Consider the following 57,263-nt stretch of genomic DNA (forward strand, 5'->3'; position numbering starts at 1 on the left):
ACCAGTTCCAACGGAATACTGCGGCCAAACACAGACGGCGTAGTGCGCCCACTCAAAAACGCTCTTGTCGACAATATCAGCACCATAAAGGTGGTGACCTTGATGCCGCCACCACTGGAATTGGTACCGGCACCGATAAACATCAGGACGATATAGAGCATGGTGACTGCGAGCGTCAGGCTGCCGACATCCACCATATTGAAACCGGCTGAGCGAGGAACAATGGCATGAAAGAGACCAATTGCCAGTTTTTCACTGGTGTCGTATGACCCTAAAGTGGCCGGATTACTCCATTCACACAGCAGAAACACGACAAAAGTGAACAACAACAAGATCGCGGTACCGCTGAGCATGAGACGACTGTGCAACGACATCGCAGACCAGCGTGTTCGCAATCTCAACTCCGCCAATACGGTAAAGCCAAGACCGCCAATAACGGCAAGCGAGCCCAAAACTAAGGCCAAAGGCCAGTGCCCAGCCTTAGGAATGAGGCTTTCACTGGTCAGCGCAAAGCCAGCATTGTTGAACGCTGAGATGCTGTAAAACAGGGCGTGATAACTTCCAGTGCGCCAGCCGTGATCGGGTATTAAAATAACGCTGAGCAGCAGAAAGCCGACCAGCTCAATAACAAAGACCAGCACAAAAATACGTTTTATCAGCCAACCCAGATCCATCACACGGGTATGGTTCATGGCCTCCCGAACCAGTCGTTGCTCGCCTATCCCCAACTGATGCCCTAATAGCAATAAGGTCAAGGCAGCAAACGTCATGATGCCAATGCCGCCCAGCTGCACCAGCACCAGTAAGACCATCTGACCTGCTGTGCTGAAATGAGTGTCGGTGTCCAGCACCGCCAATCCCGTCACAGTGACGGCTGAAGTCGCGGTAAAAAGCGCGTCTGACCAACTAATCGGCACGTTGGTAGCCCAGTCACTGCGTAGTAATAACGCACCGATGATGATTAAAATTAAAAAGCTGCTCGCCACCAGTGTGGCGGGGTTTGTGCCCTTTACCAGCGCTGAGTTGTCACCCCAAAAGGGTAAATGTGGCAGCCAACTTCTCACATAATTCTCTTAGCAAACTTCAGCAGATTCTCGAGCAAACCGGCCAACACAATTTGGTCGCCCACTTGCAATAACAGTCCCCGATAAGGAGGCGGCACCACGATAGAGCCACGTTTCACTAAGACCATTTTTAAGTCAGCAAAATCCAATTCCTGCTCATAGGACTTACGCGCAGCTATGTGTTCGTTGACATTAATTTCAACCACAAACCACCCTTGCCCTAGGGAAATATAGTCGAGCATTTGCGGATGCGTCAGGCTTTGCGCTACCCGTACACCAATCTCATGCTCGGGATGAATAATGCGATCCGCCTGCAATCGAGACAAAATGCGATGATGCGTGTCGTTGGTAGCCTTTACCCACACTCGCTCACAACCACTGCTTTTTAGCGCCAGCGTACTCAGGATGCTGGCCTCTAGGTTCTCACCAATGGCCACCACAACGGCATCGTATTTTTGCAGGCCTAATTCCTCAATAACCTTGTCATCCGTACCATCCGCGATCAGGGTTTGCGTGAGGTGGTCGGCGTGCTTATTCACGCGAGCCTCATCCACATCAATACCCAACACTTCATGACCCAAACGAACCAGTTCGCAAGCCACCGTACCGCCAAAACTGCCTAGCCCAATAATGGCAAACTTTTGCTTCATTTCTTACCCTCGATTGGCTCACACCATTGATCCGCAGCCGCCCTGCCCCGAGTTTCATCAACACTCGACACTACCCACATGGACACCGCAAACAACACCAGACAAAACAGAATGGCGTCGGCCAACCCGAAAAAGGTCTGCAACAAACCCAGACCGAGCATACCGAATACAGCAGCTAGTTTCGCTGCCGTCCCCCACATGCCGAAGAACTCCGCCGATTTACCCGCTGGCGTCAAGAAACCGACCAAGGCACGTCCGGCCGATTGCGCTGACCCCAGGCTCAGACCCGCCAAACAGCCAGCAAACAAGAAGACATATTGTGCCTGCCAGTTCACACCCAACTGCTCACGCGCCAAAGCGGCAATTTCCGGCGTGAGCCAGATCGCCAGAATCGCAACTACCCAAAGCCCTTGCGACAACATGTAGGTGAAGCGCGACCCCAAACGGCTTTGCAGAATGCCAAATGCGATAGCACCCACTGCCGCATTAAATTGCACGATCACGAACATCATGGTTCGCACCGAGTCATCCCATTTGATGACCTGCGCGCCATAAATAAAGGCAAAGCTGACGATGATGGCAATGCCGGCCATGGAGAAAAAGATGGAGATCAACAAGCGGCGCAAATCTTGAAACTGGCGCATTTCCAGCCAGGTTTCACGCAGGCGCACCAGACCGCGCTGCATCACTGACTCACCAGCTGGCAGTTGTCGCGCCGTTCCACGCTCGCGCAACCACAGAAACGTCGGGATGCAGCCGAGGCAGACAAAAACTGCCGCAAATGGGCCAACCCAGCGCACTGTGTCGTAATTGGCCAGACTGACCTCGCCCAGGAAGCTCAGCGAAAATGCCGTGGCCACGAGGCCGCCAATATAGCCGAGTCCCCAGCCGAGACCGGAGATCCAGCCCAAAGCATCGCGTGGGCCGAGATCAGTGAGAAAGCTGGCGATAATGCCTTCGCCGAGCGCAAAGGCGAAGTTGGTGATAATGATCAGTAACATCGCCAACGCTATCCAGCCCGGCTCCACGAAGTAGAGCAGCGCCGTACCGATGACTGTCAGCACATAAGTCATAAACAGATAGCGTTTGCGCGTAGCGGTGTAATCCATGACTGCGCCACAAATGGGATTCACCAGTGCTACCGCCAAGCAGCTTACGGCAATGGCAACGCTCCAGAGCAAGTTGCCGAGGCGGTAATCCGGGCCATCACCCACAATAACGCGCGTAAACAAATCACCAAAAACGACCGTGATAATGAGCAGTGTGTAGGCCTGATTGGCGAAGTCGTACATGGCCCAGCCAACGATTTCGCGCTTGGGGGCAAGAGGCACAGGAGAGGTCATGGGTGATCCTTACAATAATCACAAGCAGCGGGAATGGGACGAGTCTAACCTTTCTCGTGGGCGGCCAACATGGTAGGGTTTAAGCATCAATTATTGAGTTGCTTTTCGATGTCTCGCTTGCCGTTAAGCTTTGCCTCCACTGCTGTTTTTGCCACCCTTTTGCTGCTTTCAGGCTGTGCCCAAAAACCGCTAGTTAGTCTTTCGGCTTCCCCTGCGCCCATGGCAGCGACACAGGAACAACCCCCTTCCTTGCAAGAGACGACTGTTTTCAGCCATCAGGAAGAATTCCAGCAGTGTTTGGAGAGTCTTCGCCCAGCAGCGCTTAAAACCGGCATCACGGATGCCACTTGGCAGCTGTACACCGAAAAACTGACGCCAGACTTAAGCCTATTACCGCGACTTAACAAGCAGCCTGAATTTAGCCAACCCATCTGGGATTATATTGCCGGCCTTGTCGATGACGAACGTGTTGATCTGGCCAAGCGTAAAATGGCCAGTTACGACAGCGAGCTGACACAGATTTCCGCACAATATCGTGTGCCTCGCGAAGCCATCGTGGCGATTTGGGGCATTGAAAGCAATTTCGGTCAAAATGCTGGCCGCCTCCCTTTGCTACGATCCCTCAGTACACTGAGCTGCCTCGGTCGTCGCCAGGTGTTTTTTCGTGGTGAATTTTTTGCCACGCTGCGCATTCTGCAAGCCGGTGACTTTACCGAAGATCGTCTGAAAGGTTCTTGGGCTGGTGCCTTCGGCCAGACCCAATTCATGCCCAGCACCTTCGAGCGCGTCGCCGTCGATTTTGATGGCGATGGCCGCCGCGACCTCATCGACAACACAGCCGATGCCCTCGCCTCCACGGCCAACTATCTGAAATTGGCGAACTGGGTTTCGGGGCAGCCCTGGGGCATCGAAGTGAAATTGCCGGAAGGCTTTGATGCCGCCGGGGAAAGTCGTCGCAACAAGCGCAGCCTCTCCGTTTGGATGCAGCGGGGCTTACTGCGCGTTGATGGCATGCCGATAGTGGTAGCGTCCGGCGTGGAAGCGTCTGGCGTGGACACGCCACCCACTAACCCCGTCACAGCCGACACCTTAGCTGGCCTATTACTGCCCGCTGGTGCCAAAGGCCCGGCTTTTTTGGTCATGCGTAACTTTGACGCCTTCTACAGTTACAACGCTGCGGAAAGCTACGGACTGGCGATCGCTCATCTTGCGGATCGCATCGCCGGAGCAGGCGACTTTGTCACGCCTTGGCCTACAGATGATTTAGCGCTTTCGCGTAATCAGCGTCGTGAGTTGCAGGAATTGCTATTGAAGCGAGGCCACACGATTGGCGAAGTGGATGGCCGCCTGGGCGAGCGGAGCCGCGCGGCAATTCGCATTGAACAAGAGCGACTGGGTCAGCCAATGACTGGCCGTGGTGGCATGAAAGTGCTGCTGGCACTGCGTGAGCAGTAAACAGCAGCCTTACTCAGCTTTACTGTACTACCGCCGGAAACACCGGCAGCGTCGCCATCACCCGAGCATCGTGCGCTGGCAATAGTTTCATCTCTGGAAATGCCTTCTGTAGGGCGGCCATGTGCAGAATGTTCTCGCGCACTTGGGCGCTATCCTCGCCAATCAGATAACGGGCAATCCATGGCCGCTCGGCTGGCAGATCGATGCCTTCTTTCTGCCACACCAAATCACCCAGCAAGGCATAGCGCGCGCCTGACGGCAGCGTGATGAAGGCAATCACCGAGCCCGGCGTATGGCCAGGAGACGGCACCAGCACCACGGAACCATCATCCCAAACGTCGTAGCTGCTGGCGAAACCCAGGTAGGGGCCATCGTTAAAACTATAGAGGCGGTAGTTGAGCTTGCCAAAGCTGTGCGCCAGTGCGGCCGCCTCGTGATCGCTGGCAATGAAGCCCTGCTCCGGTGCGGAAATCCAGATCGGGATGTTCTTCAGGCTGTCGAGGCCGCTGACATGATCCCAGTGCGCATGGGTGAGCACGATGCCATCCACTTGTTGCTTGGCGGCCGCAAGCTGGATAGCGGCCGGCACGCCCTTGGTGTAGGTTGTGGTGGCCTGCATGAGCTGAGGCAGAGTCTTCACCTGTTCGTCGACCTGCTGGCCCAAGCCAGTATCGAAAAGCAGATTGCCTTTAGGGTGCTTCACCAAAATAGCCGTCATGGCAAAATCCCGTGGCTCAAGGAGACTGCCACCGCGATAGGCCAAGGCAGCTTTGGAATGCATGACGCCGGTAGGCAGTGCAGACAAACTCATACCAGCAGGTGAATTCGCCACCGGCAGTGTTTCGGAGAATTGAGGAATAGGTGATAGCGATGACGGCGTGAACGTCCACAGCAGCGCACACAGCGCCAGCAGCACGACAAGGGCAATCTTTTTCATGGCATGAAACTCGGGACAAAAGAGGTACTAGCGTTGTACCAGCTTTAGCGCATCGAGCAAGGAGAAAGGCCAGCGCAGCTCGTCGCCGGCGCTGTTGCAAAGCACGGGAATGAGCTCTCCGTAGCGGGTGACCAGCGCGTCATCGAGCGCGATGTCGATGTACTGCCAAGTCACACCTCGCGCGCCAGACAACGGTGCCAGCAGCGCCTCGGCGACATCACAGAGATGACAGCCAGGCGTACCGTAGAGCATTAAAGTGAGCCCGTGTGCAGTCACATCAAGCCTCACACACGATGGCGGAAGCGCCAGCAGCGATGGATCTTCGGGTCACGCTCATAGTCGAAACCGATGGTCTCAGCACTGATGTCGGTGACATCGAATTTGGCCTGCAGTGCTTCATCCAAGACAAACTTGCGGAAGTTGTTGGAGAAATACAGCGTGCCGCCCGGCGCCAGACGCGACATCGACAAGCGCAGCAAATGACCGTGGTCGCGCTGCACATCAAAGTCGCTGTCCATGCGCTTGGAGTTGGAGAACGTGGGCGGATCCACAAAGATCAGATCGTAGAGGTCGCGCTCGTCCTTCAGCCAAGCCATCACATCGGCCTGAATCAGGCGATGGTGCGAGTCCGGCAAACCGTTCAGCGCCAGATTGCGATCAGCCCAGCCCAGATACGTCGCCGACATGTCCACCGTGGTTGTGGTTTCGGCACCGCCGTGGATGCCATCGCCCAGTGCGGCATGCACACTGACCGTCCCGGTATAGGCAAAGAGATTGAGGAAATGCTTGCCCGCCGCCTCGGCGGCAATGCGCAGACGCATCGGGCGATGATCCAGGAACAGGCCGGTATCGAGATAGTCGGTCAGGTTCACCAGCAGCGTCGCCTGGCCCTCGCGGACCTCGAAGAACTTGCCGGCCTTGCCCTGCTTCTCGTACTGCTGCTTGCCGCTCTGGCGCTCGCGCACCTTGAGAAACACCTTGTCGCGATGCAGGCCCATGACCTTGCGGATGATCTGCAGCGCGAGCTTGAAGCGCGCCTCGGCCTTGGCCGGATCCACCGTCTTCGGCGGCGCATATTCCTGCACCTGCAAACGACCTTCGTACACATCAATCGCGATGTTGTATTCCTGCAAATCGGCATCGTAGAGCCGGAAGCAGCGCACATCCTGCTGCTGCGCCAGCTTCAGCGACACCTTCAGGTTCTTCTGCAGACGGTTGGCAAAGTCCATGCCCTCTTCCGGCAAGTCGTCGAGACTGCCCTCGAAGGCCAACGGCAACTCCGGCTCTGCCGGCAGGATGCGGCCATGACGGGCAAAGATTGGCAGCGCGCCGTTGTACAGGCGCAGCGTGTGCTTGTGCTCCAGACCCAGCGCATCGGCATGCGTGATATCGGCGGCCAGCACCACGGCATCCCAGCACGGCAGCGTCTCGCGCAACTGGCGGCCAATGGCGCGATAGAGATAGCGAACGCTGCCCTCGTCGCCGAGGCGCTCGCCATACGGCGGATTGGTCGCGACCAGACCCGGCACGGAGTAATTCTGACCGGCACCGGTCACATCCGCCGCCCACTCCGCCGGCAGGCAGGCCGCGACGCTGTTCAGGGCAGGTGCACGCCACTCGGCAATGCTGCGCTGCGACAAGGTAATCCACTGCGACACACCGGCGGATTCGGCATTGCGATGCGCACAGGCCAGCGCCTCGCCATCGGCATCAAAGCCGACCAGGCGCGGGGCCGGCCTCTGCAACCCGGCAAGACGACGCGCCACCGCGTCATCGCGAATGGTTTTCCACAGTTCGGCCTGATGCCCGGCCCAGCCATCGAAGCCGAAATGAATGCGTGGCAGGCCCGGTGCGGCATCGGCCCACATCAGCGCAGCCTCGATCAGCACCGTGCCCGAACCGCAGAGCGGATCGAACAGACGACCCTCGCCGCGCGCCGGCCAGCCGGCCTGCATGAGCATGGCCGAGGCCAGATTCTCCTTCAGCGGCGCATCGGTCTGGGCCAGGCGGTAGCCGCGCTTGTGCAGACTGTCGCCAGAGAAATCGAGACTGATGGTGAGCTGCTGCGCCTCGATAAACAGGTGCAGGCTGAGGTCGGGATTCTCGGTATCGATCGACGGGCGATCACCAGTGCGCTGGCGGAAGCGATCAACAATGGCATCCTTCAGACGCAGCGCCGCGAAATGCGTATGCGTGCTCACGCCTTTGGCGGCGGCAGAACGGATGACAAAGGTCGCACCCGGACGCAGCACCTGCTCCCAGGGATACTTCAGGGCATCATCGAACATGCGGTCGGGATTGCCCGACGGCACCGTCAGCAACGGCATCAGCACGCGCGAGGCCAAACGCGACCACAGGCAGAAACGATAGCCGGCGGCGAGGTCGCCCTGCACGGCAATCGCGCCCTTGAGGCGACGCGGCTCGCTGCCACCCAGCGCCAGCAGCTCATCCACCAGCAGATCATCGAGACCGTCAGCGCCGGTGATGACCCACTCGCGGGTCTTCTCCAGAGCGTTGCTCACGCTGAACCTCGGCTGCTGGCGGCACGCGCCTGGGCAATGCCAGCGGCAGCGCGAGCGATAACGCCCGGGCCTTGATAAATGAAACCGGTATAAATCTGCACCAAAGAGGCTCCCGCCTGAATTTTTTCCGCTGCCGACGCAGCATCATCAATACCACCGACACCAATCAACGGCAGGCTGCCATCCAGCGCTGCATGCAGCTCGCGCAATACTCGTGTCGACGACTCGCGCACCGGACGGCCGCTGAGACCACCCAGCTCATCACCATGTTGCAAACCCGCCACAGCAGTACGCGCGATGGTGGTGTTGGTGGCGATCACGCCATCGATTTCCTGGGCCTTGAACACCGAGGCCATGATCTCGACCTCCTCCAGCGTCAAGTCCGGGGCAATCTTCACCAGCAGCGGCACATACTTGCCGTGCTCGCCGGAGAGCTGCGCCTGACGCTCCTTCAGAGCCGCCAACAAACGCGTCAACGCCTCCTCACTTTGCAAGCTGCGTAAACCCTGCGTATTCGGTGACGAGATATTCACCGTGACATAATCGGCATGCGAATAAACCTTCTCCAGACAGATCAGGTAATCGTCTTCGGCGCGCTCGACCGGCGTGTCGAAATTCTTACCGATGTTGATGCCGAGCACGCCGTCGTAGCGCATGCGCTCAACATTACGAATCAGGTAATCCACGCCTTCGTTATTAAAACCAAGACGGTTGATGATGGCGTTGGCCTGCGGCAGGCGGAACATGCGCGGCTTCGGGTTGCCCGGCTGCGGGCGCGGCGTGACGGTGCCGACTTCGATGAAGCCGAAGCCGAGTGCAGCCAGCGCATCGATGTAATCGCCATTTTTGTCGAGGCCGGCTGAGAGACCCACCGGGTTGCGGAAGGTCAGCCCCAGTAATTCCACCGGCTGATCGGGCACTTTCGGCATACAGTTGAGCAAGCCTAAGCGTTCAGCACGCGCGAGATTGTTCAAGGTGAAGTGATGAGCCGTTTCCGGATCCAGCTGAAAGAGCGCAGCGCGCGCTAACGGGTACAACATGTAGGGAGTCTCGACGGGGGACAAGTTCGCGATTATACGCGACAAGGGGCTGCCACGAGTCAGGAATTACCCGTGGAAAACACGCCGCAAGTCCACCCTGCCCGCGCGCTGCATCGCGCGGTCGTTCCGCGGTTCGGCGCAGTGCGCCGACAAACCCCGCGTTCACCCCTGTAGGCTCTCACGTGCCATCTCTGGCGCGTGACGGTTTTCCACGGGTAATTCCTGACGCGTGAACAGCGTTCAGGTGACAGAGATCGGCGGTTACTGTCGGGCGTCGTGGCAGCGTGTGCCGTACTGGGGAATCAGGGCGTCGACAGTGAGTAGCTCAAGGCCTTCGCTTTGAGTCTGGGCAATCAGCATACGATCGAACGGGTCGCGATGAAGATCGGGCAAAGCACCCGCCTGCTCTGCATGGCGCAGTGAAATCGGCAAGGCGGAAAAACCTTCGCTTGCAACCACGGCTTCCATTTCATCTGGGGCCTCCAGCAAACCCTTCGCACGCTTGATGGATATTTCCCAAACGGTTGCGGCACTGACGAGCACTTCGTTGCGCGTATCCGCAATAAGCGCCCTCGTCTGCACGCCCAATGCATCATCATCGGCAAGCCACCAGAGCAGCACATGCGTATCCAGTAACAGACGCCTCATCTCGAAGACTCGAAGCTGTCGGCAATGTCGGCATCTGCTGCGTCAAAACCAGGTGCAATTCGGATACGACCTTTCAGGCTTCCTGGCTTGCGCACGGCAACCTGTGGTTGATGCGGCAGCAAATCCAAGTATGGCTTGCCCGCCCGGGCAATAACGACACGATCGCCAGCCCATACTCTCTCCGCAAGCTGTGATAGCTGGCTTTTGGCTTCATGCATGTTGACTTGAATGACTGTTGGCATCTCTGTACCTTTACTAGCTAACCTTAGCTAATAATGAGTGTAGACCATGATCACACGCTTCGCTAGGTATGCTCATCATTCTGAGTGACAGCCCCTGCGCGCACCGCGAGCCTTCGGACTGGATTCACGCCGAACTTGGCAACGATGATGGCACCATGCCCGCCTGTCTCTTGAGGAAACCGACCATGCAAAATACCAAGCAAGTCACCCACGAACTGATTGATCACCTGCCCGAGCAAGCTACCTGGGACGATGTGATGTACACGCTCTATGTGCGCCGGAAGCTCGAACGCTCGCTGCAGGCTGCTAACGAGGGGAAGTCACTTCTCACGAGGACGCCAAGAAGCGACTCCTGAGTCATGCGCGTTGATTGATCAGATCCAGCGCTTGATGGCAAGGGCAACAGCATCCGTGAGGTTATTGTCCAAGGCTATCGCATCCTGTACCGGGTAGAGCACGCTCGCATGCTGATGCTGGCGGTCATACACAGTAGTCGTGATGTGGATAATTAGGCTGCAACACCGTGGGCGACGCATTATCCTTATCTAAGTTGGCTTGATAAGCCTTCGTAGTAGTCGTTGTTGAGTCTGTGCGCTATTCGGCTAATGAATAAGTCGGTGTAACGCATGCTTGCTCACTATTTGGCTCGATGGCATGCTTAGTACCAGTGAGTTTGCGGCAATTGTCGGCAGGGAATGCTGTTTTAGGTTTTTCAAGCCCTGAAAGGATTGATGCCTCTCCTCTCCCTCCGGTGTTATGCAGCAGTCTGGAATTATTACGCAGCAGTGATTGCTTTATAAACCAAGTTATACATTCCAAAAGTCTAAGTACTACCCCCCCTTTCAAATTAGGCGCCCCCTATGCCATTCCTCACCCTAGCCTTCAATGCCACTAACTACACTGCCCTTTTGGGCTGGCTAGTTCTGTTCAGCTTCCCGTTGTGGCCTGAGCACGGCCGCACGGTACTGCTGAGCTGCATCGTGGTTTTTTTGTGCCTCGCCTACAGCTACACCATTTTTGTGGGCAAGCGTCACGATGCGCCCGGCGAGCATCCGCACGGCGGCTTTTTATCGCTAAAGGGCGTGCTCAGTTTGTTTAAAACACCGCGAGTAGTGCTGGGTGGCTGGATACATTTCCTAGTCTTTGACTTAATGATCGGCCTCTTTATTGCCACCGATGCTGCTTCGCGCGGCATGTCACATTGGCTACTGATACTAGCGTTGTTTCTCACCCTGATGTTTGGTCCGGCAGGTTTGCTGCTGTACCTTGCCATGCGCTTGCTCATCGGCAGTGATGTGAGTGGGATTGGCTTGATTTAAGGCCTTAAAGTGGCAATGCTCCCTGGTGTTAACAACTGCAGCAGGGCCCCTGTAATGTCTGAAAAAACCTACTTTGCGCTATTGGCAGCCATTGCCACCCTGTTCAGTGTGTTCTTTGCGCTCACCGTGATTCCCGCGTTGATGCTCGATTGGGACATCATTTCTGCGCTAGCCGCCGGCTTTGTGAACCCCTTCGCTGCGGGTTACTCGACCGATGTCATTCTGTGCTGGTGTGTGTTGGTGATCTGGGTTTTGTATGAGCGCAAAGCCAAAGGTATTCAACACGGCTGGGTGTGCCTGGTACTTGGCGCGGTTCCCGGTGTTGCGGTAGGTTTTGCCTTGTACTTAATTTTGCGCGCAAAACAACTGAGCCATCGCGAGTAATTAATTTCTGCTCATGAAAGCATAATCAACCGCTTACTTTGATAAGCGCTGATGGGCGGTTTGGACTGGTGGAAAAGACACGGCTATATCGCAGCGACTGGCGCGGGGATTAGCAGCAGCGACTCGGCATCCTGCGGTTGCGAATAGTCCGGCGTTTCGATGTAGTATCGTGACAACTTTAAGTCTAGGCGGTGCTAGAGAAATGAAGCGTATTGAGTCCGTTGAACAGCTACGGAATTTGATTGGGCAGCCGCATTCATTGACCCAACAAAAAATTTCACCGGAGTTAACCCCTGAGGCTCGCGAGTTCATTGGCAAGAGCGCCTTGCTCTTTATGGCCAGCGCGGGCAGCTTGGATGAACTCACGGTATCGCCCAAAGGTGACTTGCCCGGCTTCGTTCGTGTTTTGGACGACCATACCTTACTGATCCCCGAGCGTCCCGGTAATAAGCTCCTGCATGGTCTGTGCAATATTCTGAGTACCGGCAGTATTGGTTTGCTCTTTGTAATCCCCGGCACGGAGGAAACCCTTCGCGTGAACGGGAGTGCTTCGCTGTATGAGGATGAAGATATTTGCCAGGACATGGCGGCCAACGGCAAACCTGCGTTGCTACTGATAAAAGTGGACGTGAAAGAGTGCTTTTTCCACTGTGCGAAGGCCTTTAAGCGCAGTAATGCGTGGCAACCCGCGAGCTGGCAAGCGCCCATGAAGATCAACTTCGGTAAACAAATTGCTCGAAATGCCGCGAGCGACAAGCTCAGCCGCGCCGCCATTGCTCTAGCGGTAGACGCGGCTGTGCAGGTCGATTACAAAATGAACTTATAAAATAGGCGGCGCTTGCAGTTGAGCGACAACCGCTCAATTCTCCGCTATTCGCGTCAGCGTCTCCCGCGTATCTGAAGACAACTCCCCCGCCAGCAGCCCATCAAGCGCCGCCAGCACCAAGCGTTGTCTGCTGTCATCCAACTTCCGCCAAATCCCAAACGCCCCCGCCAATCGCGAAGCCAACTGCGGGTTCCGGGCATCAATAGCAGCCACCTCACGCGCGAGCAGCGCATAACCCGCCCCATCCGCCCGATGGAAAGCCACCGGATTGTTCCCCGCCAGCTGCGCGACCACGGCACGCACGCGGTTAGGCACCGTCCGGTCAAAATCAGGATGCGTCAACAGAGCATCTGCGATCTCAACCGCACCCGGCGCCGGCAGTGCCGCTTGCGTGGCAAACCACTGATCCAGCACCAGCGGTTCGTGACGCCAGCGTGCATGGAACTGCGCCAGCGCCGGCTCGGAACCCGGCAATTGATGATGCACCAGCAAGCTCAGCGCACTCTGTTCCGCCGTCATGTGCGGCGCTGCACTCAGCCACTGCTGAGCGATAGCGCCCGCCTCTGCCGGCTCAAGTCGCGCCAGCGCATCCAGCGCCGTGCGGGCCAGCGAGCGGCCGGCGATGGCTTCAGCGTTGTACACATAAGGCTGCAGCATGACCCCGCGCGCCAGAATGCCACGCAGCGCTGGGGCCAGCGGCGTGCAAATCGCCAGCAACACCTGCTCACGAGCGGCATGCAACGCGGCCGGGTCATACACCGCCACCTGTTCGGCGAGATAGCCTAGGCTTGGCAATTCCAGCAGCTTCACAGCCAATGCCGGATCGCTGACCGCCAGGTCCGGCCACATCGCCGCAAGGGCGTCAGCCAGAACACTGGAACGCTCGGCACGGGCACGCACATCGCCGCGACGAATCAGCTCCGCCAGCGCGACGATTTCGCGTATCGCCAGCTCCTGCGCAGCGGCCCAGCGATTGAAACCATTGCTGTCTGCGCGCACCAGGCAGGCCAGCGCGGCATCATCGCAGGCGTAATCCACGCGCACCGGCGCGCTGAAGTCACGGAACAGCGACAGCACGGGCGCTTCAGCGACACCCGAGAACACCCAAGTCTGACTCGGCTGATCGAGCATGAGCAGGAAGTCATCGCCAAGCTCGCCGTGCAAACCCACACTCAGCGCACCCTGCTCGCCGATCAGCCCCAGACGCACCGGAATCGGCAGCGGCTCCGGTTGCGGATGCCCTTCCAGCGCGGCCTGAGTCTGCGTCAAGGTCAGTGTCAGCGTTTGCGCGGCGGCATCCCAGACCGGCGATGCCGTGACTACCGGCGTGCCCGGCTGGCGATACCAGCGCAGCCAGGTCGGCAGCCACTGCGCGAGGTCACGACCATTGGCCGCACCCAACGCGATCAGGAAGTCTTCGACCGTGGCAGCACGGCCATCGTTGTCAGCAAAATATTTGTCCGTGCCACGGCGGAAACCGTCGGCACCAAGCACGGTGTGCAGCATGCGCGCGATCTCGGCGCCCTTCTCGTACACGGTCATCGTGTAGAAATTGTTGATCTCAACGAACGACTCCGGGCGCACCGGATGCGCCAGCGGGCCGGCATCTTCGGCGAACTGGTGGGTGCGCAGGAAAGCGACATCCTCCAGTCGTTGCACGGCGGCGGAGAGCTGGTCGGCGGAGAACTGCTGGTCGCGGAAGACCGTGAAGCCCTCTTTCAGACAGAGCTGGAACCAGTCGCGACAGGTCACGCGGTTACCGCTCCAGTTGTGGAAATACTCGTGCGCCACCACCGCCTCGACGCGCTGGAAGCCGGCGTCGGTGGTGGTCGCCGGGTGCGCGAGCACGCAGCTGGTGTTGAAGACGTTGAGGCCCTTGTTCTCCATCGCACCCATGTTGAAGTGCGATACCGCGACGATCATGTAGATGTCGAGGTCGTATTCGCAGCCGTACTTCTCCTCGTCCCAGCGCATGGAAGCCTTCAGCGACGCCATGGCGTGATGGCATTTGTCCTGATCCTGCGCGGCGGTAAAGATCTGCAGCGTCACTTCACGCCCCGAGCGCGTCACGAAGCGGTCTTCCAGCACAGCCAGATCGCCGGCAACCAGCGCAAACAGATAGCTCGGCTTCGGGTGCGGATCTTCCCAGGTGGCAAAATGACGGCCCGCATCCAGCTCGCCACGCACCACGCAGTTGCCGTTGGACAGCAGCACCGGGCACTGCGCCCGGTCGGCAATCACGGTCACGCGGAACGGTGCCAGCACATCCGGCCGATCAGGATACAGCGTGATTTTGCGGAAGCCCTCGGCCTCGCATTGCGTGCAATACAGGCCATGCGAGCGATACAGCCCCTCCAGCGCGAGATTGCTGTCTGGGTAGATGCGCACCGTGCTGGTGAACACACCGGCATCCGTGGCGCCCGGAAACACCCACTGCTCGCCGGCCCAATGCCAGTCGTCCGCTGTCAGAGGCTGACCATCCCAGGCCAGCGCCAGCAACTCCAGATCCGCACCGAGCAGAACCAATGGCGCATCGGCGGGAGCCGAGGGGTGTCGTTGCAGCTGAAGCGTGGCGTGCACTTCGGCACAGCCCGGCAGCAGTTCTACGGTAAATTCGGCTTGCAACACCTGATACGCCGGCACCTGATAATCCTTGAGAAAGATCTTCTCGCCGCCAGCGGGTAATTCGATTTTCATAGCACAGTCACTTCCCACTCATGGCCGGTGTACTTGCGCACATTCAGCACGCCGGTATCAAACAGCAAATATTGACCCTTGATGCCGGTCAGCACACCCACTGCCGGCTCCTTGTCCGGGCTGAACGACTTCGCCTTCACGGCAAACTGCTGCACGGGATAGTTCAGGCTCAGCACATCGGCCTGCACCCGCTCGATCTGACCGGGGAATTCGGCCTCCAGCGCCGCCAGCTCGGCAGCGCACAGCGTCATCAAGCGATCCCGCTCGGCCGCCAGATCCATTTCGGCATACTCGCCTTTCACCAGCGCCTGCCACTTGGTCTTGTCGGCCACATGCGCCGCCAGCGTGGTTTCGATCAGGCCGGACAAGCGCCGCGTGGCCACCCGGAAAATCGGCAGCGCCTGGCCCGCGCCCTGGTCTATCCAGCGCGTGGGAATCTGCGTTTCACGGGTGATGCCAACCTTCAGGCCGGACGAATTGGCCAAATACACCACATGCGGAATCATGCAGTGCTTCACGCCCCAGTCCGGTTCGCGGCAGGTGCCGAGGTGGTGATGGCAGGTCTCCGGCTTCATGATGCACATGTCGCAGGCCGCCAGCTTGATGAAGCAGCGGTAGCAATAACCCTGATTGAATGACTTGTTGCTGGATTTGCCGCAGGCCACGCAGGTGATGCGCTCGCTGGCGCGAATCTCCAGCCGCTTGCCAATCAGGCCGTTCATCGGCAGCAACACATTGTCCAGCGGCAGGAAGTAATTCAGCGCATCTGCGCTCGCTGCATTCCGTTCACACTGCATTTTCCTTACAGTACCGCGCATGACCCGTTCACCTGGTGAAAAACATTGAAGAAAACTCTGGATGCCGCCGCTTTACACCTCATCGCCACGGCACTCGAAGATAGCCAACACGCATCGGCTCAGAGCAAAAGTGGTCTATGGGTTAGTGACCAGCCCTGCCCCCCCATGCCTCCGCTGGACGCGCTGAGCTGGTCTGAATCCAGCCCCCAGAATCTATTGCAAAGCCCTTGGCAGAAACGCCATGACCTCGCCGTGACATGGTTATCGGCAGAGCTGCCTTGGCAGGATGTGTTGCACCTGCTTTCTGCCCTGCGCGACCTACATGCGCGACAACTGTTGGCATTTGTGCCCGCCGGTGCCTGGCCGGAGCAAAATGCACTGGCTCAAACCGACTCGTTACGGGCCTTAGGTTTGCAGCAGCAAGCACGATTTCAACAAGGTGATGACCTGATTGAAGCGTGGAGCTTTGATATTCGCACCTACAAAACTGTTCCTGATTGGCTTAACCCACGGTTCTGGGCCAACCCCGAAAACTGGAACAAGTACCGCTGGTAAAACAAAGACTTAATGCAAAAACTTAACACGCTGCTGTTCGGGATGCGGCGTGTCGCACACCTCGCCTTCTTTCTCTTTTTTCTCGATGTAGCCGCTGCGCTCAGTTTGAGGCAGATGCTTGGCCTCCCAGGCGATAACAGCCTGCATGCTGGTTTCCAGCTGCTCTCGTGTTAGTCGCTTGCCATCAGGCCATTTGCCCAGCTCAATGGCTTTACGCAAGTTAGCCACGATCTCGGGAGTCAGCACCTCCAGCATGCGGGAGAGCAATACTTCGTTCATTCATTATCTCCCTGGCTGAGGTGGCTACTCCAACCCAGCTTGGTGCGGCAGGCCGCGTAAAAATCATGTCCCGGCGGATGAATCAGGCGCAACTTAAAGGGATGTTTGCGCACATACACCCAGTCGCCCGCCTTCAGCATTTGCCCCGGTTGGCCGTCCGCACTCACACGAGGTGGAATATCGGACAGCACCTGAATCTTAATTTCGCTTTCGCCATCCACCACAATGGGGCGACTACTCAGCGTGTGCGGGTGCATTGGCACCAGCCCCATCGCATCCAGACGCGGATGCAAAATGGGGCCACCACCCGATAAGGCATAGGCGGTGGAGCCCGTGGGGGTGCACACAATTAAACCGTCTGAGCGCAGGCGATAGACAAACTCGCCTTCCACATAGAGCTCAAACTCAATCATGTGCACGGTCTTGCCGGTATGCAAGATGACATCGTTAAGCGCCAACATATCGCCCAGCACGAGGCCGTCGCGACACACCTCGGCACTCAGCATAAAGCGCTTATCTTCAGCAAAATCACCCCGTAATACCGCACCCAACTTATCTTCCAGCTCACTAGGCGCGACATCCGTGAGAAAGCCTAAGCGGCCACGGTTAATGCCTAACACCGGCGTATTCGAGCGCGCCAAGGCTCTTGCTGCATGCAGGAGCGAGCCATCGCCTCCGACTACAATCACGAGGTCACAGGCTTCACCCAGCGATTGCCGGGAGCACATTTGTATGTCGTTGCGGGAGGGCAACAGCGCCGCGGTATCTTCATCAAACAAGACACGCCGCCCCTGACCTTCAAGGTAGCGCTGAACGTCGAGCAGGGTATCGGCGACGGCGGTATTACCGGGTCGGCCCATTAGGCCAATATTGCGGAACCATTCCATGAGCGAACCATCTCTTGAGATGGCGCGAGTCTAGCGTTTGCTAGGCGTCACGGAAAGGGTATTACAGTTCAGTCGCATCATCGGAGCTTGCGCCAAGCTCATCGCTGGCATCTATATCCGCAGCAAACCACACGTCCAAAAACTCTTCTCGTTCCATATCCATAGTCATGCTCTCGTTATTTTCTCTTCGGTATGAACGAAGGAGAACAGAGAAAGATGACAATGCGATGACGCGAGCGACGACTCAGTGCGTCTATTTAACTTGTAGGGTCACAGCGGGGTTGCGCTGACGCTGGCCACTCAGCAGGCGCTGCCATAAGGACGCATCCGGCCATTCGGCTTGAACTTGCTCGGAGAACACGATGCGTTCCAGGGCAATGTCACCCATGCGCGGGTTTTCTATGTCGGCGCGGAAGCATTGGGCATAGCCCGTGGCGGTTTCATGCACGATGACCGAGTTCAGACGAACGTCTTGCTCGCCATTGGCCATATCGGTCAGCGCTAAAACACGGTCTACCAGCACAAACATGACGCGTGAGAATTGTTCTGCCGATGGCGATACGGGCAATGCAATCCAACGAGCGCTGAATTTACGGCAAGCATCGAGATATTCCGCGTCGTCTTGATCCCAGAACGCCACGGCATGGTCAAAGCTGTCGATTAGCGTACGAATATCGCCCTTCATTAAGCCAAAGTCATAGACCATTTGGCCATGATCCAGGGCGTTGGCTTCTAGCAAAATTTCAACCTGATAGCTGTGGCCGTGAATGGATCGACGACAGCGATCGCTGCTGCAATTGCGCACAATGTGGGCATTCTCGAAGCGAAACAGCTTACGAATCAGCATGAAGACGGGCCAGAGCGTGAGATCAGAGGGGGGCATTCTAGCAAATATCCGCTAGAAGCAGTCGCTGAACGGCGGCATTTTCGGTCGCATCTTCATAAACGCGTCGTGTAGAATCGCCACCGGACCTTTTGCCGCTGCGCCATCCCCGACCCGGGGGCCAACAGCGGTATAAACAAACGCCCTACCAGGAGTTTTATCATGAAGCAGCCCGTACGCGTGGCAGTCACCGGCGCCGCCGGCCAAATTGGTTACAGCCTGTTGTTCCGCATCGCCTCTGGCGAAATGCTGGGCAAAGACCAGCCGGTAATTTTGCAGATGCTGGAAGTGCCATTTGAGAAAGCTCAGGCTGCTCTCAAAGGCGTCATGATGGAACTCGAAGATTGCGCATTCCCGCTGTTGGCCGGCATGGTCGGTACCGATGATCCGCGCGTTGCCTTCAAGGATGTTGACTACGCCCTGCTCGTCGGTGCTCGTCCCCGTGGCCCAGGCATGGAACGCAAGGACCTGCTGTCGGCTAACGCTGAAATCTTCACCGTGCAAGGCAAAGCACTGAACGATGTCGCTTCGCGCAACGTGAAAGTGCTGGTGGTTGGCAACCCCGCTAACACCAACGCTTACATCGCCATGAAGTCGGCTCCTGATCTGCCCGCGAAGAACTTCACTGCCATGTTGCGTCTCGATCACAACCGCGCCCTCTCGCAGATCGCCGGCAAGACAGGCAAGGCCGTTGCAGACATCGAGAAGATGGTCGTGTGGGGCAACCACTCGCCAACCATGTACGCCGACTATCGTTTTGCCACTATTGGCGGCGAAGGCGTAAAAGCCATGATCAACGACGAAGAATGGAACAAGAACGTGTTCCTGCCGACTGTCGGCAAGCGCGGCGCAGCTATCATTGAAGCGCGTGGTTTGTCGTCGGCTGCTTCCGCTGCTAACGCTGCCATCGATCACATGCGCGACTGGGCCCTGGGCACCAACGGCAAGTGGGTCACCATGGGCGTGCCATCCGATGGCTCCTACGGCATTCCAGAAGAAGTCATGTACGGTGTTCCCGTTACCTGTGCCAACGGCGAATACACCCGCATTGAAGGCCTGGAAGTGGATGCATTCTCGCGTGAGCGCATGGACTTCACACTGAACGAATTGCTGGAAGAGCGTGAAGGCGTTAAGCACCTGCTGCCATAAGGCTTCTGCTTAAAACTCAACGCAAAAAATAGACCCGCTTCGGCGGGTTTATTTTTTAAAAAGCATCAATAAATTTATCGAGCTTCACATGCAATTCGTCGGATTCATTTGAATCCGAAAAATGTCGTGTTTTCTTTTTATTGTCATTTTGAAATGTTATGTTACAGCTCGCCAGGACGGCTCATAAACTCAATAACTCCGAGAGCCAAAATGCTTAAACCCGCACTGTGTTTATTCACACTCTTTGCTTCAATTCATGCCACCGCATCGACCCCAACACCATCAACCGGCACCATTCCAAACCAATACATCGTTCGTTTGAATATGGATCTTGCCAAGCAACAATTGGGACTGTCCCGCGTTGACCAAGTTGCCCAAAGCCTGCTCGGCACGCTGGGTGTCGGTAAAATTCAGCATGTCTATGCGCATGCTCTGAATGGCTTTTCCGTACGCATGACGCCATTGCAAGCCAAATTGCTCGGCGCCTTACCGATTGTTCAGGCCATTGAGCCGGATCAATGGGTTGGGATTGCAGCCTCACAAGCCAATCCCCCCTATGGTTTAGACCGTATTGACCAAGCCTCGCTGCCGCTCAATAACACGTACAACTATGCTGATAGCGCGGGCCAAGGCGTACACGTTTATATTTTAGATACTGGAATTCGCGCGACGCACAGCGATTTCATCGGCCGTATCGGCACCGGTCGCAACTTTGCACCGAACAGTTCCAGCGTACTCAATTCGTCTACTGACCCTAACAATACCAACGACTGCCAAGGTCACGGCACCCACGTTTCGGGCACAGCAGTGGGCACTCAGTATGGTGTAGCTAAAAAAGCCACCGTGCATGCTGTTCGCGTGCTCGGCTGTGATGGCTCCGGCTCCAATTCGGGCGTCATTGCCGGTGTGGATTGGGTCGTTGCGAATAAGCAACTCCCCGCTGTTGCCAACATGTCTTTAGGCGGCGGTGCCTCTAGCGCACTGGATGACGCCGTGAAGCGCGCCACGGCTGCAGGTGTGACATTTGTGGTTGCCGCGGGTAACGACAACACTGACGCCTGCAATGGCTCGCCCAATCGCGTGCCAGAGGCTGTCACCGTTGGTGCCAGCACGAAAACAGACAGCCGTGCTAGCTATTCCAATTTCGGCACTTGCCTTGATTTGTTTGCGCCAGGCGATGCAACTGTCTCTGCGGGTCATAACAGCGATAACGGCACCGCTACGCTAAGCGGGACATCAATGGCTTCACCTCATGTAGCCGGTGCAGCCGCACTCTTCTTGTCTGCCAATCCAACGGCAACGCCTGCACAAGTGTCTGATGCGTTGGTGACTCAGGCGACGGTGAACAAAATCACCAGTGCTGGCACAGGCTCCGTGAACAAGCTGCTGAATGTCACCTCCCTGGGCGGCCCAGTCAGTACGGTTCCAACCGATCCACCCACCACGCCAACCGAGCCTTGCACCAGCTCTGGGACTGGCAAAAACTGCACGCTGTACACTTTTAGCGCCAGTAACGGTAGCGCAACATTGGCACCGAATAGCAATGGCTTTAGTGCCAGCGGTAATTTGAATGGTTACCTGCAATTGCCAGCAGGCATGACAGCGACGATTACCCTGCAGCGCTTAACACGCAGCCTCTTCTCAAGCAGTTGGAGCAATGTGGCGAGCAGCAGCACGGGCACACTGAAAACCACCAATCAATCCAGTGCAACCTATCGTTGGCGCATCACCGTCACGGCAGGCAGTGGCACAGTGAAGTTCTACGGTCAGCCTAACTGATCGCTGACCGTTTCTTGGGTCAACAAAAAGCCCGGTTAGCGATGCGCTAACCGGGCTTTTTGTTGACGCCATTATTTGAAGTAGGCGTTGTCTTTTTTACTGTGGTCCGTGCTGTCAGTGACGCGGGCCAACTCAGGGATCTGCGCCTTCAGCGTGGTCTCAACGCCTTGCTTCAGTGTCATATCCACGGCGGAGCAGCCTTGGCAGCCGCCACCAAATTTCAGCACAGCCGTCCAACCAAGGTCTGGATCGTTGTAGCACTCCAGCAAGCTGACACTGCCATTGTGGGCGGCCAAGCCTGGGTTCACTTCCGCAAATAAAACGTGGTTAATACGTTCTTCGATGGGGCTATCGGAAGAAATATTCGGCACCTTGGAGCGTGGCGCTTTAAAGGTGAGCTGGCCACCCATGCGGTCTTTGTTGTAATCAATAACGGCATCGACCAAATACGTCACCGAGCGCGCATCCACATAGGCGGGGAAGCCCTCGTAATCGATACGCACATCTTCCGACTTTTCTTCGCCGAGCGTGCAATACGCCATACAACACTCAGCGCGAGGCGTTCCTGGGTTCTCCACAAAGATACGCACGCCAATGCCAGCGCTATTCTGCTTAGCCAACAATTCGCGCAAATACGCTTGAGCGGACTCGGTGATAACCATGTTGCTGGTCAGTTCACTGGTCTCTGCGTTGTTTACTGCATCACTCATTAAGAGCCCCTTAGGCGGAATTCAAACGTTGGCTGATTATAGCAGGCCTGTGGCATCTGCAAGACAGGACTCATGCTAACAGCTCTGCTACACTATCCATCCATTTTTTTGGATAGATGCCACCTCTAATGTCCAAGTCATTGTTAGCCAACACAGCCGCACGTGAAGTCCGAGTCCAGCAACTTCAGCAGGCCCTGCAAGAACGCATTCTAATTATCGATGGCGCCATGGGCACCATGATTCAGCGCCATAAGCTGGAAGAAGCAGACTATCGCGGTGAGCGCTTTGCCGATTGGCCACGTGACGTGAAGGGTAACAACGATCTTTTGGTGCTGAGTAACCCCAGCATTATTGCCGGCATTCATGATGCGTATTGCGCCGCCGGCGCCGATATTCTGGAAACCAACTCCTTTAATGGCACGCAAGTGTCCATGGCTGACTATGGCATGGAGTCTCTGGTTACTGAACTGAATCATGAAGCGGCTGCCCTCGCCCGTCGCGTCGCAGATGAGTGGACAGCACGCGAGCCGCATAAGCCGCGTTTTGTCGCTGGCGTTCTTGGCCCAACCTCGCGCACCTGCTCGATCTCGCCGGATGTGAATAACCCTGCCTTCCGCAACGTCAGCTTTGATGAGTTGGTGGTGAACTATCGCGAGGCCACCTTTGCGCTCATCGATGGCGGCGCCGACATCATTTTGATTGAAACCGTCTTTGATACGCTCAACGCCAAAGCCGCTATTTTTGCTGTACAGGATGTGTTTGAAGAGATTGGATTCACCCTGCCCATCATGATCTCCGGCACCATCACCGATGCATCTGGCCGAACCTTGTCGGGTCAAACTGCCGAAGCCTTCTGGAACTCGGTGCGTCATGCCAAGCCAATCTCGATTGGTTTTAACTGTGCGCTTGGCGGCAAAGAGTTACGCCCGTACGTGCAAGAGCTGGCCAACAAGGCAGATACCTTTGTTAGCGCCCACCCCAATGCGGGCCTGCCGAATGCTTTTGGCGAATACGACGAGACCGCCGAAGAAACCGCCGCCATCATTGAAGAGTTTGCTGCCAGTGGTTTTCTCAATATCGTGGGTGGCTGCTGCGGCACCACGCCAGAGCATATCAAGGCCATCGCCGAGGCCGTTGCTAAGTATCCGCGCCGCGTAGTGCCGAGCTTCACACCGGCCTGCAAGCTCTCCGGGCTGGAGCCATTCACGATTGACGAGAGCAGCCTGTTCGTTAATGTCGGCGAGCGCACCAATGTCACCGGCTCGAAGAAGTTCGCCCGTCTGATCCGCGAGGAGAACTACCAGGAAGCGCTGGCGATTGCCCGCGAGCAGGTCGAGGCCGGCGCACAGATCATCGACATCAACATGGACGAAGGGATGCTCGACTCCGAGCGCGCCATGGTCACCTTCCTCAACATGGTCGCCACCGAGCCAGACATCTGCCGCGTGCCAATCATGGTCGATTCGTCGAAGTGGGAGATCATCGAGTCGGGCCTGAAGTGCATCCAGGGCAAGTCGGTGGTGAACTCGATCTCGATGAAGGAAGGCATTCCCGAGTTCAAGGAACGCGCCAAGCTGTGTATGCGCTACGGTGCAGCGATCATCGTCATGGCTTTCGATGAGCAAGGCCAGGCCGACACCGAGGCGCGCAAGAACGAGATCTGCAAGCGCTCCTACGACATTCTGGTGAATGAAGTCGGCTTCCCGCCAGAAGACATTATCTTCGACCCCAACGTGTTCGCGGTCGCCACTGGCATCGAAGAGCACAACAACTACGCCGTCGACTTCATCAATTCTTGCGCCTTCATCAAGCGCGAACTGCCGTACGCGAAAATTTCCGGCGGCATTTCCAACGTGTCGTTCTCGTTCCGTGGCAACGAGCCGGTGCGCGAGGCCATCCACTCGGTCTTCCTTTACTACGCGATTCGCAACGGCCTCACGATGGGCATCGTCAACGCCGGCCAGCTTGCCATCTATGAAGATATTCCGGCTGAATTGAAAGCGCGCGTCGAGGATGTGGTGCGTAACCTGCGCGATGACGGCACCGAGCGCCTACTGGAAATCGCCGAGCAGTTCCGTGGCGATGGCAGCAAGGCCGTGGTGGAAGATGCCGCCTGGCGCAGCCTGCCAGTAGGCAAGCGCCTCGAACACGCGCTGGTGAAAGGCATCACTACCTTTATTGTGGAAGATACGGAAGAGGCCCGGCTGTCGGTAGCGCGCCCGATTCATGTCATTGAAGGCCCGCTCATGGATGGCATGAACGTAGTCGGCGACCTCTTCGGTGCTGGCAAAATGTTCCTGCCGCAGGTGGTTAAATCAGCCCGCGTCATGAAGCAGGCCGTTGCTCACCTGATCCCCTTTATTGAAGAGGAAAAAAACGGCGTCGTAGAGGCCAAAGGCAAAGTGCTGATGGCCACGGTCAAAGGTGACGTGCATGACATCGGCAAGAACATTGTGGGTGTGGTGCTCGGTTGCAACGGCTACGACATTGTCGATCTCGGGGTCATGGTGTCTTGCGAGAAAATCCTGCAAGTCGCCCGCGACGAGAAGGTCGACATTATTGGCTTGTCCGGTCTCATCACGCCGTCACTGGACGAGATGGTGCATGTGGCGCGCGAAATGCAACGCCAAGGCTTTACGATTCCGCTCATGATCGGCGGCGCGACAACATCAAAAGCGCACACCGCCGTGAAGATTGACCCGCAATACAATAACGATGCCGTGATTTATGTCGCGGACGCATCTCGCGCTGTGGGTGTTGTCACCACGCTACTCAGCAAGGACATGAAGCCAGCGTACATTGCTGAGCGCCGAACGGAGTACGCGGAGGTACGCGAGCGCATCAACAACCGCCAACCCCGTGGCGAGCGTGTACCCTACGCCAAAGCCGTGGCCCAAGGTGTGATTACCGACTGGGCAAATGCGAAGCCCGTTGCTCCCAACACACCCGGCATCACGGTATTTGACCACTACCCGCTTGAGGAACTGGTGTCGTACTTTGACTGGACACCTTTCTTCATTTCCTGGGACCTGCACGGCAAGTACCCCAAAATTTTGCACGATGAAGTTGTTGGCGAAGCAGCACGCAGCCTCTTTGCCGATGCACAGAATATGTTGCAAGAGCTCATCGCCAATAAAACACTGCGGGCTCGCGGCGTGATTGGGTTGTGGCCCGCTAACCGCACCGGCAGTGACGACATTCAACTGTGGCAGGATGCCGACCGCACGGATGTGCTCGGACAGATTCATTGCTTGCGTCAGCAGAGCGAAAAAGTCAGTGGCAAACCCAACTACTCCTTAGCTGACTTCGTCGCACCACTCGACAGTGGCATTGCCGATTATGTGGGCGGGTTTGCGGTGTCGGTTCACGGAGCCGATGAGTTAGCGGAACAGTATGAACGCGCCGGCGATATGTATAACGGCATTCTGGTGAAAGCCTTGGCCGATCGCTTTGCAGAAGCGCTGGCTGAGTGCTTGCACCGTCGTGTCCGTAAGGAGTTCTGGGGTTATGCGCCGGATGAGACCCTAGATAACGCCGATCTCATCGCCGAAAAATATGTGGGTATTCGCCCCGCGCCGGGTTACCCCGCTTGCCCGGAGCATAGTGAAAAAGCTGAGCTGTTCCGCTGGCTAGATGCACCGAAAAATGCCGGCATGCAGCTTACCGAGCATTTCGCCATGCTGCCCGCCTCGGCTGTCTCTGGTTGGTATTTTGCCCACCCACAAGCCACCTACTTTAACGTGGGCAAAATCGACCGTGATCAGGTTGAAAACTACGCGGCTCGCAAGGGTTGGGACATGGCGACCGCTGAACGTTGGCTATCGCCAAATTTGGGGTATGATCCGGACAGAAATTAACCACCCGGCGCGACTCTGTCGTGACCGGCCGCCAGTAAGAGCGGGTCATCAGACGGAGTTTCGCGTGCAAAAGGGTTATAGCCATCCGCTGCCGCCAGGCGGCCCCAAAGAGAAGCCACGTTGGCGTCAAGCCATCAGTCGCTTCCTGCGCTCAGGCTTTAACGTCGCTGGCTTGAAGCACGTGGATTTAGATGAAAACGCTGAGAGTGCAGAAATTTTCGTGCTCTCAGGCATTTTTCTAGCCGGCATTATTGTCGGGGTGATTTGGATCTTACTGCAGGACTATTTCGAGCCAACGCTTTAAGTCGGCTCGAAAACCCCTTAATGCCATCGCGCTTGAGTGGCGCGTTGCCACCAACGCGTTAACACGCGATCCGCGCTTTCCTCAGCAGCCAAACCCAATTTCTGCGCCAAGGTCTTGCGCTGACGCCAATGCAAGGCAAATAAGTCCGCCGAATTCGCCCGTTGACGCAAATAGTCATCACTGGTTTGCAGCGCATCGACTAAGTTCAACGCGATGGCTTGCGTGGCAAACCAATGCTCCCCTGTGGCCACGACTTCAATTTCCACTTGCGGACGCCATTGCTGCACAAATTGCTTAAACAACTGATGGGTTTCATCAATATCATGCTGAAACTTTTCACGCCCAGCGTCGGTATTTTCGCCCAGTAAGGTCAACGTACGTTTGTATTCACCGGCGGTCATCAACTCAACGTCAATATCGTTTTTCTTGAGCAGGCGATGAAAGTTAGGAATTTGCGCCACCACTCCAATGGAGCCCACGATGGCAAACGGCGCGGCCAGCAAGCGATTAGCCAGACAAGCCATCATGTAGCCGCCACTGGCCGCCACTTTATCGACACAAATAGTCAACGACACTCCCGCATCACGGATGCGCGCTAACTGAGAAGCTGCTAAACCATAGCCGTGAACGACCCCGCCCGGGCTTTCCAACAACAGCACCACTTCATCGCGACCAGCGACTGCCACGGCGAGCAGAGCCGACACTTCCTGACGCAAATGCGCGACGGCCGAGGCCGCCATATCGCCGGAAAATTGCAGCACAAACACCCGTGCACGAAGTTGGGTGGCATCCGCAGGCTGGGCAGCAGCGGCTTTTAATGCCGCTTTTTCCGCTTTCGCTTTCGCTTTGCGCTGCTTGCGCTCGACCTTCCAAGCGGCATCATCCCATACCAATGTACGCAAACCATCGGCTTCTGCTTGGTAACGATCATTCAGCGCCTCAACATCAAGGTAGCCGGTTTGCAGGCCCTCACCTTCTTGCTTTGAACGTGAAATCAATCGCAGCAAAATCGCCAGCAGAATCACACCGGTCACGCCTTTTGCCAAAAATAATCCGTACGCAGACAACCACTCCATTAAAAATTACTCACTGATAAGTTGCTGATGAAATGCCTGACGCTCGCGAACCACTTGATCGATGAGCAAGCGCGCAATGCTGCCTGTAGGGGGAACAAAGGGTAATTGATCAAAACGATAAAAGCCGGCCTCGGCAATTTCATCATCCTGCAGCTTGATCTCGCCGCCCGCGTAGTCGGCAATAAAGCCGAGCATGAGATTGCTAGGAAATGGCCAGGGCTGACTGGTCACATAGCGAATATTCGTGACCTCAACGCCCACCTCTTCGCGCACCTCACGGACCAGAGTTTCTTCGGCGGACTCGCCCGCTTCCATAAAGCCAGCGAGCGCGCTGAACATGCCATTAGTGAAGCGATGTGCGCGCGCTAAGAGCAACTCATCTCCCTTCACAATAACGACGATGACACAGGGATTAATTCGCGGATAACAACTGTGGCCGCAGCTAGGACAAACCCGTGCGCGCTCATTCAATTCATGCCGTTGCATGCCAGAGCCGCATTGGCCGCAGTAACGATGTGTTTTAGACCATTCCAGAATTTGCGCTGCGCGACCGGCCAACTGAAAGATATGCGCGTCTGGTGCAATTACTAACTGACGAAGCGGCACTAAATCATAGTCTTCGGGCAACACTGCACTGAGGCTGCTATCGAGCTGAACCGTAAAGCAAGGCTGTGAATTGACCTCGCCAAGGTAGTGCCATTCCGCATCTATGGAGGTGGCGGAAATCACGTGGATGTACTGTGGCCATGTGAACGTCTTCACGTCGATCAGCAGTTCGTTGCCTCTGAAAGCAATGACAGAGGCCTCATAGGGAATGTGGCCGGTAAAGTGATGGCCTGGTATAAATTCTGTACTCACGCATCGGCCTCAGTCTGGGTTAGTTCAAGCTGCCGAAATAAACTGTTGGCATTGATCGCTTTATCGAGAACCGCCACACGCTGCAGATGGGTGTCCATTTCTTCCGCGCTGGCTTTAATTACCGGTAAGTGAGGACGCTGGGGCGATAATCGCCGAACGGTCTCACCGCCACTTTCCCCAGACTCATTCGAATCTTCTTCATGCCCCAAGGACAGCCCAACTTGGCCGCCGGTCATGGCTAAATAGACTTCTGCCAGAATCTCAGCGTCCAACAAGGCACCATGATAGGTTCGGTCGCGTTGATCTGCGAAATAACGGCGAGCTAAGGCATCGAGATTATTCTTCTGGCCCGGATGCTTAGCCCGGGCCATCGGCAACGTATCTAGCACCGTGCATTTTTCTTGAATGCGCGGCATGTTCAGTCGCGCCAGCTCGGCATTCAGAAAGCCGACATCGAAGCTGGCGTTGTGGATGACTAATTCGGCGCCATCAACGAAGGTTAGGAACGCCTCTGCGATATCGGCAAAGCGAGGCTTATCGCGCAAAAACTCATTGGTAATGCCATGCACCGCCATAGCCCCGGCATCTACTTCCCGGTCTGGCTGTAAATAGTGATGAAAGCTGCGCTTGGTTAGACGACGGTTAATCATCTCCAAGCAGCCCACTTCAATGATGCGATGCCCCAGCGCGGGATCTAAGCCGGTGGTTTCGATATCGAGAATAATCTGTCTCATGCTGCCTTCAAGCCTCGGTCTATGGCCTCATTGGCTAACTGGTCTGCGGCCTCGTTGCCCGGATCACCCGCATGGCCCTTCACCCAGCGCCAATCAATGTGGTGACGCTGAGATTCGGCATCGAGCGCCTGCCAAATATCCGCATTTTTCACCGGCGCCTTAGCTGCCGTGCGCCACCCTCTGGCCTTCCAGCCTGGCAGCCACTCACTCATGCCTTTACGAAGATACTCGGAGTCTGTCCACAAAATTACCTGACAGGGTGTTTTTAAGGCGCGCAGGGCTTCCAGCGCAGCCGTCAGCTCCATGCGATTATTTGTGGTCATCGCCTCAAAGCCGGAGAGCTCTTTTCGATGTGCACCGGAGACTAATAACGCGCCCCAACCGCCAGGGCCTGGATTGCCGCGACAGGCACCATCCGTGTGAATCACCACAGTACTCGACATGTAACTTCCTACTTCGCTGAATGATCAATGGTGGATTGTGGTTGCCACCCTAAGGTGGTCGATGTCGATTTTTTTGCACGGCGTTTTAAGCGGGGTGTGTTGGGGCAAATCGTTTCACGTTGCCACAACTGCACACTCCACTCAGCCCCAAACGGCAGCCATTGCTGCCAAGCAGCAGACCATTTACTTGCGACCAGCTCGGGAAACAGGCTGACGGGCCTCGCGTCTCCCCACGCACTTTGACATAACACCCAATCGTGTCCCGAACACAGCGGCATACCGATTTGACACCAGCTATTTAGCAGGGGTGACTCTATCCAGATCAGTATTCTGGCGGATGGTCCCAGCGAGGCGCCCATTTGAGCTAATACGGCCGGCAGCTCAGCGATGTCATTGGCAGCCACTCGCCAAATCACTAGGTCCAGACTGAGGGGCTGGATAGGCCATGCAGAGGCCTGAGCCAAAAAGGATTCACCGAAGTGATAAACATGTGGAATTCGCAGGTTGTCGCGGTTAAGCGACTCACTACTCAGCTCAACGGCCCATAAGCCGTGACACTCCCGTAAGTACCGCTGCCAAACCAGAGACATTCTCGCCCGTGCACGGAGGGCTTGCGCCGAAGTCCAGGCCGTACGCGACATCACACTGGGCAGTAATTGAAGAGCTGTCATGACAGTATGTTCACACAAGTTCAGGCTATTATTGAGACTCCTTCGCTAGCTGTCACGCGCTCATGCATAGCCCCATCGCAATTTCGTCATTTAACGACAATTACATTTGGATAATCGAGACCGATCAAGGCTGCTGGGTTGTTGACCCTGGTGACGCCAAACCGGTGATTTCGTGGCTAGTGGCTAACCAACAGCGCATCGCCGGCATTTTACTCACGCACCACCATGCCGATCATGTGGGCGGCGTTGAGGCGCTAGAAGCATTTGCACAAACTCAGCAGCAAACGCTAACAGTGTGGGGCCCAGATGAATGCCAGCGCTGGCGCACAGAGGCCGCTAAACCCGGTGATTTGCTCAGTCTGCCTGGGCTGGGTCAGGTCAGCGTTATCGATGTTTCCGCGCATACCTTGGGCCATATTGCCTATTTCTTACCCGAGCCAGCCTGGCTGTTTTGTGGCGACAGCTTGTTTAGCGCCGGTTGTGGACGTTTATTTGAAGGTACACCATTACAGCTCTTTCATACCTTGCAGCGCATCAATGACCTGCCCGCACACACGCACATATTCCCCGCACATGAGTACACTCAAAAGAACTTAGCCTTTGCTCAACACGTAGAGCCCAGCAACGAATCCCTCGCACTGGCCTACCATGAAGTGTCGTCATGGCGGGAACAGAAGCGGCCTAGCTTACCCACCACGCTAGCGCGAGAACGGCTCATCAATCCCTTTTTAAGACTGCATAGCCCAGAGCTAAGAGAACAGGTATCGCACTTTGCCGAGCAAGCATTTCAGTCGGAAGTCATCACACTGGCTCAACTAAGGCAGTGGAAAGACCAAAGCTAATCTCTGGGTTTGCCTTTATTAAGCTAAGCAACTTGTTGATTCGCGATAACTTTAGATACATTTACTTGCTTGCAAGAATAGCGTTGCGCTGTCTACTATCGGGTCATTGTAATTTTTTGTTCGTGGTTTTTTCTTTTTTCATGCCACGAATCACTATCTATGAGTCCCGTTATGCCGCTCAGTACTAAATCAAAACACTTCGCCCAGCGGGTCGTTTTAGCGATTAGAACCCATTCCCTTCGTCTGGTGTATTTATGTGTTTTGACCGGTACTGCCGGCGCTTATGCCGACAGCAACGCTGAAACCGTTACCCTCAGCAACGGCCAAGTCATCATCGTCAACCTGGCAGAGCCGGTTGAAAACAGTCGCAGCGCGACACTAAGCCAGAACGACAGCAGCAGCTATGATTTGATTCATCGACTCCGCAAAGGCTTCGTCCTCGATACTGACCTTTCCGAAGAGCGCTTACAGCGCCAAAAACAGATTCTGATGGGCAAGCAGGCCTATGTGGATCGCATTCTTGAACGCGCTCAACGCCACATGTACCTGGCCGTAACGGAAGCCGAGCGCCGTCAACTACCCGCTGAATTAGCCTTACTCCCTGTCATTGAAAGTGCCTATGACCCCATGGCGACGTCTCGCTCGCAAGCAGCCGGTTTGTGGCAGTTCATTCCGGACACAGGTCGCTTGTATGGTCTCGATCAGACTTGGTATTTCGATGGTCGTCGTGATCCTTTAGCGTCCACAAAAGCCGCTTATGACTACCTGGCAAAACTAAACTCCATTTTTAATAGTTGGGAGCTGGCACTTGCCGCTTACAACGCAGGTCCAGGTACCGTATCTCGAGCCATCAAGCGTAATATTGCCCTTGGTCTACCGACGGACTATTGGTCCCTAAAGCTCCCTGCTGAAACCATGGCCTATGTGCCTCGCTTCCTAGCGGTAGCCGCTCTGTTTAAATCGCCCGAAAACTTCAACGTGCGAATGGCAAGCATTCCCAATCGACCCTATTACCGAACCATTAATACCACCAGCCCCTTGACCCTCAACGAGGTGGCGGAAATTACAGGCCTATCGCACGCCTTTATTCGTGAGCTAAACCCCGCGTATCGCCGTGACAGCAACCCGCCCCAAGGCCCTTATCATTGGCATTTACCAGCAACCTTAGACGTGGCGCTTGAAAACCAGCTTATGCAGTCTGCCGGTGGCCCACGCGTTTTAGTGGTTAAGAATGAGGCTAAGCCCCTCGATAACTTCACTGCTACTGCCTATAAGCCCAGCAATGATGCGCCTGTCGTTCAACCTGCCAGCTTCAGTAGCGAAACCACGCCCTATATCGTTCAAGCTGGCGACACGTGGACATCCGTTGCTCGTGAATTCGGCCTTTCAACAACCGCAGTGATGGCCGCAAATTTTGCACAACGTGACGACAACTTAAGCATCGGACGCGAGCTCAACCTACCCACGGCGCGCCGCATTAGCGCCATGGCCTCGGATGTTATTCAAGTCAATGACGTCGCATCTGATGCGCGTATTGAACTTCGTCGTCGCGTGGTAAAGGGCGACACCCTGTCCTCGCTCGCCCGTCAGTACCAAGTCACTCTGGCCGAGTTACGCGCTTGGAATGGCAGCATCCAATATTTAACCGTGGGTCAGGAATTGATCTTGCGTGTGCTTCCCAGTGTTTTAAACTCCAAGGCACTTTAACGCAGGGAGTTTCACGTGAGTCTGTGGCGGGTCTTAGGTTTCGGCCTGGTTTTAAGTTGCACACTGTCCGCCGCAGGGTTCAGTCAAGCTCGCATCGAGATCAGCCATGCCTTGGCACTGCATGGCCAGCCCGCGCTTCCCTTAGGCTTTACGCACTTCCCTTTTGCAAATCCCTCTGCGCCCATCGGCGGTCATTTACGCCTAGATTCCACCGGAACGTTTGACAGCCTGAACCCGTTCATTAGCAAGGGCATTTCAGCCGAGGGCATTAACCGGATTTATGACAGCCTAACGGTGGCCTCGCCAGACGAGCCCTTTACGCGCTATGGGCTGTTAGCCGAGCGAATTGAGCGTGACCCTAAGGACGCCTCGTGGGTAATTTATCAGCTGCGGCCCGAGGCCCGATTCAGTGATGGCAAACCGGTCCGCGCCGCAGATGTTGTGGAGACATTCAGGCTGATTCAAAGCCATGGCGCTCCCGCATACAAAGCTTACTTTGCTGATGTGAAACACGTTCAAGCCCTAACCCCACTGAGGATTCGGTTCGAGTTTCGCAGCAAAACAAATAGAGAGTTGCCACTGATCGTGGGCGAAATGAGCATTTTGCCTAAACATTACTGGCAAAACCGCGCATTTGAAAAATCCAGCCTAGATATACCGATTGGAAGTGGCCCCTACACGGTGGCCAACGTTGATCCGGGCCGTCGCATAAGCTATGCCCGAAATCCGAACTATTGGGGCTGGAAACTCCCCATTAATCGCGGCCTTCATAACTTTACACGCATCAGCTATCGCTACTATCGCGATGGCAGTGTGGCCTTTGAAGGCTTCAAAGCCGACCAATACGATATTCGCTTAGAAAACAAAGCCAAAACCTGGGCGACCGAATACAACTTTCCTGCTGTTCAAAACGGGCAGGTCATCAAGCTAGAGCAACGCCATGAAAACCCCAGCGGTATGCAGGGGTTTCTCTTTAATACGCGACGCTCCCCCCTCAATGACATTCGCGTCCGAGAGGCGATGAGCTTAGCGTTCGATTTTGAGTGGTCAAATCGCGCCCTGTTTTATCAAGCCTATAAGCGCACCAGTAGCTATTTTGACAACTCCGCTTTGGCGGCTACTGGCCTGCCTAGTCAAGCGGAAAGGCGACTGCTAACGCCGTTTAGACGCCAACTCCCACCACAGGTATTCGGGCCGGCCGTCATGCCGCCTCGCAGTCAGGGGGATGGATACAATCGCGACAACCTCATCGCAGCACAGCAACTGCTTAAGCAAGCGGGCTGGCGCGTACAGCAGGGTCAATTGATCAACGCCAAAGGCGAACCTTTACGCCTTGAAATGCTGCTTGTGCAGCCTGAGTTTGAACGTATCACCCAGCCGTTTAAACGAAATTTAGCGCGCCTAGGCATCACCTTAGATATTCGTATTCTCGATGCGGCGCAATACGTTGAGCGACTGCGTCAGTTTGATTTTGATCTGACAGTCGGAGGCTTCCCAGCATCCAGCTCGCCCGGTAATGAGCTGTGGAGCTTTTGGAGTAGCACAGCCGCTGCTACACCGGGCAGCCGCAACCTGACGGGTCTGAAATCGGCCGCCGTGGACGCGCTGGTTGGGCAGGTGACTCAAGCTCAAGATCGCGGCGAACTGGTCACCGCCGTACGTGCGCTAGACCGGGTGCTGCGGGCACAACACCTCGTGGTTCCTCACTATCACACGCCCGTCATTCGCATTGCAGCGTGGAATCGCTTTGGGCGACCCGAGCGCCCGCCTCGCTTTGGTGATGGCTTAGATACCTGGTGGTTTAGCCGCCCCGCTGCGGAGGCTAAGTAATGCTGACCTATACCTTGCGACGTCTTGCGTTAATGGTGCCGACACTCTTTGGCATTTTGCTGATTAACTTTCTCATCATTCAGGCCGCGCCAGGTGGGCCGGTTGATCGTACGTTGGCGCATTTGCAGGGCATTGGCGGTAGCTCAGTTATGTCTAGCCAAGGCGATATTGCCGTTTCGAGTAGCACCTCTGGCCATGGCTATCGAGGCAGCCAGGGTTTGGACCCTGAGCTCATTGCAGCCATTGAAAAACAATACGGTTTTGACCAGCCTCCGGCTCAGCGCTTCTGGAAAATGCTGAATGATTTCGCCCGCTTTGATTTGGGAAATAGCTTCTATCGCGACACATCAGTTATGGATCTGATTAAAGAGAAGTTGCCCGTATCACTATCGCTCGGGCTGTGGAGCACTTTGCTTATTTATCTTATTGCGGTACCTCTTGGCATTCGGAAAGCGCGCTACCCCGGCAGCCGTTTTGATGTGTGGACCAGCGGCATGATCATTGTGGCTTATGCCATTCCTGGCTTCCTGCTGGCCTTGCTGCTCATCATTCTTTTTGCCGGCGGGAGCTATTGGCAATGGTTCCCCATGCAAGGGCTGGTCTCCGAAAATTTCACTTCCCTGTCGCCTTGGCAGCAAGCGCTCGACTATGCCCACCACATGGTATTGCCTACGATCTGCCTGACGTTAGGTGGCTTGGCGACATTGACATTGTTTACCCGCAACAGCTTTCTGGAAGAGCTACAGAAGCAGTATGTGCTAACCGCACGAGCCAAGGGCGCCAGTGAGCAGCGCGTGCTTTTTGGCCATGTCTTTCGCAATGCCATGCTCATTCTCATCGCGGGCCTACCCGCCACCCTGTTTGGCATTTTGTTTACTGGCGCTTTCCTCATTGAGATTTTGTTCAATCTGGATGGCCTTGGGCTACTCAGTTATGAGTCCGTCATCAACCGCGACTACCCTGTCATATTTGGCACCTTATTTTTGTTTACGCTGATGGGCATGTTGCTCCGATTACTGGGCGACCTCTGTTACCGCTGGGTGGATCCGCGCATTCATTTTGAACAGGTGACATCTTGAAGCTTTCCTCATCGTGGTCTCCGCTGACCCAAAGACGATGGGCGCAGTTCCGTGCTAACCGCCGCGCTTGGTGGTCGCTAATCAGCCTAATCGTGATTTTTATCGCCACCTTAGGGGCCGAGCTCGTCGCCAATGACAAGCCCATTTTGGTTCGATACCAGAGTGAGTGGATTATTCCGCTGCTGGAGGATGTTCCCGAACGTCATTTTGGCGGGGAGTTTGAAACCTCCACGGTGTATCGCGATCCTGCTGTGCAAGCACTCATCAATGAACAGGGCTGGATGCTCTGGCCCATGATTCGTTTCAACGCCGACACCATCCACTTTGAACGCGCCGAACCTACACCCTCCGCACCGTCCTCGCAAAACTGGTTAGGCACAGACGACCAAGGTCGCGACGTGTTAGCACGGCTAATTTACGGCATCCGTATTTCGCTCTGTTTTGCCGGCCTGCTCACGCTGGCAACAGTCATTTTAGGGGTAGGCACTGGCGCGATTCAGGGCTATTGGGGTGGCTGGGTAGACCTTTTCGGCCAACGCATTATTGAAATTTGGTCCGGCCTGCCCGTGCTTTTCATGCTGATCATTTTATCCAGCGTGGTTGTGCCCAATTTTTGGTGGCTGCTCGGTCTCCTAGCCCTGTTTAGTTGGACCGACTTAAGCGGTCTGGTGCGTGCTGAGTTTCTCCGTACACGACAGCTAGACTATGTACGAGCCGCCCGCACACTCGGGGTTAAACTGTGGCTCTTAGTCTGGCGTCATGTCTTACCGAATGCGCTTGTCACGACGCTCACCCTGTTGCCTTTTATTTTTACCGGCGCCATCGGGTTACTGACTTCGTTGGACTTCCTAGGCTTTGGTTTGCCGCCCGGCTCAGCTTCCCTAGGCGAGCTCATCGCGCAAGGTAAAAACAACCTGCAATCGCCTTGGCTGGGCTTAACGGCCTTCTTTTCACTCGCGGTACTCATGACCCTATTGGTCTTTATCGGGGAAGGTCTTCGTGATGCCTTTGACCCACGACAGGTCGCGTTGAAATGACCTCTTCGCTACTACGCATTCAACAGCTCTCGATTACCAGCTCAGCGTCTGAGAAGTTGGTGCAAAAAGTGTCCTTAGATCTCAGCGCAGGTGAATGGTTGGCGCTAGTTGGTGAGTCAGGCTCGGGCAAAACACTCACTGGTTTAGCCTGCTTACGCTTACTGCCGGCTGGCCTCAAAAGTGAGGGCACGATTCACTGGCAGGGCCAAGACTTAGCTAGCCTTTCGCCCGAGCGCTTACGTCAGTTACGCGGTGGCGATATTGGCATGGTCTACCAAGAACCCTTGACCGCGCTAAACCCTTTGCATCGCATCGGCAAGCAGCTCATTGAGGCCATCACGCTACATCAATCCATCAGCCCTGCCCAAGCGGCGCAGCGGGCGCTAAACCTGCTGGCCGAAGTCGGCATTGATGATGCCGCCCGACGTCTGGAAGCCTGGCCGCATGAGCTCTCCGGTGGCCAACGGCAGCGCGTAGTCATTGCCATGGCCTTAGCTAACTCGCCCAAGCTTTTGATTGCAGATGAGCCCACCACGGCCTTGGATGCGCTGCTTCAGAATCAGATACTGGACTTGTTAAAGTCGCTACAAAAACGCCGTGGGCTTGCCATTCTTCACATTAGTCATGACTTGCCGCAGGTTCAACGTTACGCCGATCGCGTCATGGTTATGCAAGCGGGCCAAGTGATTGAAGCCGATAAAACCGAGCACGTGTTTCAGCAACCCAAACACGACTACACCCGCGTCTTGCTGCAACCGTTTGCGAACAGCCAGCCCTGCCCACGCCCCAAAGATGCCAACGTGACGCTGAGCGTGAGCCAACTCAATGTGCGCTATGCCCTTGAAAAAACGTGGTGGGGTGCGGTGTCTCATTGGCGTGACGCCGTCTGCTCATTAGGGCTTACCTTGGCGCAAGGCGAATCGGTGGGCATTGTGGGCGAGTCTGGCTCCGGTAAATCCAGCTTTGCGGCGGCCATTCTCAGACTTACTCCTGCCACCGGGCGCGTGGTGCTCTTGGGTCAGGATTGGCTGAAGCTGTCAGGCGAGTCGCTTCGACGGGGACGTGCCGAGTTGCAGCTGGTGTTTCAAGACCCCTATGGCAGTCTTAACCCTAGACTGACCGTAGCCGCCCTGATCAGCGAAGGGTTACGCGCACATCAGGCCTTAACGGAAGCGGCATTGGATGCTGCTGTCTGTAAGGCACTGACAGCGGTGAGACTCGACCCCCAGTGTCGTCACCGTTACCCACATGAGTTCTCCGGCGGACAGCGCCAACGCATCGCGCTAGCACGTGCGCTGATTTTGGACCCTGCGGTCTTAGTGCTCGATGAACCTACCTCGGCCTTAGACCGCCATACCCAAGGCGAAATTCTTAGCCTGCTCCGTGATATCCAACGGGAGCGTGGCATTAGCTATTTGTTCATTAGCCATGATTTGCGCGTAGTTCAAGCGCTTTGCCACCGCGTCTTAGTGATGCAGGCGGGCAAAGTCGTCGAGTCTGGTGATTGCCAGCGAACTTTCCAAACGCCACAACACCCCTATACCAAGGCGTTGGTTTCTGCGATGAGCCTGACTCTTTCGCCGCCACCGCTGCCCGTGCAGACCTAAATGCCACTATACTTTTTGCCACCGTTAAACGACTCAAATTCACCGAACAGGAGCCTGATATGGGCATGATGACCGGCAAGCGCGTTCTCATTGTGGGCGTCGCCAGCAAACTCTCAATTGCTTATGGCATTGCTGAAGCGATGCATCGTGAGGGTGCCGAACTCGCCTTTACTTATCAAAATGACAAGCTGAAAGGCCGCGTTGAAGGCTTTGCAGCGACCTTTGGCTCAACATTGACGTTTCCTTGCGATGTTGCCTCAGATGATGAAATTAGCAGTGTCTTTAGCGCCCTAGCTGCACATTGGGATGGCCTCGATGTTCTCGTGCACTCGGTCGGTTACGCGCCAGGCCATGAGCTAGAAGGCAATTATGTGGACATCACCACGCGTGAAGGCTTCCGCATTGCTCATGACATTAGCTCGTTTAGCTTTAGTGCCTTAGCACAAGCCGCTAAGCCGATGATGTTGGGACGCGGTGGCAGCTTGCTAACGCTCACCTATCAGGGCTCTGAGCGCGTCGTGCCTAACTACAATGTCATGGGTTTAGCGAAGGCCTCCTTGGAAGCCAATGTGCGCTACCTCGGCGCCAGCTTGGGTCCAGAGGGAATTCGCGTGAATGCCATCTCGGCGGGTCCGATTCGCACGCTGGCAGCCAGTGGCATTAAAGACTTCCGTAAAATGTTGTCCTATAACGAAGCCGCTACTCCGCTGCGTCGAAATGTCACCATCGAGGAAGTCGGCAATGCCGCAGCCTTCCTGTGCTCAGACTTAGCCTCTGGTATTAGCGGTGAGATTTTATATGTGGATGGTGGTTTCAATACCGTTGCGATGCCTGCACTAGACTCTGTCTAAGCGTCTTGTTTCAGGCATTAAAAAGCCGCGCTACTCTCATCAAGTTGCGCGGCTTTTTATTGAGCCAGACTCAGACGATTACTCCGCTGAATTATTTGCTCTCAAGGTGATTTTAGCTTCGGCCTTTAAGAAACCCAAAACATCTTGAAGTTCTTGTTGGCCGCGGTTTTCACCCAGCATGGTTTGCGTAGCGGAACGTTGTGTGCCCGCCAGTGCGACACCCGGCTTAACAGCGCTTAAAGCAATAACCGAAACGGCATCACCCAACTCCGCCACACCCGTGCTCAACGCCGTACCCTTCGGCGGTGCAATACGGAAGACTTCGCGCAACAGCAATGGATTAAGCGCGGTATCTCGACGTGTCACGCCCGTCTGCACTTGAACACTTAAACCGGCTTTGCTGGCTGCCGCGGCAAAACCTAAAGTTTTACTGTCACGTGCAACGACCTCAGCCGCCTGCTTAGCCAGCGCCAGTGCCTGTTGAATTTGCAGTTTGGCACGGATAACCGAAGACACTTCCGCCAATGGCAACTTGCGTGATGGCTGGTGCGAGGCCAGGCTCAACCACAGTGTGGTGCCATCTTTAAGCGTGATCGCGCTGGTGTTTTTACGCTCTTTGATCAAGTCGTCGCTAAAGGCGGCATCCAGTACTTTACGCTCACTGAAAACACCTGCGGCACCCTGACGATCAAAGACCGGCGAGGTTTGAACCTGAAGATTGAAGGCCTTGGCAGGGCCTTGTAAGTCAGATGACTCATAAACCGCTGCATCTAGCTTCTCCACGGCCTGAGCAAACAGCTCATCTGCCTGTGTAGCGCGAACTTCCTGCTCCAATTCGGCTTGAAGCTGAGCAAAGCTAGGGACAGTCGGTTGCTTAATGGCCAGCAGCTTAATGAGATGGTAGCCAAAGGGGGTTTTAACCACGTCCGACACGTCACCCACTTGCTTCAGGCTAAAAAGCGCTTTGTCGAACTCAGGCACAAACTGGCCACGAGCGGTCAAGCCCAAATCGCCGCCATTGGCCGCCGAGCCTGGGTCTTTGGAGTTTGCCTTCGCCAATGCGGCAAAGTCAGCCCCCTCCGCTACCTGCTTAGCCAGCGCTGTTGCTTTGGCTTTGGCATCCGCGTCCTTAACTTTGTCATCAATGGCAATCAGGATATGCGCCGCTTGACGCTCTTCCGTACTGGCCAAGGCTTTTACGCGTTCGTCATAGCGAGCTTTCACAGCTTCCGGGTCTGACTTGGCTTGTCCGGCAAACGTGCCACGGGTCAACGCCAGGTAATTCACACTGACCACTTCCGGACGGCTGAACAGGCTTTGATCTTTATCGTAGAACGCTTTGATTTGAGCATTCGTGACGTTGACGTTAGCTAGGAAACGATTCGCTGGGATAATGGCATAGCTAATATCACGCTGCTGGCTATCCAAAGCACTCAGTTGATCTAACTCTGTTGGTGTGACAAACGCGCTCATGAGCAAGCCAGACACGCGCTGTGAGGTCAAAATCTCTTCGCGGGCACGCTCAGGGAATGTCGCCGGTGTCTCGCCAATTTGGCTCAGGACTAAGGCATAGCGAGAGGGCGAAAACTTGCCGGCTTCTTGGAATGTCGGAGTGCTCTGAATCAAGGTTTGAATCGTGGCATCAGAAACCTTGTAACCGGCATCGTGTGCTGATGTCAGCAACAGCTGGCGTTGTATCAGGCTGTTTAAGACACGCTCCCGCAACTGCTTCTGTTGCTCATCTGTAAGAACGCTCTCGGCGCCCATACGGGCCAACACTTGCTGCTTCTGATTTTCAAACGCCTTATCCAGCAGCGTTTGAGATATCTCGTGCCCATCAACTTCCGCAACGATCACTTCAGAATTGCCACCGAAATAGGACTCGACACCAACCAACACCAACGGAAGCGCCAAAAGGCCGAGCATGACCTTCCCTAACCAACCACGAACCACATCACGAAACGCTTGCATGAGCAACCTACACGCTAAATGGATGCGTCATTAAGACGCTAGAAAAAAGCGCGCCAGAGTAGGCGCGCTTTTCGGGTACTGCTTTAACCGCAAAACATCCTTAGACGTTTACGGCATCCTTCAGACCTTTACCGGCCTTGAAGGACGGAGTCTTGGAGGCGGCGATTTTGATTTCTTTACCCGTTTGCGGGTTACGACCTGTACGAGCGGCGCGTTCTTTCACAGCAAATGTACCAAAGCCAACCAGAGTAACGGCATCGCCACCCTTCAAGGTTGCTGTGATGGCAGCAACGGTTGCGTCTAATGCACGGCCGGCATCCGCTTTGGTCATGTCAGCTTTTTCAGCAATGGCGTCAATTAATTCAGACTTGTTCACAGGCGTCCCCTTTTCGATAGACATTTTGATTATTGGAGTAGTTCAGCTGCTGGCAACAGGGCCACGCAAGTGAGTTGTTTTATAAAACGCAGGGGCAAAGGAATCAAGCACAACTCCATTAAAACCCCTGTTTTCAGCATAAAAATTTACTTTACCGGCCTTAATGGTGGCTGACATTGGGCTGATCCCGTCTTTCGACACGAGCCAAACCCGCTTCATACGCCTCATCACTTAACGGTTGAGGGGTCTGCGTGAGGGCAATGGCGAGCACTTCGTCGATCCATTTCACCGTACGGATCTCCAATGCGGCCTTCACCGTATCCGGAATATCCTTCAGATCACGCGCATTTTCTTCAGGAATGATGACGGTGCGAACGCCACCACGATGCGCTGCCAGAAGTTTCTCTTTCAAGCCGCCAATCGGCAAGACCTGCCCACGCAGGGTAATTTCCCCGGTCATCGCCACATCTGCTCGCACCGGGATTCCGGTCAGGACAGAAGCCAGTACGGTGCACATACCGATACCTGCGCTGGGGCCATCTTTGGGTGTGGCGCCTTCTGGCATGTGGATATGAATATCACGCTTTTCGAACGTATCAGGCGATAGGCCCAGCGTGCGTGAACGCGAGCGCACTACCGTCATGGCCGCGCGAATGGACTCTTGCATGACATCGCCCAGCGAGCCCGTCATTAACTGGCCACCTTTACCCGGCACGGAAATGGCCTCAATGGTGAGCAGCTCGCCGCCCACAGAAGTCCAAGCTAAGCCCGTCACCTGACCCACTTGATCTTCCGCTTCGGCTTTACCGTAGTTGTGCTTACGAACACCCAAATACGCTTCCAGCAATGCATCATCCACCACAATCGCGCCGTGGCGCGTGCCCATCACGGCCTCTTTCACGACCTTACGACAGACCTTGGCGATTTCGCGATCCAAGGCACGCACACCGGCCTCACGCGTGTAATAACGCACGATATCTCGGCAAGCGGATTCAGTGATGCTGATTTCGCTGGGCTTTAAACCTGCCGCTTCAATTTGCTTAGGCACCAGGTACTGCAGCGCGATGGCAATTTTCTCGGCCTCGGTATAGCCGGGTAAGCGTATGACTTCCATACGATCCAGCAAAGGCGCCGGAATATTCATGGAGTTCGCGGTACACAGGAACATTACTTCCGACAGGTCGTAGTCGACTTCGAGATAGTGATCATTGAAGGCCTTATTCTGCTCAGGGTCCAAAACCTCCAACAAGGCTGACGACGGATCGCCTCGCATATCAGAAGACATTTTGTCGATTTCATCGAGCAAAAACAGTGGGTTACGAACACCCACTTTAGACAACTTCTGGATCAGCTTGCCCGGCATGGAGCCGATATAGGTTCTGCGATGACCACGAATCTCGGCCTCATCACGCACACCGCCCAACGCCATACGCACGAATTCACGATTAGTCGCCTTCGCAATAGACTGCCCCAATGAAGTTTTACCCACACCGGGTGGGCCCACTAAACAAAGCACCGGGCCATTGAGCTTCTTAACGCGCGATTGCACGGCAAGGTATTCCAGAATGCGATCTTTGACTTCTTCTAGGCCAAAGTGATCCGCATCGAGAATTTCGCGGGCTTTTTTCAAATCAATACGGACACGGCTGCGCTTCTTCCAAGGCACACCCAGCATCCAGTCGATATAGCTCCGGACCACCGTCGCCTCGGCAGACATGGGCGACATCTGGCGTAGCTTCTTCAGCTCACTGTCGACTTTCTTGCGGGCATCCACAGGCATGCCGGCCGCTGCAATGCGCTGCTCCATTTCAGACAGCTCATCCTCACCGCCCTCATTAAGATCGCCCAGTTCCTTCTGAATCGCTTTGATTTGCTCGTTCAGATAGTACTCACGCTGGCTTTTTTCCATCTGCTTCTTAACGCGGCCACGAATGCGCTTTTCGACCTTCAGAATGTCGATCTCTGATTCCATCAAGGCCATGAGGTGCTCAACGCGAAGCTGCACTGGCAGGATGTCTAAGATGGCCTGCTTTTCTTCTAAACGCAGCGATAAATGAGCGGCAATGGTGTCTGCGAGTCGGCTGGGGTCATCAATGCCGGTGACAGACGTCAGCACCTCGGCAGCGACCTTCTTGGACAGCTTCACGTATTGATCAAATTGATTGAGCAGCGTTCGAGTCAGCACTTCCGCGTCTGCACGTGTCAGATCTTCACTCGGGATTTCAGACAAGACCGCCACGAAGGCGCCATCCGTCTCGGTGAGATCGCTCAGCTCTGCGCGGCGCAAGCCCTCCACGAGCACTTTAACGGTGCCATCGGGTAGCTTTAGGAGTTGTAACACCTGGGCGATAGTACCAATGGTGTAGAGCCCGGACTGGCGTGGGTCATCCTCGGCCGCATCACGCTGCGACACCAAAAAAATTTGCTTGTCGGCATTCATCGCCAAATCTAGCGCCTGAATCGAACGCTCACGCCCTACAAACAACGGAATGACCATGTGGGGATAAATCACCACATCACGCAATGGCAATAACGGTAACTTGAGGCCATCAGTCATGACACAACACTCCCAATCTGACTGCGCAGATGCGCTTAACTCCTTTTTGGGGGAGACCGAGCCAGATTACAAGGTGACCAATCGCTGGTTGAGCGAAAAGCCAACAAAAAAGGGACCGATGGTCCCTTTTTTGTCACTCGAATCGAGTCTAATCACTACTCTGGCATAACACGAGCCGTCTCAATGTTGTCATAAACCAATAAAGGCTCTGTTTCACCCAAGATCACTTTTTCGTCTACCACGACGCGGCTAACACCTTCTAAGGAGGGAAGCTCGTACATGGTACCGAGCAAAACACCTTCCAAAATCGAGCGCAGGCCACGAGCCCCCGTTTTTCGCTCCAAAGCACGCTTAGCTATCGCACTCAGGGCCTCTGGGCGGAACTCCAGCGATGCACCTTCCATGTCAAATAGCTTAGCATACTGCTTGGTCAAGGCATTCTTCGGCTCAGTCAGGATTTGGATTAGCGCTGCTTCATTCAATTCCGTTAACGAAGCAATCACGGGCAGACGGCCAACGAACTCCGGAATCAAGCCGAACTTCACCAAATCATCCGGCTGCACCGTTTGGAACAGCTCGCCAACGCTAGGCGCCTTGCTGATGCTCTTCACTTGCGCGTTAAAGCCAATACCGCCGGGCTCTGCACGATGAGCAATGACCTTATCCAGCCCGGCAAAAGCACCGCCGACGATGAACAAAATGTTCGAGGTATCGACCTGCAGGAACTCTTGCTGAGGATGCTTGCGACCACCCTGCGGTGGCACACTGGCAACCGTGCCTTCAATGAGCTTTAGCAGCGCTTGCTGAACGCCCTCACCGCTGACATCACGCGTAATGGACGGGTTATCACTCTTGCGAGAAATCTTGTCGATTTCATCGATATAGACGATGCCAGTCTGCGCCTTCTCCACGTCGTAGTCGCACTTTTGCAGCAACTTCTGAATGATGTTCTCTACATCTTCACCGACATAGCCGGCTTCCGTCAGCGTGGTCGCATCGGCAATGGTAAAGGGCACATTCAGCACGCGCGCCAAGGTCTCTGCCAATAAAGTCTTACCCGAGCCCGTCGGGCCAATGAGCAGGATATTGCTCTTCGACAACTCGACTTCAGTGCCGGCGCGGGCACCGACGGCACGCTTCATACCGGCACGCAGACGCTTGTAGTGGTTGTAAACCGCTACAGCGAGCACACGCTTGGCTTGTTCCTGACCAATGACATAATCATCCAACGAGGCTTTCAGCTCACGCGGGGTTGGCAGGCGATCACTGGCTTTCTCGTCCGCTTTCTCCTGAACTTCTTCGCGAATAATGTCGTTGCAGAGATCAACGCACTCGTCGCAGACATACACCGACGGGCCCGCAATTAGCTTGCGAACTTCGTGTTGGCTTTTTCCGCAGAAGGAACAGAACAGCAGCTTGCTGTCCCCTCCTCGTTTCTCGTCGGTCATGCTGATTCTCTCAAATACCTGTTATGTGGCTTATGGGCGCTTCGTTAACACTTGGTCGATCAGACCATAGCTCTGTGCTTCATCTGCGGCCATAAAGTTGTCGCGATCTGTGTCGCGCTCAATGTTCTCAATCGGCTGACCGGTGTGGTCTGCCAGCAGTTGGTTCAACTGGCCTTTAATTTTTAAAATCTCTTTTGCGTGGATCGCAATATCCGAGGCCTGACCTTGGAAGCCGCCCAGCGGCTGATGAATCATGACGCGGGAGTGCGTAAGGGCGAAGCGTTTGCCCTTAGTGCCGGCAGACAACAAGAACGCGCCCATGGACGCAGCCTGACCCACGCAAATCGTGGACACATCGGGCTTGATAAAGCGCATGGTGTCATAGATCGCCATGCCGGCCGTGACCGAGCCACCAGGCGAGTTAATGTAGAGATGGATGTCTTTATCGGGGTTGTCCGACTCCAGGAAAAGCAGCTGAGCCACCACCAGATTCGCCATGTGGTCTTCGATAGGGCCGACAATGAAAATCACACGTTCTTTCAACAGGCGCGAATAAATATCAAAGGCGCGCTCGCCGCGAGCAGACTGCTCTACCACCATAGGCACCAAGCCTAAGTTACTCGGAGCCGTGTTCTGCGATAAATCGATTCTCATGAATTACACCTTGTACAGATAAGGCTCACGCCGAAAGTGGAGTCTCATAAATGAAAACTCCCAGTGTTGTTACCAACTACTGGGAGTGTCGTGTCTGCAGTAGCCCGAGGTCAAGACCACGAGCGTATGCTTAACGCATTAACGACCGGTACGAACGATCTCAGTGTAGCGTGCAGCAGCTTCTGTAACCTGCGCTTGAGCTAATACCGTATCCACAACTTGGTCTTCCAACACCATGGCTTCAACCTGAGCCAGTTGCTCACGGTTGCTGTAGTAGTAGTTCACCACTTCTTCTGGCGTTTCGTAGGACTCAGCGACTTCTTCGATCACGGCTTTTACGCGAGCTTGATCAACTTCTACCGACTTATCTTTGATGATCTGGCTGATCAGCAGGCCGAGAGCCACTGAACGCTGTGCCTGCTCACGGAAGAGGTCATCTGGCAGCATTTTAGGATCAATCTTGGCGTTGCCACCAAACTGCTTGAACATGGCTTCGCGCTGACGATTGATTTCGTTGCCGACCAATGCTTTCGGTGCTTCCACTGTGTTGTTAGCCAACAAAGCATCCATGACCTGAGTCTTTACCTTGTTCTTAACCGCTTGCTTCAGTTCGCGGGTCATGTTCTTACGAACGTCTTCACGGAACTTCTCAACGCCGCCTTCTGTTACGCCGAATGCAGCCAAGAAGGTTGCGTCCAGCTCAGGCAGAACGGCCTTAGAAACTTTGTGTGCTGTAATTTTGAACACGGCGGCTTTATCACGCAGGTTTTCAGCCTGGTAATCGGCGGGGAAAGTCACGTTGATGTCGCGTTCTTCACCAGCCTTGATGCCCACGATGCCGGTTTCAAAGCCAGGAATCATGCGGCCTGAGCCGAGAGCCAATTCGAAGTTAGTAGACGTGCCACCCTCAAAGGCTTCGCCGTCGATGCTACCTGCGAAATCTAGCGTGACTTTGTCGCCATCTGCAGCAGCCTCAGTGCTCTCTTCGAAGGTGGAGCGCTGCTTACGCAGATTTTCGATCATTTCGTCGAGATCGGCTTCACCGATGTCAACGACGGGTCGCTCGACCTTGATGTCAGCAAAGCTGCTCAGTACTAGCTCAGGATAGACTTCTACCAAAGCGCTGAATGTCATGTCTTCGCCAGCTTTGTCCGAGACTTCTTCAATGCTGGGGAAGCCTGCGGGGTTGATGCCTTCCTGAGTCACGGCTTCGTAGAAACTGTCACGAATGATTTCGCCCAGCGCTTCCTGGCGAATCGACTCACCATAACGCTTCTGAATCAGCGACATGGGGACTTTGCCTGGACGGAAACCATCCATGCGAATGGTGCGCGCGGCTTTAACAATGCGTGCCTGCACGTCTTGTTCAATTTTAGCGGCCGGAACAACTACTTTGACGCGACGCTCAAGCGTGGAAACGGTTTCAACACTAACTTGCATGACAACCTCAACAGAATCGATGAATTAAGAGGCAAACGGCCGGCCGCTGCCAAAAGCGAGGGTCAGGATTATAGAGGAAGCCGATCAGATTGCTAGAGCGAGCCAAGAGAATGTGGCGCCCAAGGTTTGCAGAGGCCAGAAAGTAAAAAACGACCTCTAGGGTCGCTATGAATCATAGACATTACAGATATGGTGGGCCGTGATGGATTCGAACCATCGACCAATGGATTAAGAGTCCACTGCTCTACCAACTGAGCTAACGGCCCGAAGACGGGATTGAAGCGATTTCTCGGCTTAGCCGCTGGGCAGAGAAAGAGGTGGGGTGGCTGATGGGACTCGAACCCACGACAGCCGGAATCACAATCCGGGACTCTACCAACTGAGCTACAGCCACCACAAACGTTCGCTACGAGGCTGGTGCGCCCGGCAGGGCTCGAACCTGCGACCCTCGGCTTAGAAGGCCGATGCTCTATCCAACTGAGCTACGAGCGCAGGATTGAAGTTCGCATCAACAGAAAATTGGTCGGGGTAGAGAGATTCGAACTCCCGACATCCTGGTCCCAAACCAGGCGCGCTACCGGACTGCGCTATACCCCGAATTTTCCGCCGACTTACTGTTCGAAAACAGCTTACCTCGTTGCGAGGCCGCATCTTACGGAAGCAAAATAGCTCCGTCAACAAAAGCTTAGCTAAGAATATAACTGAGTGATGAAACTTTCATCAATACAGGTATTTTTGTAGCAGTGACGAAGGCGCTCAACGCCATACACTGCAAGGCATGAGCGCAAAAACACTAACCCCAGCAGAAATTAGTCAATTAATTGCCATGGCTTGGGATGATGAGACCTCATTTGAGGCCATACAGGCCGAAATGGGTCTATCTGAGCCCCGAGTTAAGGCCATCATGAAGCGTGAGCTTAAAGCGGGCAGCTATAAGATTTGGCGCGAACGCGTGAAAGGCCGCATGCAAAAGCATGGTCAACGACATCTTGTTATGATCCAAGACACACACGATTTAGATGGATCAATGCCTGATGACAATTAATCGACTATTAGTTCTTGGTGGTACCGGTGCTGTGGGCACTGCCGTTCTGAAACAAGCACTCGAAAATGACACTATTTTGGAAGTGATTGCACCTACTCGTCGCCCACTCCCCGCTCACCCGAAGTTAATCAACCCCCAACTGGATTTCGACAACTTGCCCCTTCGCTTTGACGGCGCCAGTCTTGCCTTACAGCAAGCCTTTACCTGTGATGCCGTCATTTGTGCCTTGGGGACGACCCTAAAACAAGCGGGATCAAAAGAGGCCTTCGCGGCGATCGATAAAACACTCGTCCTGGAATTGGCACGATTGGCCCAAGGAGGCGGAGCAAAGGTTTTTGCTTTGAACTCCTCCCTGGGGGCCTCGCTGTCGGGTAGCTTCTATTTACGCATCAAAGCGGAGGTTGAACAGGCGATCTTGGCCATGTCGTTTGACCGAACCATCATCGTTCGCCCGTCCTTAATCGACGCCAAACGCGATAGAAGTCGGCCGCTTGAGCATATGGGACTGGTTCTTTTCCGCATGACCAAGCCACTCATACCCCGCCGATACCGCGCTGTCACACCAGAAGCTATTGCTCGTTCGTTGATCAATGGTATTGCCCTCGGCACGGGTAAAAAACTCGTCGTTGAGTCGGAAAGTATTTTATAAACATAAACTTAAGTAAATTACTTAACTCTTAGCCTTCACAGCATTAATTAAAAAATTTTGATAAATAACTGGATAAATACGTTTCGTCACATTTTTGTATAATACAAAGCCACTCAGCGAAGACTACTATTTGTCCTGTACAAACCGATTCGACGGTTTGATCTGAGAGGTACAAAATGAATACCAATGTCGCTGTGAAGCTAGACCCTGCCCTCGTCACTGAGACCCCGGTGTTGCTACCCATCAATGCCGTCGAGCGGGAGACAGGAATCACCAAAGAGTTATTGAGAATGTGGGAACGCCGATATGGCTTCCCGTCGCCAGAGCGTGATGCTCAGGGTGATCGCATTTATCCACTGGCTCAAATCACCAAGCTTCGCTTGTTGCGTCGGCTGATTGATGCTGGGTTTCGTCCGGGCAAAGTTATCAACTTGGAAACCGCCGAGTTGGAGCGGATGCTTCGCTCGCAAACGCAGTCTCGCCATGAGGTTCCAGAAGAACTTGAAGCCGAGCTGCTTACCGTTTTGAAAACCCATGATGTGAATCAAGTCAGGGATTACCTAGCGCATCAATTGCTAAAAATGGGTTTAGAGCACTTTGTCGTCGACTTTATGCAGCACGCGAACACCATCGTCGGTGACACCTGGATGCGGGGCCTAGTGGAAATTCACGAAGAGCATCTGTTTACGGAGCAAGTGCAAAATATTGTTCGCCAGGCGATCAGCAACCTACGCGCAGTGAATCGCCCGCCTCGCATCTTGCTGACCACACCACCCGAGGAAACTCACACCCAAGGGATTTTAATGGTGGAGGCGCTGTTGCGTTTAGATGATGCCGATGCGGTTTGCTACGGCGCACAAATGCCAGTGAAGGACATTGTGCAAGCGGTACAGCGTCACAAGATGAACATCGTGGCTTTGTCCTTTAGTGCGTCATACCCGACCACCAAGGCCATTGAGTACCTTGAGGAGCTGCGCTTCAGATTGCCGTTGGCCGTTGAAATTTGGGGCGGCGGCGCTTCACTGCGCTCCACACGACGCAGTGTAGAAGCGGTCAAGTTTTTCCATGACCTGCCCAGTATTCGGCAGGCTGTAAAAAACTGGCGTATCGCCCATGGCCCACGCTGAACACATGTTTCAGCCCTACAGTGTGGTGTGGTTTAAACGGGATCTACGCATCGCTGACCACACCCCACTCATTGAGGCCGCCAAGCGCGGCCTTGTTTTTTGCATCTATTGCGTTGAGCCCAGACTTTGGACCCAGCCAGACGCCGCTAGGCAGCACTATCATTTCATCCGTGAGTCGCTTCAGGACCTCGAGCGCAATCTAAGCAAGTTGGGCGGCAGCCTCAGCGTTCACTATGGCGATGCCGAGTTGATATTGGACGAGCTGTATCAGGTCATGCCGTTTCAAGCACTGTATTCCCACCAAGAAACAGGGAATGCAGCCAGCTTTTCACGTGACCTGCTGGTTAAACAGTTTTGTATGAGAAACCACATTGAGTGGATCGAAACGCCCCAGTTTGGTGTCGCTAGACCGTTGAAAAATCGAGATCACTGGCTAGCCTTTTGGCAGCAACATGTTTCGGCTTTGCAGGCTAAGCAACCTATTCAGTTGTCTTTTTACTCCCACCCACTTAAGCAGGTGACCTTGCCTAGTGCCACACAACTAGGACTGTCAGTGGATGAACCTCGGCAGCGGCAACGCGGCGGGCGACAGCAAGGACTCATCGTGCTGAGCGACTTTTTAAACGAGCGTTGCGAGTCATACCGCGGCGGCATTTCATCCCCACTTTCAGCACCCACCGCTTGTTCGAGGCTATCGCCCTATTTGGCTCATGGTTGCCTGAGCTTGCGTGAAGTCATGCAAGCTACTCAGCTGAAATTGAACCAGTTACCAGCGTCTGCCGTACACACTCGTCTCAGTTTGCAAGGCTTTATCAGTCGCTTGCACTGGCACTGTCACTTTATTCAGAAGTTGGAGACTGAACCTGAGATTGAGTGGCAAAACATGCATCGCGGCTATGACAACCTTCGAGAACATGAATGGTGTGAAGCTCATTTTACTGCGCTTAAACAAGGCCAAACAGGCTGGCCCTTAGTCGATGCCTGTGTAGCCATGTTAAGGGATACAGGCTGGCTTAATTTTCGTATGCGCGCGATGTTGGTCTCCGTCGCTGCTTATCCACTCTGGCTTCATTGGCGTCCCGTTGGCGAATGGTTGGCTCAGCAGTTTCTGGACTACGAACCGGGTATTCACTGGAGCCAACTGCAAATGCAATCGGGCACTACAGGCATCAATGTGCCAAGAGTGTACAACCCCATTAAGCAAGCTAAAGATCATGACCCACACGGTATTTTTGTGAGGCGATGGTTGCCTGCGATGCGCGAAGTTCCCCAAGCATGGCTTTTTGAACCCTGGCGCATGCCCGACTCTATTCAGCAGAGTTGCGGCGTGATCGTGGGTCAAAGCCTACCCTTTCCGTTAGTAGACTTAGTAACAGCCACCCGGCTTGCTAAGGCCAAGATGCTGGCCAGACGTTCAGACCCAACGTTTAAGGTCGGAAAGTTTGCAGTCATTGAACGACATGCATCCCGAAAAAAAATCGCCGATCTTAAACACCTCAAGCAAGCTCAACTTGGCTGGGATTGGACATGATGAAGGGTCATAAAAAATCTGAATTGCCAGAAAAAACCTGCCCTGTGTGTTTAAGGCCATTTTCTTGGCGCAAAAAATGGGCACGTGACTGGGAGCAGGTCAAATTCTGCTCAGAGCGCTGTCGCCGTGCGCCTACACGCCAAATACAACAGGACCAATAACCCCTATGACCTCTGCCATTTATTGGTTCAGACAAGACTTGCGCCTGCTGGACAACCCTGCATTGAACCGGGCCATTGAAAACGTCAGCGCACTTCTACCGGTGTATTGTTTGCCTCAGCAAGAACGGAATGTGTGGCTGGCACAACGTGTTGGACAGCATCGACAAGCCTTTCTTCACCAAGCCGTTACTGGCTTAAAAAAGCAATTACGATCTTCTGGCAGTGACCTGCTTTCACTCAGTGGCAATGCAGTGACCGCTCTCATCGAACTTGCCACGAAACTTCATATTCAGGACATATTCTGCGAAGACATTGCGGCCCCAGAAGAGCAAGCTGAGATTGATGCTTTACGTAGGGCTGGACTCAGAGTGACTACTGTTTGGCAGTCCAGCTTACTTGATCCCGTCGATCTACCGTTTTCAATGGATCAATTGCCTCCTGTTTTCACGCGGTTTCGTCATGACGTGGAGAAAGCGCAATGCCTTCCCCCGCCGCCGTTACCTGCACCCACGAAGCTGCCGCCGCTTCCCGATATGGCGCTCTCAGGGTGGGACCAGAACACGCCATCCTTAGTGGCCTGCGAAGAGCCTCGCTCAGCATTTCCCTATCATTTAGCGGCATATAACGGCTCAGAACTGGCTGGCTTGGCCCATGTGAAGCAGTACTTTGAAAGTGATCTGCCACAGCGCTATAAACTGACTCGCAATGGTTTAATTGGCACGGATTACTCCACCAAATTTTCCCCTTGGTTAGCCACCGGTGCCTTATCCGCAAGACACCTCTTCGTGCATCTGCGTCAACATGAGCGCCAATTTGGCGCCAACGACAGCACCTACTGGATTTGGTTTGAGTTGCTCTGGCGTGACTACTTCCGCTTTTTACATCTGCAGTATGGCTCAGCGCTCTATCGCCCCAATGGATTAGCGCCATCCGCTAGCAGTAACAAACACAGTGTCATTCGCTTTCAACGTTGGTGTGAAGGCAACACGGGCGAGCCACTCGTCGATGCCGGCATGCGTGAGCTGGCCGCCAGTGGCTACATGTCAAACCGAATGCGTCAGATTGTGGCTAGTTATTTAGTGCATGACTTAGGTTGTGACTATCGCGCTGGAGCTGCTTGGTTTGAGCATCAATTGGTGGACTATGACCCGTATAGCAATCAAGGCAACTGGCTTTATGGGGCCGGCTTAGGCACTGACCCACGCGGAGGCAGACGCTTTAACCCAGATAAACAGACACGTGAACACGATGCCGATGGCCTGTATCGAGCTCGTTGGAGCACGCCATGACAACACTACGACTGGTTTTAGGCGATCAGCTCAATCCGAATCACCGCTGGTTTCAGGTCATCGACAAGGCGGTTATTTATGTCTTTTTGGAGATGCGCCAAGAAACCGACTATGTCCTACATCATGCACAAAAAATCATCGCCGTATTGGCGGGCATGCGCGACCTCGCCCGCTCATTGCAAGGCGCTGGCCATCGTGTGCACTACCTGAAAATTTCAGACCCCGAGAATACACAGCAGCTGGAAAGCAATCTGGACAGACTGCTGAGTCATTACAGTGCCCAGTGCTTTCAGTACCAAAATCCAGATGAGTGGCGGCTTGACCAGCAGCTTAAGCAATTTGTCATAGCGCTCGAAGCGCGCGGCATCCAAGCGAATGCGGTAGATAGCGAGCACTTCCTTGCCGCACGAGAGCATGCATCCAAACTCTTTGCTTCGCAGAAAAACTGGTTAATGGAACGCTTTTATCGAGATATGCGAACGCGCCATGGCATTCTCATGACAGCCGATGCCAAGCCCGTTGGCGGGCAATGGAACTACGATCACGAAAACCGAGGCCGATGGAATGGTCAGCAAGCACTGCCATCAGACAAGCGCATTCAACACAATCATCTTCCCTTGTGGCTAGAAATTCAGGCCGCTGGGGTGCATTCCTTCGGGGAGGCCAGCGCAGAAGATTTCCGATGGCCGCTGAATCGAACCGAGGCCTTGGCCCAGCTGGATGACTTTATCGCTGATCGCCTGCCCTACTTCGGGCAGTATCAAGATGCCATGACGCAGCAGGACTGGCGCCTATTTCATGCGCTCCTATCTTTCGCGCTAAACACCAAAATGCTGTCTCCGATCGAAGTGATCGTGGCGGCCGAACAGGCCTATAAACAGGGTCATGTGCCTATTTCAGCGGCGGAAGGATTTATTCGCCAAATTTTGGGCTGGCGCGAGTATGTTCGCTGCGTTTATTGGGCACGCATGCCGAACTACGTTCATCAAAATCACTTTCAGCATGCGCAGGACTTACCCGAATGGTTCTGGACGGGCAAAACCCATATGCGCTGCCTAAGCATGGCCATTAAGCAATCTCTGGAGCAGGCCTATGCTCATCACATCCAACGTCTGATGGTGATTGGCAATTTTGCGCTACTCGCGGGGCTTAACCCACAACAACTGCACACGTGGTACCTAGGCATTTATATTGATGCCTTTGAATGGGTAGAGCTGCCCAATACGCTGGGTATGAGTCAGTATGCCGACGGTGGGCTACTGGCCACCAAGCCCTATGTCTCCAGCGCTGCTTACATCGATAAAATGAGCGACTACTGCAAAGACTGTCGCTACGATAAAAAACAACGAATTGGCCCCAATGCCTGCCCTTTCAATGCGTTGTATTGGGATTTTCATGCTCGCCATGCCAACACGCTCAGCAAAAATCCGCGCATTGGCATGGTCTATCGTCAGCTCGAAAAAATGACGCCCGAAGCAAAATCAGCCATTACTGACCAGGCAATACAATGGCGCTCACGCCTGAACGCGTTGTAGCGCCTTAGCCTTAGGCGGGCTCAGGCGGCTTAGGCTTGCTTAGGCGGCTTAGCCATGGCGCCAATCAGTGCCCCCAGAAAAACGATGGTGACGCCTAAGGCCGTGCTAGAACTTAGGGTCTCACCTAAAACAGGCACGGCAAGCAACGCGCCGACCACAGGTACGGCTGACATCATAATGACGACCTTGACGCTGCCGAGTAACTCCACCGCTTTCGCATATGTCCACATGGCTACACACACCACGATAAAGCCCTGATAAAACGCCTGAAGCGCAATGTCTTCGACACTCGCCAAATGCAAATGACTCGGCAAAAACAGAGCAAATACCGGCAGGTAAATCATGGCGGATACGGACGTCACCCCCAGAGAAACATCAAATGCTTTGAGCTGCCAGTATTTAATTAGCACTGTGAACAAAGACCAGAAACAACTGGCACTGAGCAACATGAGGTCGCCCTTTAAGGTCGCCGTTGAAAACGTTTGAGGTGTGATCTGACCAAATAGCAGCGTTAACACGCCGGTTAATATCAACACCAGACCTAAGACACGCACACGGCTTGGCCGCTCACCTAATAACCAACCAGCAAAAAAAGACGTGAAGAAGGGCAGCATGCCGGAAATTAAGACAGCGCCATGACTCGCCGGGGACGTTTGAAAACCAATATAACTGGCTAATGGATAGGTAATGCCCGCCAACAGGGCCAGGCTTAAGGCTTGATACCACTTCAGTTGGCGGCGCTCGCGATGCAGCAGCCGGGGCAACCACCACGGCGCAAGCACTAAAGCCGCCGTACCCAAGCGCAGCGCGGCAATATCGTAAGGGGTCAAAATGCTCGTAGAACCCAGACGGGAAACCACGACAAAGCCCGACCAAATCAACAGTGTTAGGGCTGCAAATACGTATCCAGAGTCTGTTGAATAAGGTGCTTTCATCACTGCGCTCTAAATGACTAAGCACGCTAGGATACACCCTTCAAAACTCCCCAAGATGAGATTAAGCCGTATGAGCCCTGCGGAAATTCAAATTCAACATCACGACGCTGTTTGCCATATCGTGATTCATCGCCCAGAGCGAAAGAATGCACTCACCCACACCATGTATAGCGCCATCAATGATGCGTTATTAGCGGCTGAGGCCAACCCCCGTGTGCGTGTGATTGTGCTCAGTGGTGAGGGCGAAAATTTTACCAGCGGCAATGATTTAAAAGATTTTCTTCAGCACCCGCCCACGGATGAACAGGCGCCGGTCATGGTGATGCTCAACACCTTGTTAAATGCCCAAAAGCCCATTGTGGCTGCGGTCAGTGGCTACGCCATTGGTATTGGCACAACATTGCTGATGCACTGCGATTTGGCCTACTGTGACTCCACCGCACGCTTTCAATTACCGTTTGTCAGCCTAGGCCTGTGCCCCGAAGCTGGCTCAAGCTATGTTCTTCCGCTCATGGCCGGTCACCGCCGTGCAGCAGAGCTACTGTTGTTGGGCGAGTCGTTCAGTCCCGAAACAGCGCGTGAGATTGGTCTGGTGAATGCCATCGTGCTGGATGAGCCTGTACTCGACTATGCAATGAGGAAAGCTAAGCAATTGGCCCATCAGCCCTATGCGTCGGTATTGCTCACCAAGTCATTACTGAAAAAACCACAGCAAGCTGTTTTTTCAGCGCACATGCGATTTGAAGGTCAACACTTTATGGAACGCGTGACCTCCCCCGAAGCACTAGAGGCATTTTCAGCCTTCCAAGAAAAACGTCAGCCTAACTTCAGGCCATTTGACCCTGCCTAAATGCGGTCATGTTGCACATAAAAAAGGCGCCCATCAGGCGCCTTTTTTATGATCCCATACGCTTAGAACGTACGTGAAATCAGCTCTTTCATGATTTCGTTGGTGCCGCCATAGATACGGTTAGCACGGGTATCGATGTAGGCCTGCGCCACCGGATACTCGAGCATGAAGCCGTAACCGCCATGCAGCTGCACGCACTCGTCAGCCACCTTGGACATCAAATCCGAGACCCAGTACTTGGCGGCTGCAGCGGCATCCACCTGTAAGGTGCCTTTGATCTGCTCTTCGATGCACTTGTCCACAAAAACGCGGGCGATCTGTGTTTCCGAGCGCAGTTCAGCGAGCTTGTACTTGGTGTTCTGGTAAGCCGCAACGGGCTTGCCGAAGACTTTACGATCACGCACATAGGCCAGAGTATGAGCCAGTACTTGCTCACAGCCAGAAGCACACATGATGGCAATCATTAAGCGTTCCCAGGCCAGTTCTTTCATGAGCATGATGAAGCCCATGCCTTCCATGCCAATCAAGTTGGACTTAGGCACACGCACGTTGTCGAAGAACAGTTCGCAGGTGTCTTGCCCCTTCATGCCTACTTTCTTCAAAGGGCGACCTTTGCTGAAGCCAGGACGATCG

Annotated in this window: 54 protein-coding genes and 4 tRNA genes (2 of these 58 running past the window's edge); 25 read left to right on the plus strand and 33 right to left on the minus strand. The window is 54.8% G+C overall.

Annotated elements, in window-relative coordinates; all coding sequences use genetic code 11:
- The 3 genes in view from A8710_RS07745 to A8710_RS07755 are tightly spaced (each overlapping or abutting the next) and all read right to left on the minus strand, a layout consistent with a single transcriptional unit that may run on beyond the window.
- Positions 1-1,064, minus strand: partial view of a TrkH family potassium uptake protein gene (locus tag A8710_RS07745; RefSeq protein WP_082968733.1) — the 5' portion only. The gene continues 298 nt to the left of window position 1, outside the view; 1,064 of the gene's 1,362 nt are visible here — the first part of the coding sequence; its start codon is at positions 1,062-1,064; its stop codon lies beyond the left edge, outside the window.
- On the minus strand, positions 1,061-1,714 hold the full coding sequence (locus A8710_RS07750; protein ID WP_068859399.1) for a potassium channel family protein: 654 nt from the start codon (positions 1,712-1,714) through the stop codon (positions 1,061-1,063). The genes A8710_RS07745 and A8710_RS07750 overlap by 4 nt, the downstream gene beginning before the upstream one ends.
- Entirely contained in the window at positions 1,711-3,057 is a 1,347-nt protein-coding gene (locus tag A8710_RS07755; RefSeq protein ID WP_068859401.1) for an MFS transporter, read from the minus strand. The genes A8710_RS07750 and A8710_RS07755 overlap by 4 nt, the downstream gene beginning before the upstream one ends.
- Positions 3,058-3,276: 219 nt before the next feature.
- Between A8710_RS07755 and A8710_RS07760 the strand changes: the two genes are divergently transcribed.
- A complete protein-coding gene (locus tag A8710_RS07760; protein ID WP_227513002.1) occupies positions 3,277-4,512 on the plus strand; it encodes a lytic murein transglycosylase in 1,236 nt (411 codons plus the stop codon).
- Positions 4,513-4,531: 19 nt separating this feature from the next.
- On the opposite strand, the gene A8710_RS07765 is transcribed toward A8710_RS07760, so the two are convergent.
- The 6 genes from A8710_RS07765 to A8710_RS07790 all read right to left on the minus strand — a co-directional run bounded on the left by A8710_RS07765 (position 4,532) and on the right by A8710_RS07790 (position 9,901).
- Positions 4,532-5,449, minus strand: a complete 918-nt coding sequence (locus A8710_RS07765; protein WP_082968734.1) for an MBL fold metallo-hydrolase — start codon at positions 5,447-5,449, stop codon at positions 4,532-4,534.
- A 27-nt stretch (positions 5,450-5,476) separates the two neighbouring features.
- Positions 5,477-5,725, minus strand: a complete 249-nt coding sequence (locus tag A8710_RS07770; RefSeq protein ID WP_319822947.1) for a glutaredoxin family protein — start codon at positions 5,723-5,725, stop codon at positions 5,477-5,479.
- 8 nt (positions 5,726-5,733) lie between these two features.
- The gene (gene rlmKL, locus A8710_RS07775) at positions 5,734-7,959 is read right to left on the minus strand and encodes a bifunctional 23S rRNA (guanine(2069)-N(7))-methyltransferase RlmK/23S rRNA (guanine(2445)-N(2))-methyltransferase RlmL (protein WP_406609599.1); all 2,226 of its coding nucleotides are present in this window, start codon (positions 7,957-7,959) and stop codon (positions 5,734-5,736) included.
- A gap of 8 nt (positions 7,960-7,967) precedes the next feature.
- Positions 7,968-9,008 (minus strand): quinone-dependent dihydroorotate dehydrogenase, encoded by a 1,041-nt coding sequence (locus A8710_RS07780; RefSeq protein ID WP_198341686.1) that lies wholly within the window; start codon positions 9,006-9,008, stop codon positions 7,968-7,970.
- Between the two features lie 264 nt (positions 9,009-9,272).
- Complete coding sequence (locus A8710_RS07785) at positions 9,273-9,659, minus strand: type II toxin-antitoxin system VapC family toxin (RefSeq protein ID WP_068859412.1); 387 nt, start codon at positions 9,657-9,659, stop codon at positions 9,273-9,275.
- Positions 9,656-9,901, minus strand: coding sequence for a type II toxin-antitoxin system Phd/YefM family antitoxin (locus A8710_RS07790; protein ID WP_068859414.1), 246 nt, complete (start codon positions 9,899-9,901; stop codon positions 9,656-9,658). The genes A8710_RS07785 and A8710_RS07790 overlap by 4 nt, the downstream gene beginning before the upstream one ends.
- A gap of 68 nt (positions 9,902-9,969) precedes the next feature.
- Here A8710_RS07790 and A8710_RS12340 point away from each other — a divergent pair, with 68 nt between their 5' ends.
- On the plus strand, positions 9,970-10,257 hold the full coding sequence (locus A8710_RS12340) for a hypothetical protein (protein WP_198341640.1): 288 nt from the start codon (positions 9,970-9,972) through the stop codon (positions 10,255-10,257).
- Between the two features lie 18 nt (positions 10,258-10,275).
- Here A8710_RS12340 and A8710_RS12600 read toward each other — a convergent pair whose 3' ends face one another.
- Positions 10,276-10,437 (minus strand): hypothetical protein, encoded by a 162-nt coding sequence (locus A8710_RS12600; protein ID WP_264753527.1) that lies wholly within the window; start codon positions 10,435-10,437, stop codon positions 10,276-10,278.
- Between the two features lie 324 nt (positions 10,438-10,761).
- Between A8710_RS12600 and A8710_RS07800 the strand changes: the two genes are divergently transcribed.
- The 3 genes from A8710_RS07800 (at position 10,762) to A8710_RS07810 (ending at position 12,430) form a co-directional block, all read left to right on the plus strand.
- Positions 10,762-11,220: an abscisic acid-deficient protein Aba4 family protein gene (locus A8710_RS07800; RefSeq protein ID WP_068859416.1), complete on the plus strand. Its 459-nt coding sequence runs from the start codon at positions 10,762-10,764 to the stop codon at positions 11,218-11,220.
- A gap of 54 nt (positions 11,221-11,274) precedes the next feature.
- On the plus strand, positions 11,275-11,604 hold the full coding sequence (locus A8710_RS07805; RefSeq protein WP_068859418.1) for a DUF2834 domain-containing protein: 330 nt from the start codon (positions 11,275-11,277) through the stop codon (positions 11,602-11,604).
- A 202-nt stretch (positions 11,605-11,806) separates the two neighbouring features.
- A complete protein-coding gene (locus A8710_RS07810; RefSeq protein WP_068859420.1) occupies positions 11,807-12,430 on the plus strand; it encodes an MSMEG_1061 family FMN-dependent PPOX-type flavoprotein in 624 nt (207 codons plus the stop codon).
- Positions 12,431-12,463: 33 nt separating this feature from the next.
- On the opposite strand, the gene pepN is transcribed toward A8710_RS07810, so the two are convergent.
- Positions 12,464-15,127 carry an aminopeptidase N gene (gene pepN, locus A8710_RS07815; RefSeq protein WP_068859422.1) on the minus strand — a complete coding sequence of 888 codons (2,664 nt, stop codon included), beginning with the start codon at positions 15,125-15,127 and terminating at the stop codon, positions 12,464-12,466.
- Entirely contained in the window at positions 15,124-15,924 is an 801-nt protein-coding gene (locus tag A8710_RS07820) for a DUF2797 domain-containing protein (RefSeq protein ID WP_227513003.1), read from the minus strand. Before A8710_RS07820 ends, pepN begins: the two co-directional genes overlap by 4 nt.
- A gap of 45 nt (positions 15,925-15,969) precedes the next feature.
- Between A8710_RS07820 and A8710_RS07825 the strand changes: the two genes are divergently transcribed.
- Entirely contained in the window at positions 15,970-16,479 is a 510-nt protein-coding gene (locus A8710_RS07825; protein WP_068859427.1) for a DUF6231 family protein, read from the plus strand.
- 9 nt (positions 16,480-16,488) lie between these two features.
- On the opposite strand, the gene A8710_RS07830 is transcribed toward A8710_RS07825, so the two are convergent.
- From A8710_RS07830 to A8710_RS07840, 3 genes are all read right to left on the minus strand, one after another.
- Positions 16,489-16,758 (minus strand): YeaC family protein, encoded by a 270-nt coding sequence (locus A8710_RS07830; protein WP_068859429.1) that lies wholly within the window; start codon positions 16,756-16,758, stop codon positions 16,489-16,491.
- A complete protein-coding gene (locus tag A8710_RS07835; RefSeq protein WP_068859430.1) occupies positions 16,755-17,645 on the minus strand; it encodes an NAD(+) kinase in 891 nt (296 codons plus the stop codon). The genes A8710_RS07830 and A8710_RS07835 overlap by 4 nt, the downstream gene beginning before the upstream one ends.
- A 253-nt stretch (positions 17,646-17,898) precedes the next feature.
- Positions 17,899-18,528 carry a 6-pyruvoyl trahydropterin synthase family protein gene (locus A8710_RS07840; RefSeq protein ID WP_264753528.1) on the minus strand — a complete coding sequence of 210 codons (630 nt, stop codon included), beginning with the start codon at positions 18,526-18,528 and terminating at the stop codon, positions 17,899-17,901.
- A 162-nt stretch (positions 18,529-18,690) separates the two neighbouring features.
- Here A8710_RS07840 and A8710_RS07845 point away from each other — a divergent pair, with 162 nt between their 5' ends.
- Positions 18,691-19,677 (plus strand): malate dehydrogenase, encoded by a 987-nt coding sequence (locus A8710_RS07845; RefSeq protein WP_068859431.1) that lies wholly within the window; start codon positions 18,691-18,693, stop codon positions 19,675-19,677.
- A 210-nt stretch (positions 19,678-19,887) separates the two neighbouring features.
- The gene (locus A8710_RS07850; RefSeq protein ID WP_068859433.1) at positions 19,888-21,456 is read left to right on the plus strand and encodes a S8 family peptidase; all 1,569 of its coding nucleotides are present in this window, start codon (positions 19,888-19,890) and stop codon (positions 21,454-21,456) included.
- 71 nt (positions 21,457-21,527) lie between these two features.
- On the opposite strand, the gene nfuA is transcribed toward A8710_RS07850, so the two are convergent.
- Positions 21,528-22,166, minus strand: a complete 639-nt coding sequence (gene nfuA / locus A8710_RS07855) for a Fe-S biogenesis protein NfuA (RefSeq protein ID WP_068859435.1) — start codon at positions 22,164-22,166, stop codon at positions 21,528-21,530.
- A gap of 128 nt (positions 22,167-22,294) precedes the next feature.
- On the opposite strand from nfuA, the gene metH reads away from it, so the two are divergent.
- Both metH and A8710_RS07865 read left to right on the plus strand, forming a co-directional pair.
- Positions 22,295-26,023 (plus strand): methionine synthase, encoded by a 3,729-nt coding sequence (gene metH, locus A8710_RS07860; protein WP_068859437.1) that lies wholly within the window; start codon positions 22,295-22,297, stop codon positions 26,021-26,023.
- A gap of 64 nt (positions 26,024-26,087) precedes the next feature.
- The gene (locus tag A8710_RS07865) at positions 26,088-26,327 is read left to right on the plus strand and encodes a hypothetical protein (RefSeq protein WP_068859439.1); all 240 of its coding nucleotides are present in this window, start codon (positions 26,088-26,090) and stop codon (positions 26,325-26,327) included.
- Positions 26,328-26,344: 17 nt separating this feature from the next.
- On the opposite strand, the gene sohB is transcribed toward A8710_RS07865, so the two are convergent.
- The 5 genes from sohB to A8710_RS12250 are packed head-to-tail and all read right to left on the minus strand — an operon-like array spanning position 26,345 to position 30,109.
- Positions 26,345-27,403 carry a protease SohB gene (gene sohB, locus A8710_RS07870; protein ID WP_068859442.1) on the minus strand — a complete coding sequence of 353 codons (1,059 nt, stop codon included), beginning with the start codon at positions 27,401-27,403 and terminating at the stop codon, positions 26,345-26,347.
- Between the two features lie 6 nt (positions 27,404-27,409).
- On the minus strand, positions 27,410-28,261 hold the full coding sequence (gene nudC, locus A8710_RS07875; protein WP_082968735.1) for an NAD(+) diphosphatase: 852 nt from the start codon (positions 28,259-28,261) through the stop codon (positions 27,410-27,412).
- The gene (gene dnaQ, locus A8710_RS07880) at positions 28,258-28,995 is read right to left on the minus strand and encodes a DNA polymerase III subunit epsilon (protein WP_068859444.1); all 738 of its coding nucleotides are present in this window, start codon (positions 28,993-28,995) and stop codon (positions 28,258-28,260) included. The genes nudC and dnaQ overlap by 4 nt, the downstream gene beginning before the upstream one ends.
- Positions 28,992-29,438: a ribonuclease HI gene (gene rnhA / locus A8710_RS07885; protein ID WP_068859446.1), complete on the minus strand. Its 447-nt coding sequence runs from the start codon at positions 29,436-29,438 to the stop codon at positions 28,992-28,994. Before rnhA ends, dnaQ begins: the two co-directional genes overlap by 4 nt.
- An 8-nt stretch (positions 29,439-29,446) precedes the next feature.
- Entirely contained in the window at positions 29,447-30,109 is a 663-nt protein-coding gene (locus A8710_RS12250; RefSeq protein WP_157686350.1) for a hypothetical protein, read from the minus strand.
- 62 nt (positions 30,110-30,171) lie between these two features.
- Between A8710_RS12250 and gloB the strand changes: the two genes are divergently transcribed.
- The 7 genes from gloB (at position 30,172) to A8710_RS07920 (ending at position 39,062) form a co-directional block, all read left to right on the plus strand.
- Complete coding sequence (gloB, locus tag A8710_RS07890) at positions 30,172-30,951, plus strand: hydroxyacylglutathione hydrolase (RefSeq protein WP_068859448.1); 780 nt, start codon at positions 30,172-30,174, stop codon at positions 30,949-30,951.
- A gap of 159 nt (positions 30,952-31,110) precedes the next feature.
- Positions 31,111-32,658: a transglycosylase SLT domain-containing protein gene (locus tag A8710_RS07895; protein ID WP_082968736.1), complete on the plus strand. Its 1,548-nt coding sequence runs from the start codon at positions 31,111-31,113 to the stop codon at positions 32,656-32,658.
- Between the two features lie 15 nt (positions 32,659-32,673).
- On the plus strand, positions 32,674-34,488 hold the full coding sequence (locus tag A8710_RS07900) for an extracellular solute-binding protein (RefSeq protein ID WP_068859452.1): 1,815 nt from the start codon (positions 32,674-32,676) through the stop codon (positions 34,486-34,488).
- Positions 34,488-35,567 (plus strand): microcin C ABC transporter permease YejB, encoded by a 1,080-nt coding sequence (locus tag A8710_RS07905; RefSeq protein ID WP_068859454.1) that lies wholly within the window; start codon positions 34,488-34,490, stop codon positions 35,565-35,567. The genes A8710_RS07900 and A8710_RS07905 overlap by 1 nt, the downstream gene beginning before the upstream one ends.
- Positions 35,564-36,604 carry an ABC transporter permease gene (locus A8710_RS07910; protein ID WP_068859456.1) on the plus strand — a complete coding sequence of 347 codons (1,041 nt, stop codon included), beginning with the start codon at positions 35,564-35,566 and terminating at the stop codon, positions 36,602-36,604. Before A8710_RS07905 ends, A8710_RS07910 begins: the two co-directional genes overlap by 4 nt.
- On the plus strand, positions 36,601-38,211 hold the full coding sequence (locus A8710_RS07915) for an ABC transporter ATP-binding protein (protein WP_068859458.1): 1,611 nt from the start codon (positions 36,601-36,603) through the stop codon (positions 38,209-38,211). Before A8710_RS07910 ends, A8710_RS07915 begins: the two co-directional genes overlap by 4 nt.
- 59 nt (positions 38,212-38,270) lie before the next feature.
- Positions 38,271-39,062: an enoyl-ACP reductase FabI gene (locus tag A8710_RS07920; protein WP_068859460.1), complete on the plus strand. Its 792-nt coding sequence runs from the start codon at positions 38,271-38,273 to the stop codon at positions 39,060-39,062.
- A gap of 78 nt (positions 39,063-39,140) precedes the next feature.
- On the opposite strand, the gene A8710_RS07925 is transcribed toward A8710_RS07920, so the two are convergent.
- The 10 genes from A8710_RS07925 to A8710_RS07970 form a co-directional block, all read right to left on the minus strand.
- Positions 39,141-41,033: a SurA N-terminal domain-containing protein gene (locus A8710_RS07925; RefSeq protein ID WP_068859463.1), complete on the minus strand. Its 1,893-nt coding sequence runs from the start codon at positions 41,031-41,033 to the stop codon at positions 39,141-39,143.
- 100 nt (positions 41,034-41,133) lie between these two features.
- Positions 41,134-41,409, minus strand: coding sequence for an HU family DNA-binding protein (locus A8710_RS07930; RefSeq protein WP_068860697.1), 276 nt, complete (start codon positions 41,407-41,409; stop codon positions 41,134-41,136).
- A 160-nt stretch (positions 41,410-41,569) separates the two neighbouring features.
- Positions 41,570-43,966, minus strand: a complete 2,397-nt coding sequence (lon, locus tag A8710_RS07935) for an endopeptidase La (RefSeq protein WP_068859465.1) — start codon at positions 43,964-43,966, stop codon at positions 41,570-41,572.
- 155 nt (positions 43,967-44,121) lie between these two features.
- Positions 44,122-45,414 carry an ATP-dependent Clp protease ATP-binding subunit ClpX gene (gene clpX / locus A8710_RS07940; RefSeq protein WP_068859467.1) on the minus strand — a complete coding sequence of 431 codons (1,293 nt, stop codon included), beginning with the start codon at positions 45,412-45,414 and terminating at the stop codon, positions 44,122-44,124.
- Positions 45,415-45,444: 30 nt separating this feature from the next.
- Positions 45,445-46,068, minus strand: coding sequence for an ATP-dependent Clp endopeptidase proteolytic subunit ClpP (clpP, locus tag A8710_RS07945; RefSeq protein ID WP_068859469.1), 624 nt, complete (start codon positions 46,066-46,068; stop codon positions 45,445-45,447).
- 138 nt (positions 46,069-46,206) lie between these two features.
- Entirely contained in the window at positions 46,207-47,508 is a 1,302-nt protein-coding gene (gene tig, locus A8710_RS07950) for a trigger factor (protein ID WP_068859471.1), read from the minus strand.
- Between the two features lie 190 nt (positions 47,509-47,698).
- Positions 47,699-47,774 (minus strand) — tRNA-Lys (locus A8710_RS07955).
- A 52-nt stretch (positions 47,775-47,826) separates the two neighbouring features.
- Positions 47,827-47,902: transfer RNA gene (locus A8710_RS07960), tRNA-His, on the minus strand.
- Between the two features lie 21 nt (positions 47,903-47,923).
- Positions 47,924-48,000 (minus strand) — tRNA-Arg (locus tag A8710_RS07965).
- Between the two features lie 28 nt (positions 48,001-48,028).
- Positions 48,029-48,105, minus strand: a tRNA-Pro gene (locus tag A8710_RS07970).
- A gap of 181 nt (positions 48,106-48,286) precedes the next feature.
- Here A8710_RS07970 and A8710_RS07975 point away from each other — a divergent pair.
- The 7 genes from A8710_RS07975 to A8710_RS08000 all read left to right on the plus strand — a co-directional run bounded on the left by A8710_RS07975 (position 48,287) and on the right by A8710_RS08000 (position 54,845).
- The gene (locus A8710_RS07975) at positions 48,287-48,553 is read left to right on the plus strand and encodes a TIGR03643 family protein (RefSeq protein ID WP_068859473.1); all 267 of its coding nucleotides are present in this window, start codon (positions 48,287-48,289) and stop codon (positions 48,551-48,553) included.
- Positions 48,543-49,202 (plus strand): NAD-dependent epimerase/dehydratase family protein, encoded by a 660-nt coding sequence (locus A8710_RS07980; RefSeq protein WP_068859475.1) that lies wholly within the window; start codon positions 48,543-48,545, stop codon positions 49,200-49,202. Before A8710_RS07975 ends, A8710_RS07980 begins: the two co-directional genes overlap by 11 nt.
- Before the next feature lie 176 nt (positions 49,203-49,378).
- Positions 49,379-50,329: a MerR family transcriptional regulator gene (locus tag A8710_RS07985; protein ID WP_082968737.1), complete on the plus strand. Its 951-nt coding sequence runs from the start codon at positions 49,379-49,381 to the stop codon at positions 50,327-50,329.
- Positions 50,316-51,860 carry a cryptochrome/deoxyribodipyrimidine photo-lyase family protein gene (locus A8710_RS07990; protein WP_198341641.1) on the plus strand — a complete coding sequence of 515 codons (1,545 nt, stop codon included), beginning with the start codon at positions 50,316-50,318 and terminating at the stop codon, positions 51,858-51,860. The genes A8710_RS07985 and A8710_RS07990 overlap by 14 nt, the downstream gene beginning before the upstream one ends.
- Positions 51,860-52,021 carry a DUF2256 domain-containing protein gene (locus A8710_RS12090; RefSeq protein WP_082968738.1) on the plus strand — a complete coding sequence of 54 codons (162 nt, stop codon included), beginning with the start codon at positions 51,860-51,862 and terminating at the stop codon, positions 52,019-52,021. Before A8710_RS07990 ends, A8710_RS12090 begins: the two co-directional genes overlap by 1 nt.
- Positions 52,022-52,026: 5 nt before the next feature.
- Entirely contained in the window at positions 52,027-53,310 is a 1,284-nt protein-coding gene (locus tag A8710_RS07995; protein ID WP_068859477.1) for a DASH family cryptochrome, read from the plus strand.
- The gene (locus tag A8710_RS08000) at positions 53,307-54,845 is read left to right on the plus strand and encodes a cryptochrome/photolyase family protein (RefSeq protein ID WP_068859479.1); all 1,539 of its coding nucleotides are present in this window, start codon (positions 53,307-53,309) and stop codon (positions 54,843-54,845) included. Before A8710_RS07995 ends, A8710_RS08000 begins: the two co-directional genes overlap by 4 nt.
- Before the next feature lie 29 nt (positions 54,846-54,874).
- Here A8710_RS08000 and A8710_RS08005 read toward each other — a convergent pair whose 3' ends face one another.
- Complete coding sequence (locus A8710_RS08005) at positions 54,875-55,780, minus strand: DMT family transporter (protein WP_068859481.1); 906 nt, start codon at positions 55,778-55,780, stop codon at positions 54,875-54,877.
- 70 nt (positions 55,781-55,850) lie between these two features.
- Between A8710_RS08005 and A8710_RS08010 the strand changes: the two genes are divergently transcribed.
- Positions 55,851-56,630 (plus strand): enoyl-CoA hydratase, encoded by a 780-nt coding sequence (locus A8710_RS08010; protein WP_068859483.1) that lies wholly within the window; start codon positions 55,851-55,853, stop codon positions 56,628-56,630.
- Between the two features lie 62 nt (positions 56,631-56,692).
- Here A8710_RS08010 and A8710_RS08015 read toward each other — a convergent pair whose 3' ends face one another.
- On the minus strand, positions 56,693-57,263 hold the 3' portion of the coding sequence (locus tag A8710_RS08015) for an acyl-CoA dehydrogenase family protein (RefSeq protein WP_094078702.1). Its footprint extends 569 nt past the window's final position; only the last 571 of its 1,140 coding nucleotides appear in the window; the start codon falls outside the window, past its right edge — the gene reads right to left on this strand; its stop codon occupies positions 56,693-56,695.

It is taken from the genome of Perlucidibaca aquatica, assembly GCF_001676655.1.
Taxonomy (GTDB): Bacteria; Pseudomonadota; Gammaproteobacteria; order Pseudomonadales; family Moraxellaceae; genus Perlucidibaca; species Perlucidibaca aquatica.

Excerpts from the sequence above, each read along its gene's own strand:
- A8710_RS07785 (WP_068859412.1), bottom strand. The coding sequence starts at position 9,659 with ATGAGGCGTCTGTTACTGGATACGCATGTGCTGCTCTGGTGGCTTGCC.
- A8710_RS07765 (WP_082968734.1), bottom strand. The coding sequence starts at position 5,449 with ATGAAAAAGATTGCCCTTGTCGTGCTGCTGGCGCTGTGTGCGCTGCTG.
- A8710_RS12340 (WP_198341640.1), top strand. The coding sequence starts at position 9,970 with ATGCTCATCATTCTGAGTGACAGCCCCTGCGCGCACCGCGAGCCTTCG.
- rnhA (WP_068859446.1), bottom strand. The coding sequence starts at position 29,438 with ATGTCGAGTACTGTGGTGATTCACACGGATGGTGCCTGTCGCGGCAAT.
- A8710_RS07990 (WP_198341641.1), top strand. The coding sequence starts at position 50,316 with ATGGCCCACGCTGAACACATGTTTCAGCCCTACAGTGTGGTGTGGTTT.
- A8710_RS07755 (WP_068859401.1), bottom strand. The coding sequence starts at position 3,057 with ATGACCTCTCCTGTGCCTCTTGCCCCCAAGCGCGAAATCGTTGGCTGG.
- A8710_RS07895 (WP_082968736.1), top strand. The coding sequence starts at position 31,111 with ATGAGTCCCGTTATGCCGCTCAGTACTAAATCAAAACACTTCGCCCAG.
- A8710_RS07985 (WP_082968737.1), top strand. The coding sequence starts at position 49,379 with ATGAATACCAATGTCGCTGTGAAGCTAGACCCTGCCCTCGTCACTGAG.
- A8710_RS07995 (WP_068859477.1), top strand. The coding sequence starts at position 52,027 with ATGACCTCTGCCATTTATTGGTTCAGACAAGACTTGCGCCTGCTGGAC.
- A8710_RS08000 (WP_068859479.1), top strand. The coding sequence starts at position 53,307 with ATGACAACACTACGACTGGTTTTAGGCGATCAGCTCAATCCGAATCAC.
- A8710_RS07850 (WP_068859433.1), top strand. The coding sequence starts at position 19,888 with ATGCTTAAACCCGCACTGTGTTTATTCACACTCTTTGCTTCAATTCAT.
- A8710_RS07905 (WP_068859454.1), top strand. The coding sequence starts at position 34,488 with ATGCTGACCTATACCTTGCGACGTCTTGCGTTAATGGTGCCGACACTC.
- A8710_RS07975 (WP_068859473.1), top strand. The coding sequence starts at position 48,287 with ATGAGCGCAAAAACACTAACCCCAGCAGAAATTAGTCAATTAATTGCC.
- A8710_RS07920 (WP_068859460.1), top strand. The coding sequence starts at position 38,271 with ATGGGCATGATGACCGGCAAGCGCGTTCTCATTGTGGGCGTCGCCAGC.
- A8710_RS07810 (WP_068859420.1), top strand. The coding sequence starts at position 11,807 with ATGAAGCGTATTGAGTCCGTTGAACAGCTACGGAATTTGATTGGGCAG.
- A8710_RS08010 (WP_068859483.1), top strand. The coding sequence starts at position 55,851 with ATGAGCCCTGCGGAAATTCAAATTCAACATCACGACGCTGTTTGCCAT.
- A8710_RS07925 (WP_068859463.1), bottom strand. The coding sequence starts at position 41,033 with ATGCAAGCGTTTCGTGATGTGGTTCGTGGTTGGTTAGGGAAGGTCATG.
- A8710_RS07980 (WP_068859475.1), top strand. The coding sequence starts at position 48,543 with ATGACAATTAATCGACTATTAGTTCTTGGTGGTACCGGTGCTGTGGGC.
- A8710_RS12090 (WP_082968738.1), top strand. The coding sequence starts at position 51,860 with ATGAAGGGTCATAAAAAATCTGAATTGCCAGAAAAAACCTGCCCTGTG.
- A8710_RS12600 (WP_264753527.1), bottom strand. The coding sequence starts at position 10,437 with ATGCGTCGCCCACGGTGTTGCAGCCTAATTATCCACATCACGACTACT.
- lon (WP_068859465.1), bottom strand. The coding sequence starts at position 43,966 with ATGACTGATGGCCTCAAGTTACCGTTATTGCCATTGCGTGATGTGGTG.
- clpX (WP_068859467.1), bottom strand. The coding sequence starts at position 45,414 with ATGACCGACGAGAAACGAGGAGGGGACAGCAAGCTGCTGTTCTGTTCC.
- pepN (WP_068859422.1), bottom strand. The coding sequence starts at position 15,127 with ATGAAAATCGAATTACCCGCTGGCGGCGAGAAGATCTTTCTCAAGGAT.
- nfuA (WP_068859435.1), bottom strand. The coding sequence starts at position 22,166 with ATGAGTGATGCAGTAAACAACGCAGAGACCAGTGAACTGACCAGCAAC.
- A8710_RS07750 (WP_068859399.1), bottom strand. The coding sequence starts at position 1,714 with ATGAAGCAAAAGTTTGCCATTATTGGGCTAGGCAGTTTTGGCGGTACG.
- A8710_RS07840 (WP_264753528.1), bottom strand. The coding sequence starts at position 18,528 with ATGCCCCCCTCTGATCTCACGCTCTGGCCCGTCTTCATGCTGATTCGT.
- A8710_RS07835 (WP_068859430.1), bottom strand. The coding sequence starts at position 17,645 with ATGGAATGGTTCCGCAATATTGGCCTAATGGGCCGACCCGGTAATACC.
- A8710_RS07805 (WP_068859418.1), top strand. The coding sequence starts at position 11,275 with ATGTCTGAAAAAACCTACTTTGCGCTATTGGCAGCCATTGCCACCCTG.
- gloB (WP_068859448.1), top strand. The coding sequence starts at position 30,172 with ATGCATAGCCCCATCGCAATTTCGTCATTTAACGACAATTACATTTGG.
- A8710_RS07820 (WP_227513003.1), bottom strand. The coding sequence starts at position 15,924 with ATGCAGTGTGAACGGAATGCAGCGAGCGCAGATGCGCTGAATTACTTC.
- metH (WP_068859437.1), top strand. The coding sequence starts at position 22,295 with ATGTCCAAGTCATTGTTAGCCAACACAGCCGCACGTGAAGTCCGAGTC.
- A8710_RS07800 (WP_068859416.1), top strand. The coding sequence starts at position 10,762 with ATGCCATTCCTCACCCTAGCCTTCAATGCCACTAACTACACTGCCCTT.
- A8710_RS07760 (WP_227513002.1), top strand. The coding sequence starts at position 3,277 with ATGGCAGCGACACAGGAACAACCCCCTTCCTTGCAAGAGACGACTGTT.
- clpP (WP_068859469.1), bottom strand. The coding sequence starts at position 46,068 with ATGAGAATCGATTTATCGCAGAACACGGCTCCGAGTAACTTAGGCTTG.
- A8710_RS12250 (WP_157686350.1), bottom strand. The coding sequence starts at position 30,109 with ATGACAGCTCTTCAATTACTGCCCAGTGTGATGTCGCGTACGGCCTGG.
- A8710_RS07830 (WP_068859429.1), bottom strand. The coding sequence starts at position 16,758 with ATGAACGAAGTATTGCTCTCCCGCATGCTGGAGGTGCTGACTCCCGAG.
- A8710_RS08005 (WP_068859481.1), bottom strand. The coding sequence starts at position 55,780 with ATGAAAGCACCTTATTCAACAGACTCTGGATACGTATTTGCAGCCCTA.
- A8710_RS07915 (WP_068859458.1), top strand. The coding sequence starts at position 36,601 with ATGACCTCTTCGCTACTACGCATTCAACAGCTCTCGATTACCAGCTCA.
- dnaQ (WP_068859444.1), bottom strand. The coding sequence starts at position 28,995 with ATGAGACAGATTATTCTCGATATCGAAACCACCGGCTTAGATCCCGCG.
- tig (WP_068859471.1), bottom strand. The coding sequence starts at position 47,508 with ATGCAAGTTAGTGTTGAAACCGTTTCCACGCTTGAGCGTCGCGTCAAA.
- A8710_RS07845 (WP_068859431.1), top strand. The coding sequence starts at position 18,691 with ATGAAGCAGCCCGTACGCGTGGCAGTCACCGGCGCCGCCGGCCAAATT.
- sohB (WP_068859442.1), bottom strand. The coding sequence starts at position 27,403 with ATGGAGTGGTTGTCTGCGTACGGATTATTTTTGGCAAAAGGCGTGACC.
- A8710_RS07790 (WP_068859414.1), bottom strand. The coding sequence starts at position 9,901 with ATGCCAACAGTCATTCAAGTCAACATGCATGAAGCCAAAAGCCAGCTA.